We start from the raw sequence: 56,406 nt of genomic DNA, 5'->3' as shown, positions 1-56,406 counted from the left end.
TGCTTGATGAAATTAAAGCGTCCAAAGTGCCTGTAGTCCTCGTCGGCCAGCAAATGGCCGGCGTCCCTTCAGTCACTTTTGATGACTATGCGGCAGCGCGTCACATGACAACGCTCATGATTGAGAAGGGGCACAAGCATATCGGCTATATCGGTGTCGACGAAGCGGACCGGTCGGTCGGCGTCCTAAGGAAACAGGGCTATTTGGATGTGATGACCGAACATGGCCTTCATATAGAAGATGCCTGGATACAACAAGGCGACTTCTCGATTGATTCCGGCTATGATGCAATGAAACGTATGATGCATGAATCTGCGGGTTCCCTGGATGGTGTTTTTGCAGCGACGGATAGGATGGCACTCGGTGCGTGGCGATACATAAAGCAGCAAGGGCTGAGTATCCCAGGTGATATTGCCATTGTCGGTATCGGTTCTTCTGAAACTAGCCGCTTCATTGACCCGGCGATGACAACTATAGAATACGCACACGCCCAGGCTGGAGCGGCGGCGGCAGAAATTATTCTTCAGATTCTCGAAGAGGATAAAGAGATATCTGATAAAAAAGTGCTTGACTTTACGCTTGTTGAGAGAGATAGTTTATAGTAAGAATGAAAGCGTAAACATTCGTTTTCATTTTTTTCTGCACAAATGTGGAATCGATTCCCTTATTCAGATTATTTAGCTAAAAGGAGTGTTGAAGTTGTCGGAAAATAGTAAGATTGCCAAATCAGTCATTGAAGCAGTAGGGGGAGAAGACAATATTTCTTCTGTCGCTCATTGCGCCACACGTTTACGCTTAATCATAGAAGATCGGAGCAAGATCGACCAGGAAGCAGTCGAGAACATCGATAAGGTGAAGGGTGCCTTTTACAATTCCGGTCAGTATCAGATCATTTTCGGAACCGGTACAGTCAATAGAGTCCACGAAGAAATGCTCAAGTTCGGTTTTGAAGGGTCAACGAAAAACGAAGCGAAAAAAGAAGGGACTAAGAAAGGCAATCCCATACAACGTGCCATCCGGTCATTTGGCGACGTCTTCGTGCCGATTATCCCAGTTCTTGTTGCCACAGGGCTTTTCATGGGTCTGCGCGGGCTTATTGTACAGGAGCAGGTTCTCGGATTATTTGGCCTCACTCCAGACGATATCTCAGAGAACTTCCTGCTCTTTACGGAAGTTCTGACGGACACGGCATTCATCTTCCTCCCCGCACTTGTCGCCTGGTCGACTTTCCGGGTATTCGGCGGGACACCGATCATCGGTCTCATCCTTGGTTTGATGCTTGTGAGCCCTGCATTACCGAATGCATGGGACGTTGCAGGCGGCGGGGAGCCGATTATGTTCGCCGGGTTCATTCCAGTTGTTGGCTATCAGGCTTCTGTCTTGCCAGCGTTCATCGCGGGTATCATCGGTGCGAAAGTAGAGCGGTTCATCCGCAACAGAGTCCCAGAAGCGTTGGATCTGATTGTCACACCATTTCTGACACTCTTGCTTATGATTACACTGGCGCTCTTTATCATCGGACCCATATTCCACGCGCTTGAAGGGGTCATACTACAAGCGACACTTGCGGTGTTGGCATGGCCATTTGGCATCAGTGGTATTTTGATCGGGGGTCTCAACCAGATCATTGTCATCACCGGTGTCCATCACATTTTCAACTTGCTTGAAATACAGCTGCTCGATGAGCTGGGTGCAAATCCCTACAATGCCATCATCACTGCAAGTGTGGCAGCACAAGGTGGAGCGACACTTGCGGTTGGTCTAAAGACGAAATCAAAGAAACTGAAAGCGCTAGCGTTGCCGTCTTCATTCTCGGCATTCCTCGGGATTACGGAACCGGCCATTTTCGGTGTCAATCTGCGCTATATCAAGCCATTCATCATGGGACTTATCGGCGGGGCGGCTGGCGGATTTGTTGCTTCCATCTCAGGACTTGCTGGGACCGGCATGGCGATTACCGTCATTCCTGGGACATTACTTTACCTGAATGAGCAAATCTTCATGTATCTGTTGGTCAACTTGGTCGCAATCGCTGTAGCATTCGTTCTGACGTGGCTATTCGGATACTCCGATAAAGAAGCCAAAGAAATCACTGAAGCGTAAAAGGAGTTTTACCATAATGAAACAAGACAATATCCAGATCCAGATAAACGATGCGGTCGCAGGCAACAGGGCGTATGTTCACAACGATCCTTACCATCTGGAGTATCACTTGATGCCGCCGGTCGGCCTCGCGAATGATCCGAATGGTCTGATCTACTTCAAGGGGACTTACCACATCTTCTTCCAGTGGAATCCTTTTGGTACAACGCATGGCTACAAGGCGTGGGGGCACTATACTTCAACGAATCTCATCGACTGGAGATTAGAACCCGCGGCACTGAAGCCGGAGGCATGGTACGACAAGAATGGATGTTATTCCGGCAGTGCGATTGAACATGACGGCGTCCTCTATCTTTTCTATACAGGCAACGTGAAGGACGCGCAGGATCAGAGGTCCACCTATCAGTGTCTGGCGGTATCAGAGGATGGCATCGATTTCGACAAGAAAGGGCCGGTGCTCCACCTGCCAGAAGGCTACACACCCCATTTCAGAGATCCGAAAGTTTGGAAATCGGGTAATGAGTGGCTAATGATCCTAGGCGCCCAAAATACTTCACTTAAAGGGGAAGCAGTGCTTGCGCGTTCAGAGAATCTCACGGACTGGGAATTTATCGGTCCCGTTGCGGGCAATGATATGAATGGACTCCGGGACTTCGGTTATATGTGGGAGTGCCCCGATCTATTCCCACTTTCTGATAAGGACGTCTTGATCGTCTGTCCACAAGGGCTGGAAGCAGCTGGCGATGACTACCACAACCTGTTCCAGGCGGGATACTTTATTGGAGAGTTCGATTCCAGCAACCATACTTTCCAGCATGGCAGCTTTGCGGAACTTGACAAAGGCTTTGATTTCTACGCCCCGCAAACCTTCACCGATGGGTCGGGACGCAGGATACTTCTCGGCTGGATGGGCATGACCGATGATCAAGAGCAGAATCATCCGACAATCAGAAACAACTGGATCCACGCCCTGACGATACCAAGGGCGCTCGAAATAAGAAATGGTGTACTGGTGCAGCAGCCAGTCACCGAACTCAAAAAGTTAAGAGGCCATAAAAAACACTATTCCAAGCTTGAACTCGAGAAAGATGTCGCGTTTCGTGAAGTCATTGCACCGATGAGCGAGATGCTCTTGACATTCACCCGTCCGGTCGAAGAGGCATTTGAGATGGATATCAGGAACACTTTGAACATCTCTTACGTGGCGAATCGGCTTACTGTTGAAAGAAGGACGTTCGAGGGTACAGACACGGAGCAGCGCACGTTCAGTCTGGATCTGCTCTCCGAGTTGCAGATTTTTGTCGACCGTTCATCTGTAGAAATTTTCGTCAATGGGGGGGAGACCGTTGTAACGAGCCGCTATTTCCCGACAGACGATGACGCGGTAAATATTAGAGGGCATATGCACTTCGATCTTTCAGTATGGGAGATTGAGAGCGGCAGAGTGGATATATAAGAAGTGAACGTGCCAGATATCGGCTACTATAGAAACAAGGGGGCAGACATATGTCTGCCCCCTTGTTTCTATAGTTCTATATATCTTTTCAGATGTTTGGCTGTAATGGACTCTTGAATAGTCAGTAAGTCGCGCGGTGTTCCGCTATAGAGGATGCGGCCGCCTCTTGCGCCGGCGCCAGGTCCGACATCGACAATCCAGTCGGCGTGGGTCATCATTGTCAGGTTGTGCTCAATAATGATGACGGTGTTGCCTTGTGAGATCAGTTGCTCGAAACAGTCGAGTAGGGTCGGTATGTCATCTTCGTGCAGACCGGTCGTTGGTTCGTCGAAGATGAATGTCTTGCCGGTGGCTTCACTATCAAGATAGCGACTCAGCTTGACGCGTTGAATCTCTCCGCCTGAGAGCGTATCAAGGGACTGGCCGAGTGTCATGTAATGCAGGCCTGTATCCTTGACGGTGCCGAGACGTTCGACTACGCGGGTGCTGGATGTGAAGACGGTCAGTGCTTCTTCAACCGTGAGTGCCAAGACATCCGCAATGGAATAGCCGTCAACTTTGGCTTCAAGTACTTCCGGACGATACCTGGTGCCATGACATACTTCACAAGTTTGGGAGAAATCCGCCATGAAAGCGAGTTCTGTCTTTAGGACCCCTTTGCCGTTGCATTCAGGGCAGGCGCCTTCCGAATTGTAGCTGAACATGCCTTTTCTCAGTCCAGTCTCCTTACTGAAGAATGTACGAACCTCGTCAAACAGATCCATGTAGGTCAGAAGATTGGAGCGGTTGGACGCACGGACCGGCTTCTGGTCGATGAAGAGGGCATCTTTATCTTTTTTGAAGCCGGTACGAATAAGGGTACTCTTGCCTGAACCGGCGACACCGGTGATAACAGACAGTGCTGATGTGGGTATATCGACGGATACATCATTCAGATTGTTCCGGGTAATATTCTTGAGATGGATGAAGTCTTGTGGTGTCCTTGGGTCATCTTTCAGCTGATGGGATCGCTTCAGTGCAGTACCGGTCGGAGTGTCCGAGGCCATGAGTGCGTCGTATGATCCTGTAAAGATCACTTCGCCACCATGTTGACCGGCGCCGGGGCCGATATCGATGACGTGATCCGCAATGTCGATGACATCGGGGTCATGTTCGACGACGAGTACAGTGTTACCTTTGTCGCGGATCGAGCACATGATTTCATTAATCTTCTCAATGTCTTCCGGATGGAGTCCGACACTCGGTTCATCGATGATATAAACAAGATCGGTCAATGGGCTGTTCAAGTGACGGATCAGTTTGATCCGCTGGGACTCACCGCCTGATAGGGAAGGGGTCTCACGGTCGAGTGTCAGATAGTTGAGTCCCACGTAGGCGAGGGATTCCATCTGGTCAAGTAACGGTCGGATGATATATTCCGACTTCGGATCATCGAGAGATTTTAGGAATGGGATGGCTTCTTCAATCGACAGGTGCGTAAAGTCAGCAATATCCAGATCTTTGATTTTACACGAAAGGACGGTTTCGTTGAGCCGTTTACCCTCGCACTCTGGGCACTTGCGGCTTGTTACAACACGTTCCACATCCTCTATAAAACGCTTCTTCTCGAAATTATCATTGAGCAGGAATGAGCGTCTAAAGCGGTGGACGAGCCCTTCGAACTTCGCGGTTCTCGGCCAGTTGTCCGGCGGATCTTTCAGTTTCTTTGGTTTTGTGTAAAGGAAGGTTTCCATCTCTTCTTTGGAGTAGTCCTTGAGCTTCTTATCGTTATCGAACAGCCCACTGTAAAGATAGCGTTTGCCGCGCCAACTGTCTGGTCTAAATGACGGAAAGCGGATGGCGTCATCGTTGAGTGACCGGTCGTAGTCGAGCAACTCATCAAGATCGATATCCTCTACGTAACCGAGTCCCTGGCAGCGTTCGCACATGCCGCTCGGGTTGTTGAAGGAGAAGATGTTGGAGTAGCCGACAAATGGTTCGCCGATCCGCGACCAAAGTAAGCGGACAGACGAATAGATGTCCGATATCGTTCCTACAGTCGAGCGGGAGTTCCCCCCGAGCCGCTTCTGGTTGATAATCATTGCGACGGGCAGATTCTCTATCTGGTCTACATCTGGTTTTTCATATTGAGTCAGCTGGTTTTGGATATAGCTTGAATAGGTTTCATTAAGCAACCGTTCCGATTCTGCAGCCAGTGTACTGAATACTAGGGACGATTTACCGGAGCCGGAACGTCCCGTAAAGACAGTAAGTTTGTGTTTTGGTATATCGACGCTTACATTCTTAAGATTATTCTGGTTGGCGCCTTTGATGCGTATATTCGACATGACTTTCACCTCTTCTGTACAGTCTACCCTGTCAAACTGAAAAGGACACGTGAGCAGACGATAAAAGATGTGGAATATCCAGCGCAGATAGTTTATGACAGGGGAACTTCAGGGAATGATAGTAATATAATCAATTCAGTTTGCCAAACAAAGAGATTAATCTTACGATTATAAAGGAGCGTTTGAATCATGAAAGCATGGCAACTCAAAGAGTCTGGAAGCATTGATAATTTAAAGTTGGAAGAAGTAGACGATCTCCAAGCAAAAGCCGGGGAACTGGTAGTCAAAGTGATCAGTACAGCCCTCAATCCTGTCGACTACAAGCTGGTTGAATCGGGTCACCCTGAATGGCAGTATCCCCACACGCCGGGTGTCGATCTATCAGGCGAAGTGATGGCAGTCGGGGAGGGCGTCGAAGCATTTGAAGTCGGCGACCGTGTCGCCATCCATACGGATTTGAGCAAACCGGGAGCATTTGCTGAGCAGGCAGTCGTCAATGCTTCAGCGGCAGCAAAGATACCTGAAGGTGTTTCATTTGATGAAGCCGCCGCCATCCTGACTGCAGGTATGACGGCGTATCAGGCAGTCATCCAGAAGCTAAGCGCTGCTGAGAAGGAAACGATCCTTATTCATGGCGGCTCAGGCGGTGTCGGTGGGTTCGCGGTGCAGCTCGCAAAAAAACTTGGTCACACTGTATTCACTACCGCGTCTAAAGACAGTCACGATAGGGTGAAGACACTTGGCGCCGATGTGGCAATCGATTATAGGAATGAAAATGTGACAGAGCGCATCATGGAAGAAACGCATGGTGAAGGGGTCGATTTGATTTTCAATACAGTCAGCTCGGACGAAGCAACGGCAGACCTCGATCGACTCGCTTTTTCGGGACAATTGGCCTACATTGCCGGGGCACCAGATATGAGTGGTATCAAACCATTTACGCTCTCTCCTTCCACCCACGAAGTGGCACTTGGTGCTGCGCACGCCAGCGGCTCTAAAAAAGCCGTTGACAACCTGGCGCATATGGCAAGTGAACTGATGGGGCAACTGGACAAGGGCGACTTGGACCCAGTGATTGATAAAATACTTTCTCGCGAAGCACTACCCGAAGGACTGAAGATGTTGAAGGATAACGAGACCAACGGCAAGATCATCGTCAGAATGCAAGATGAATAGAATGGTGAAGCAGGCGGCATCTACACGGATGCCGCCTGCTTTTTACATACTATCATTCCTAAGCCTTAAGTACGATCATTTTAGCATTTGAAACAAAGGGGTTGTGAAAGTCAGATCACCGTGATATAGTGGCTACCTACCGGTCGGTAGTCAAATAATGAGGTGACAATAATGAATAATAATATATTTAAAAATCGGACATTCGTGCTACTTTTCTTTGCCAGTCTGTTTGCGGTCGTCGGCTTCAGCATGTTTCTGACCACCACCACGTGGTATGTCATCCGGGTCGTTGATATGAACAATATGCTCGGCATCGTACTGATCGCCATTACAGTGCCGCGGCTCGCCATGATGACTTACGGCGGTGTCGTCGCGGATAAGTACAAGAAGACGACCATCATGTTTTATACAAATTTGTCGCAGGCGCTGCTCCTGCTCATACTGACGCTCCTTCTATTTAACGGTGCGCTGACAGTCGTATGGCTGCTTATCATCGGTGGCCTGTTCGGTATGCTCGATGCGTTTTTCGGACCAGCAAGTACATCGATGATTCCGAAAACCATTGAGAAATCTAAATTGCAGAAGGCAAATGCCTATTTCCAAGGTGTCGATCAGATCAGTTTCATTATCGGTCCGGCGCTAGCTGGCATCATCATGGAGGTGTCTTCTGTCACTACAAGCTTTTTTGTCGCTTTCATACTGGTTGGTCTCTCAGCAGTATTCGTGTTCCCACCGTTGATACGGGAGGCGGCAGTCGAAAAGACAGACAGTCAGACACCCGTACAGAATCTAAAGGAAGGGTTCAGTTACGTGAAGGCATCGAAGTTTTTAATGATCGGTATTCTCGTGCTGATCACCATGAACTTTTTCATTTTCGGTACACTGCAGATCGGCATGCCCCTGATTGTCGACTTGCTCGGTGGCACGCCGATCAACTTGAGCTATATGGAAGTCAGTTTGAGTACAGGGATGATTGTGGGTACATTGATCTTAGGCAAGTTCTACGTCAGAAGAAAGGGACTGGTGACACTATACGGTCTGGCTGCTGCATTGTCCCTTTATCTTTTCTTCGGTTTCCTTAATCATCTGATATTACTCGCCATCGTGCTCTTCTTCGTAGGATCAGCCATGTCATTCGTCTTCGTCCCGTTCTTCACAGCGGCACAAGAAATCACAGAAGGGCGGATGATGGGCCGTGTTATGAGTCTAATCTTTTTGGCGATGAACGGGTTTGACCCGATTGCCTACGCCATCGTCAGTATTTTGACGAGCATCGGGGTATCCATCCAGATTGTTATCGTCATATTCGCAGTCATTGGTATAATGATTACAATTGGTCTTTTCGTCAAAGCAAAAGACTATCGTACACAGATCACGTGATAAAGACTCACCAAAGGAGTTTTACTGATGGAAACGAAAGAAAGTATTATAGTGGAAAGTCGCAATTTCTTCGGTACGTTCGGATACGAAGCGACTTCCATGTCGATGATCGCAGAGGCTGTGGCCATCAAAAAGCCCTCCCTCTATTCCCACTACAAAAGTAAGGAAGATATCTTCAAGGATGTACTGGATAAAGAAATGCAAGACTATATCGCACACCTCAAAAGCGTACTAAACGACAATCAAAAACGCGTGATGGAAATTCTTCATGATCTGATGAAGACGATGTCTCTTGATAGTACAGGTGACGCCAGTGCGGATTTTTACTATCGCTACGCAAGATATCAGCCACAGGAGCTAAAGGACTATATCATGGAAAGATATACAGAATCTGAAAATACTGCCAGGGTCCTATTCGACGATATTATAGAGCGGGGGAAACGGGAAGGGGAGATCGATGCTGAGTTGTCTAACGCTCAGATCTATTCAACCTATTTCCTTCTCTTGGATGGACTGGCTGTTACGCCGGATTTCTACGGGAAAACCTACCAGGAGGGTGAGTTCGACCGTGTATGGGAAGTCTTCCAAAGAGGTATCAGACCAGCTTCAGTCTAAAAATGATGCGAAAAAAGCGCAGGTTCCTTAAAGGACCTGCGCTTTTCTTATTGGTTTTCGAAGAAATCCTTCAGCACTTTAACGGCTTGGGTGAGATCTTCGATGTGGGTGAATTCTTCAGGGCTGTGACTGATGCCTCCAATACTTCGGACAAATAGCATCGCAACGGGGAACTGTGTCCCGACGCTCATGGCGTCGTGACCCGCGCCACTTGGCAGGTGAATCGGCAGTAGGTCGTGGCGCTTGAATGACGCTTCCATACTGTCGATGATTTCAGAATCAATGGGAATCGGCAGAATACGGGTAGTCAGATCAGTGTCAACAGTGATGTCACTGTCCTTTACAATGTCGTGCGCATGATCCGCGACGGCTTGGATCAGTTTCGATTGGTGCGCTTCATCGATGTCACGTGCATCGACGACAAGTTCAACCTGGCCTGGAATCACGTTGACGCCGCCTGGACTCACAGTCATTTTACCGACAGTGGCGACAGCGGTCGGACTGACGCTTTTGGCGATTTCAGGAAGCGTACTGATAAACTCCGATGCTTTGACGAGGGCATCTTTACGCTCGGTCATCGGTGTGCTGCCCGCGTGCCCTGCCACACCATGGAATGTAACTTTCGTCCGTGTTGCCCCGGCGATACCACTGACGATGCCGACGGGTAGATTTTTTTCTTCAAGCTGCTTTGCCTGTTCGATATGGATTTCTGCGTACATCGCAATCTGCTTGGCGGGTCCTTCCGCATTGAGGAACTGTTCTCTGTTTGAGCCGATGTTGCCGATGACCTCGTCGAATGTCTGACCAAATGGGTCACGGTACTTGTCGAGTTCAGCTTCCTCGATCATTCCCATAAAGGCCCGACTGCCGGTCAGTCCGCTGCTGAACCGGCTACCTTCCTCGTCTGAGAATATGACGACTTCAAAATCATATTTCGGTCTGTATGATGCCTCGTGCCAGAGTGTCACGATCTCGAGTGCTGTCAGTACGCCTGCCGCCCCGTCAAAATGTCCACCATCGGGCACAGTATCAATATGGGAGCCGGCCATGAATACTTTGGAGTCATCTGCACCTTTATAGGTTCCAAATACATTGCCAGCACCGTCTTTTCTGACGTGCATGCCAATATCCGCCATCCACTCGATCACCTTGCTCTTTGCTTGCGATTCCGCTTCAGAATACCCCATTCTTTTGGCGCCCTCGTTTTCCGTCCGGCCGATTTTGGATATTTCAAGTATCCGCCGATGGAGCCGCTCGCTTGTCCTATCGTCGAGTTTTTCTGCGGACATCTTCTCTGTAAACACTCTCATTATCATTTCTCCCTTCACTTCTTCTCTTTGATAATAAACCATGAAGGTTTATAATAAAAGTTAGAATATTCAGTAGAGGAGTGGGCGGATGGAAATCAAGCAATTTTCGGAAAACGCACTGACGATTCACCTGGGTGACGAAATTGATGAGCAAATCAACCGTCAGCTCGTGGCCTTGCGTCATCGTATTGAAGAGATGACTTTCCCTGGAATCGAAGAAATTGTGCTTTCCTATACGAGTCTCATCATCTATTTTGATATTTTTAAAACGGATGTGACCGCCCTGAGGGAAGCGGTCGGAAAGGTTGACGAATCATCACTGCTTGAAGAAAAGGTCTCATACCGTGTGATTGAAATTCCGGTGTGCTACGGCGGTGAATACGGCCCGGATATCGAAAGCTTTGAATCTGATGGATTGTCTCCAGAAGAGGTGATTGCGCTGCATGCCAATAAGGAATACCTCGTCTATATGCTTGGTTTCATGCCAGGGTTTCCTTATCTTGGAGGACTCGACGAACGGCTTTATAAAGCACGGCTTGAAACGCCGCGTGTGCGCATACCCCCGGGGTCCGTCGGCATCGGGGGCAAGCAGACAGGCATGTACCCATTCGAATCCCCAGGCGGTTGGCACCTGCTCGGCAGGACCCCCGTGCCATTGTTTGATCGTGGCCGGGAAGAACAGATTCTCTACGAAGCGGGAGACAGGATTGTCTACCGCCCAATCGATCAAGCCGAGTTCAAGGAAATTGCCGCCCGTATCAAAGCGGGAGAGTACGATATCCAATTTGAAGTGAGGGAGGGGTAATCATGACATTAAAAGTGACAGGCCCCGGACTTTATTCGACAGTTCAGGATCTTGGAAGGTTCGGCCACCAGTCTCAAGGATTTTCACCAGCAGGTGCGATGGACTACCGGGCGCTCATGCTCGCAAACCAGCTGCTCGGCAATGATGAAAACGCCGCTGGCATTGAGATGACTTACAAAGGTGCTGCATTTGAAGTGCTGAAAGATACCATCCTCGCAACAGCGGGGGCAGATATGGAAATGCAGATTGACGACATGGACTGTCCATCAGGCGTGGCGATCCACGTCTCAAAGGGCAGCTCAGTTAAGTTTGGGTCAGCGCGTGGTGCCCGGACATACTTGGCGGTCTCCGGTGGGTTCAAAGTCACACCGGTGCTCGGCAGCGCCTCGACCCATGTCCGTAGCGGTATCGGCGGATGCGGGGGCAGGACACTCGAAACCGGGGACGTCCTCCATTCAGTCGGAGGTGGGACTATAAGGCCGTATAAAATACGCGAGTCGGAAGCGGATGACACCATCAGGGTCATACCCGGACAGCAGTTTGACCGATTCAATGGTGAAATGCAGGCGCGGTTTTTCAGTGCTCCGTACAGTCTGACAAAAGATTGCGACCGTATGGGCTTCCGGCTTGATGGTGCTGAGCTCACGGCGACACCAGACCACGACGTTTTGTCCGAACCAACACAGCTCGGCAGCATTCAAGTACCGAAAGGTGGTCAGCCGATTGTATTGCTCAATGACAGGCAGACAGCTGGCGGTTATGCACGCATTGGGACAGTCGCGCGTGTAGACATTCCGAAGTTTGTGCAGAAAAAGCCGGGAGATATAGTGGAGTTTACAAAAATAACAGCTGAAGCAGCCAGTGCATTGTACCAAGAAGAGATGACACGCATTAGAAATGGGGACTATCTCGAAGTCAATAACCTGTTCCACGCACACGTGAGGCCTTCAGCACGGAAAGTCGCAAAAATAATGGAGAGGTGATAATGGTGGATATCGAAGAAATAAGGGCATATGCAAAACTGTTGAAGGAAGAGAATCTCAAAGTACTAAGCATAGAGGACGGTGATGTCAAAATACATCTCGAGGCAAAAGGCGCATCCAAAGAAGCATCTATCGAGACGGGGGCATCGGTGCAGAGCGACGCGGCGGCACCGGACGCACATACGGTCGCTGCCAAACAGGTCGGTACATTTTTTATTGAGAAGGAAGAGAATAGTGACGAAACATTTGTTTCCGTCGGAGATGTTGTGAGTGTGGGCGATACACTTGGCGTCATCGAGGCGATGAAGGTCTTCAATGAAGTAAAGGCCGATGTAGCGGGTACCGTGGAAGAAATTCATGTCGGCAATGGGGAGAGTGTCGAGTACGATCAGCCACTTTTCTCCATAAAGCCAAAGGAGGACTAGTGTGAAGAAAGTGTTGATCGCAAATCGCGGCGAAATCGCCGTCAGAATCATCCGGACGTTAAAAGAGATGGATGTGCGTAGTGTCGCGGTCTACTCTACAGCGGATCGTGATAGTCTCCATGTTGCCTTGGCAGATGAAGCGATCTGTATCGGGCCGGCGAAAAGCAGTGACAGCTATCTCGATTTCGATGCGATTGCTGCCGCCATCGAAGTGAGTGGTGCGGATGCTGTTCATCCTGGCTATGGTTTCCTATCCGAATCAGAAGCTTTCGCCAGACGCATGGAGGAAATGGGGATCACCTTCATCGGTCCGACGGCGGACACGATCTCCCGCATGGGAGATAAAGCAATGGCGCGCCAGACGATGAAAGCTGCAGGCGTACCGGTCATCCCCGGCAGTGACGGGGTTGTCGATGGCTTTGGGGAAGTGGAAAAGGTCGCACAAAATATTGGCTACCCGCTTGTCATCAAGGCAGTATCTGGCGGGGGCGGCAAAGGCATGCGTTTCGTGCATGATCAATCCGCACTCGAAAAACAGTATAAAGATGCTAAAAAAGAAGCGAAGAATGCGTTTGGTGATGATCGGATCTATATCGAAAAGTTCATCGAACGTGCACGCCACATCGAAGTGCAGGTCGTCGGTGATGGGCGAGGGGAAGCCATCCACCTGTTCGAACGGGATTGTTCCATCCAGCGCAACAATCAGAAACTGATAGAAGAAGCACCGGCCGCGGTGCTGGATGCAGCATTGCGTGACGATATCACCAGGCGTACAGCAGAAGCGGTGGCAAAGCTCGACTACAGAGGGGCTGGGACGGTCGAATACTTATACGTTGAGTCGGAAGCGGCCTTTTATTTTATTGAAATGAATACACGCATCCAAGTGGAGCATACGATATCGGAAGAAATTACAGGCATTGATATCGTCAGACTCCAGATTGAAGTGGCTGACGGTAGGCCTTTGCCTGTGACCCAAGATCAAGTAACCATTAACGGATTTGCGATCGAGTGCCGCATCAATGCGGAAGATCCGTCGGATAATTTCATGCCAGCCCCTGGGCCCATCAACACCCTGCATTTCGGCATGGGACATGGCGTAAGAATCGATTCGCATATTTATCCAGGATATACGGTGCCGCCGTACTATGACTCTATGATTGCTAAGGTCATCGTCCACGCACCTTCAAGAGATGCGGCAATACAAAAGATGATGCACGTGCTTGATGAGACAGTCATCGGTCCGGTCCGGACGAACCTCGATTTCCAGCACTATTTGATGCAACATCCGAACTATCGGTCCAATACAGTGGACATCAAGTTTCTTCTGAATAATCGCATTACCGAGTAGAAAGGGGACCAATCATGTATACAGTAGATTTGAACGCTGATCTTGGAGAGAGCTACGGCAACTATTCGATTGGCAACGATGATGAGATCATTCCGTTGATCTCATCAGCAAATGTTGCGTGTGGATTCCATGCGAGTGATCCATCAGTCATGCTTGAAACTGTCCAGTTGATCAAAAAAAGTGGGACGACTGGCATCGGTGCGCATCCTGGATTTCCGGATTTAATGGGGTTCGGTAGAAGGTATATGGATATGTCGATGCCGGAAGTGCATGCAATGGTTGTATATCAACTCGGCGCACTGGACGGCTTTTGCCGCATGGCGGGAATCGAGATGAACCACGTTAAACCGCACGGCGCCCTGTACAATGCAACATTCAATGATATGGCGTTAGCTGAAACCATCGCCCAGGCAGTAAAAGCATACAATCCGTCGCTCAAACTGATGGGACTATCCAACCAGAACTTAGTGAAAGCAGGGATGGCAGAAGGACTTGCAGTTCGACACGAAGTATTCGCAGATAGGGCCTATGAAGATGATGGCACATTGGTCAGTCGCAGAAAAGAGGGGGCCATGATCACTGACACTAGAGAAGCGGTCCGCCGGGTCGTGCGCATGGTCAAGGAAGGACGCGTGGAGAGTGTGAACGGTAAGGATATCGAGATTCAGGCTGACAGCATCTGTGTCCATGGCGACGGGGCTAAAGCACTCGAGTTCGTCAAGGAAATCAGAAAACAGCTCGGTACAGAAGGAGTTACTACACAGACAATGTAGAGAGGGGTTCGAGTATGGAGAATAAGCCAAAAATGACTGCAGTACAGCGTCGACTATTGTTCGGTGCCATATTCCTAATGGCGACCTCATCAATTGGGCCTGCGTTCCTGACACAGACAAGTGTGTTTACCGAACAGTTCCTAGCCAGTTTCGCGTTCGCCATTCTGGCATCCATCATCATTGATATCGGTGCTCAGCTCAACATATGGCGGGTGCTGAGTGTATCCGGTAAAAGGGGACAGGATGTAGCCAACGCGGTGTTCCCGGGTCTTGGCTATCTGATTGCCTTTCTCATCGTTCTTGGAGGCTTTGCATTCAACATCGGTAACGTCGCCGGCGCAGGTCTCGGGTTTAATGCCATTTTCGGATGGGACCCGCGTATCGGTGCGGCAATTGCTGGTATTACCGCCATCGCTGTCTTTCTACTTAAAAATGGGCGTGCGGTCATGGATGTCATCATCCAGATTCTTGGCGTATTGATGATTGCCATTACGGCATTCGTCATGATTCGTTCAAACCCACCATATGGTGAAGCGGCCTACCGGGCAATTCTGCCAGAAGATCCGATGACACTCTTTTTACCAATCGTGACGCTAGTCGGTGGTACGGTCGGGGGCTACATCACATTTGCTGGGGCCCACCGATTGATCGAAGCAGGGGTCACAGGGCCTGACAACCTCAGTTTCGTCAGCAAAGCGGCCAACTACGGCATTCTAACAACCGGTGTTATGCGTGTGCTGCTGTTCTTGGCAGTACTCGGTGTCGTCGCGGGTGGAGCGACTCTCAATCCCGACAACCCGCCGGCATCCGTCTTCCAAATTGCGCTCGGTGATATCGGCATGCAGATATTCGGTCTGGTCCTAGTCGCTGCTGCACTCTCCTCCGTCATCGGTTCAGCCTACACAAGTGCTTCATTCCTGAGATCACTCCACAGAGTATTTGACGACTATAATAACATTGTCATCATTAGCTTCATTGTCATTTCGACGGTGATTTTCACTCTCGTCGGACGACCGGTCACTCTGCTGATTTTAGCGGGCGCCTTCAATGGTTTGATCTTGCCACTCACGCTCGGAGCAGTATTGCTCGCTTCAAGAAACAAAAAGATTGTCGGTGACTACCGTCATCCGACCTGGATGATCATCTTTGGTATCATTGCAGTCATTGTTACTATCGGCGCAGGTATCATTTCACTGCAAGGTCTACAGGATCTCTGGAACGGATAGGAGGATAAACATGGAAGCAAGACAGTTGCGCAAGAAAATAAGGCAGGGCGTGTTCGACGGGACCACCTCTGGTGCCAGTGGGGAGAATGTTCAGGCCAATATCGTCATTCTGCCAAAATCGTATGCATTTGATTTTCTGCTCTATGCTATGAGAAACCAAAAAGCCGTACCGATTATCGAAGTGATAGAAGATGGCAAGGTCGAGAGTATATATGCAGAAGGCTCCGATATCCGCACCGATGTCCCGAAATACAATATCTACAAAGAAGGTGTGCTAACTGAGACAGTAGCGGATATCCGAGACTACTGGCAGTCCGACTTCGTCACCTTCCTGATTGGATGCAGCTTCACTTTCGAACAAGCGATTCTTGAGGCAGACATCGAAGTGAAACACATTAAGCAGGGGAGAAATGTCGCAATGTACAAAACAGATATCGCGACCACCTCAGCCGGTATCTTCTCAGGCGAATTGGTCGTATCGATGCGACCGTTTGAAAAACCCTTAGTGGACCGAGTGTCAGACATAACGGCACAGTTCCCGAACATGCATGGTCGGCCGGTCCACTACGGAGATCCATCTGCTATTGGTATCACTGATATCATGCACCCAGAATACGGAGAAGCAATAGATATTGGCGAAGACGAGGTACCAGTGTTCTGGGCATGTGGAGTGACACCGCAGAATGCGGCGCTCAACGCCAAACCAGAAATTATGATCACCCATGCCCCCGGTCACATGTTTGTGACGGATATGTACAACGAAGACTTCAAGACCACATAATTATTTGTTTTTTAACGAAATTTTTCAAGTTGGTCGCAATTTCGTCAAATTTAGGCTTTATTTCCTAGTGGTTTTATAGGTATAATAAGCAAAAAGAATAAGAAGGTGGAAAAATGAAGAAGCTGTATATGTTTTTGTTCGTCTTCATACTGGCGCTTGCTGGGTGCACAGATGACAGTAATGTAGAAGAACAGGCTGCAGAGTCAGAAGGTGAGAACAGTGGTGGGGAAGATATCGACTTCAGCCTACTGGCAATGCCAAGTTCTTTAGATCCACATGCAGCGAATGATGGCTATTCACTGTATGTTATGATCAATATCTACGAGACATTGGTCCGCATGAATGAAGATTTAGAACTTGAACCAGGGCTCGCAGAGTCTTATGAACAAGTCGACGATACGACATGGGAATTCAAATTGCGTGAAGGTGTGACTTTCCATGATGGCAGTCCATTCAATGCAGAAGTCGTCAAAGCCAATCTCGATCGTGTCCGTGACCCTGAAGTCGGTGCACCACTCGAGTTTCTATTTACTGAAATTGAAGAAGTGGAAATCGTGGATGACTACACTGTAAACATCCATACCGCGAGACCATTTGCAGCATTACCAGCACACTTGGCACATCCGGGCGGTAATATGATCAGCAAGGAAGTCATCGACCGTGACTACGAAAATATGGAGGATGGCGGCCAGCCGTTAACAGAGGTAAATGCCGATCCAGTCGGTACCGGGTTCTTTAAATTTGAGGAAATCGCAGAAGGCGATCACATTACACTGACGCGTAACGAAGACTACTGGGGCGAACCGGCAAGTCCAGCTTCCGTCACATTCAAAGCTGTACCTGAAGATGGTACAAGAATTGCTGAACTTTCAACAGGGGATGCAGATCTTATCTATCCGGTGAATCCAAGTGATGTTGCACGCATCGATGACACTGATGGTGCAAGGGTCGAGCAGCACGAAAGTGCCAGCATGTCATACATGGGCTTCAACGTTGAGAAGGCACCTTTTGATGATCCGGACGTCAGACGTGCCATTGCGATGGCTATCGATAAGGAATCCATCATCAATGAGATGCTTGAAGGCATCCCTGCTGTAGCTGAGACACCACTCAATCCGACTGTCAACGGCCATAGTGATGATCTTGATCCGATTGAATACGATAAAGAAGCTGCCAAACAGTTGCTTGAAGAGAGTGGACACGGCGATGGCTTTACAGCTGAAATCGTCGTCAATGATCGCACAACTTCAGATATTGCCACATACATCCAGCAGGAACTGAGCGATCTCAATATCACACTCGAGATCAACCAGATGGAATCCGGCGCCTATCAGGAATATACGGCTAACGGTGAACATGACCTCTTCATGGGTAGCTGGGGTACTGTGACTTTGGACGCAGACTATGGACTCTATCCAATGTTCCATTCAGACAACCATGGTGCACCGGGCAACCGTACCCGATTTGCTAATGATGAAGTGGACCAACTACTTGACGCAGCACGCACGGAAACAGATGAAGCAACACGTATGCAGGAATACGCGGATGCTCAGCAGATTATCATTGATGAAGCACCGCTCGTCCCAATTTACCATTCAGTACTGCTTGCAGGTATTAACGATGATCTAGAAGGCTACTATCAGTACCCGAGTAGCTTCCCATATCTTAAAAATCTTGAATAAATATGAGCTCCCATCTTTTAGATGGGAGCTTTTATTATAATCTGGTATAGTTATTGGGAATCAGGTTAATGAAAGGATGAGAGCATGAAGACTTTGCTTCTGACGGGGTTTGAACCCTTTCTGCAGTTTGAGGAAAATCCGACGGGTACAGTTGTAGAACATTTCGATGGTGAAACAATAGGGGACTTTAAAATAGTGGGACGGGTGTATCCGGTTGTATTCGATCAGATTAACGACCTAATTTCACGGGATATCGATGCCATCCAGCCAGATGCGATTATTAATTTAGGTCTTGCAGGCGGTAGACATACAGTGCACGTTGAACGTATTGCCATCAACTGTATTGATGGTCGTACAGATAATGCGGGATTCAATCCAGACGGTGAGAAAATCGATGAATCGGGGCCGGACGGTCTATTCTCTACGTTGCCGATCAAACGTATCGAAAAAGCTTTAAAATCGCATAATATACCTGCTGATATTTCAAATACTGCAGGAACATATCTGTGTAATAATTTGATGTTTACAACGCTTAACATATTGAGACAAAAAGCTTTGGATATACCGGCTGGCTTTATCCATGTGCCGGCCCATCACGAAATCGGTACAGAGCTCGGTGTACCCAGCTGGTCCCAAGACGACATCAATAAGGCGATCGGCATCGTACTAAAAACTATATAGTAATGAATAGAGGAGGATGACTATGGAACTCAGGGGTGTAGAAGATTACGATGCAATGAGTGTGCTTGCAGCACAGACAGTATACGATAAAATCGTTAACTCCGAACGTCTGGTGCTCGGACTGGCAACAGGATCGACGCCGGAAGCGATGTACGATCATCTTGCAGAGATGCTGAATGAAAACGAAGTTGATCTGTCCCACGTATACACTGTCAACCTCGATGAGTATGTCGGATTGGCAGATGATCATCCACAAAGTTATCACCAGTATATGGACACTCTGTTCTTCAGCAAAGTAAATATACCTAAGGACCATACATTCTTGCCAGACGGTAGTGCACAAGATCTAGAAGCTGAAGTCGAACGCTATGAGCAACTGATAGCGTCTCTCGGAGGTGTCGACCTTCAGGTTCTTGGCATTGGTAGAAATGGACATATCGGCTTCAATGAGCCGGGCACGCCGTTTGACTCCAGAACCCACGTCGTTGATCTGACGGAGACGACGGTAAACGACAATGCAAGATTTTTCGACACCGTGGATGAAGTGCCGAAGCAGGCAATCACGATGGGATTAGAAACCATCATGAACGCCCGGTCCATCCTCTTGCTTGTATCCGGTGATGAGAAGGAAGAGGCGCTCGAGTGCATGATCGACTGCGAAGTATCAGAGGAGCTGCCGGCAACCATTCTGCAACTCCACCGTGATGTGACTGTCATTGCAGACGACGAGGCACTTGAATAAAAATACTGGAAAATCTGCATTTAAAGTTCTCATTTGAAGCTTTTAGGGTATAATTACTATAAGAAGGGAAGTGGTGAGTATGATGGCTATAATTATTATTGCGGGTTCGATTCTGCCACTTTTGGCAATGGGGTATTTGGTACAGACGGACACATGGAAAGAAGCGCAACGAAAAAATGAATAGACATGTTAAGTAAGAGGCATGCCATGTTGGCATGCCTCTTACTGTAGTGAACGCTATTCTTTTCTGATACGCTTTAGATTTTTGAAGATACCGTTACTTGTCGATAATACGCTGTTCCGGTAGATGCTTGCCGCAAGCATAATGGCGAGTATAATCGAAGCAATAAGAATCAGAATGCCGATGAGCAGTGTAATCTGGCTCGTATCCGGGTTAATTGCTCGAAGTGGCATAACAAATGGTGTGAAGAGTGGGATATAGCTGGATATTTTGACCAGCATGTTATCTGCGCTTCCGAATACATTGAAGATTGCAATGTAGAACCCGATGAGTGAAAACATAGTAACCGGCAGGAGTGCTTGCTGAAGGTCTTCCATCCGGCTGATGAAGGAGCCGAGCAGTGCAGAAATCGATAGATATAATACGAGCCCGAGTATCAAGTAGATGACCGAGTAGATGATCATAGTGAGTGTCTGATCATCGGACTCTAATCCGAAGTCGGAAATGATACTACTGAAATCGAATAGTTGAATTGCGATTACGATGGCAATGATGAAAAGGCCAAGCTGCGTCAGGCTGACTAAGATCATTGCACTGATCTTAGCAAGTAGGTGTGTGACCGGGGGAACGCTTGAAACGATCATCTCGATGACTCTTGATGTTTTCTCCATAGCCACTTCTGTGCCGATCTGACTGGCATAGTTGATGATGATGAAAAACATAACGATGACCGTGACGTAGAATATGATCGTATTCAGTATATTGGTTTCAAACATTTCCGGCGCCATAGAATCAGATTCCGACTCTGCAAAATCATCGGCACTAGAAGCGATGTCATACGTAATTTCAGGAGGGGCACTTAATTGTTGCGCTTCTTCTGGTGAGAGATTTAACGCTTCGATAGTAATATTGCGCTGTACTTCCGCAAGTGCCGTTTCGATGGTATTCATCTGGTCAGCTGGAATTTCCTGATTCGCTGCAAGTGTAAACGAGAGAGGTTCTGTACCCTCCACGGTAAGCAGTGCTTCTGCTGAACCCGTTTCCCCATCACTTTCGGTAACATCAATATCTGTTTCGAGCGCATCCATGACTGCTTCAAACTGAGTTAGGAATGCTGCATCGCTTTCTACTTTAAGAGTTGTCAGTTCTTCGGAAGAATCGAAAATACCGATGATTTTGTCGAAGTTCGCACCGACGAATATGAGTAGAACAATGATAAGCGTACTGATCATGAAGGATTTGGCTCGAACCTTGGATAAGTATGTCTGCGAAAACGTAGCTAGGAACTTACTCATAGTTCATGCCCCACTTTCGAAATGAATATATCATTTATGGAAGGCTCATTGACTTGGAATCGTTTGAAGTAGCCGAGTTTGACAATTTCGTTATAGATAGGCTCAGCGTATGATTCATTTTCAATCTTAAGTATGTGTTTCTTTCTGACTTGTTTCATATCTACTACTCCTGGCATGTTACGCAAAAATCCAATATCGTGATCTCCCTCGATGATGATCTCTTTCTGACCGAAGTCGCTTTTGATCTCATCGATATTGCCGCTGATCACTTGTTTGCCTTTGTTCAGAATACATAACGATTCGCACAGTTCCTCTACATGCTCCATACGGTGGGTACTGAAGATAATGGTCGCGCCCTGCCGGTTCAAATCCTTGACTGCAGTCTTCAGGATTTCTACATTGACTGGGTCGAGGCCGCTGAACGGTTCGTCCAATATAATTAATTTCGGATTGTGGATGATGGATGCGATCAACTGGATTTTCTGTTGGTTTCCTTTAGATAGCTTCTCTATCCGTTTATTGCGGTTCTCAGGGACACCAAAGCGTTCGAGCCACTCTTCAAGTTTCGTGTCGACTTCCTTTTTTGACATGCCTTTGAGTTGACCGAGATAGCGGATCTGCTCATCGACTTTGAGTTTCGGGTGCAGCCCACGTTCCTCAGGCAGGTAGCCGATTTCATTTGTTACATTGTAGTCGATTTTTTGTCCATTGTAGGTGATTGTCCCTGCAGTCGGCTGAAGTAGTCCGAGAATCATGCGGAATGTAGTGGTCTTGCCAGCACCGTTTCCTCCAAGAAATCCATACATACTGCCTGTAGGGACATTCAAGTTGATTTGATCGACAGCAGTATGCTCGTTAAAGCTTTTGGATAGGTTCTTTAATTCCAGTGTCATGGTCATCCTCCTTTTTCACTATAAAGTCATTTTACCATAGAGTATTGAAGTGGGATAATATATACTGGATGAAACAAAATGACAAACGATTGGATGGTATGGACATGGATACTCGGACTTCTCTGAGAGATTTCATTGCGCTCCTTAGACAGACCCGGCTCAATAAAGGCCTTTTCGCTGCAGGAATCTTCTTGACGCTGATCGGTACCATCGGATCTCTGATCGTACCGCTTTTAACCCAGAGTTTTATAGATGGTTATGATCCAGAATTATTGTCGACAGGCCTCATCGCACTGATCATCGTCATTTTTGTATTGAGTGCCGCTCTTGACGGGGTGGCCTATTACATTTTGGCAAGGATCGGTCAGACGATTATCCTGAAACTCAGGGAACGTGTTTGGGATAAATTTCTGAAGCTGCCAATCGGTTATTTCGATCAGACGAAAAGCGGGGAGTCGGTCAGCCGGGTCGTCAATGATACGGCAATCATCAAAGATTTGATTACGAGTCACTTCCCACAGCTGATCAGTGGTATCATTTCTGTTATTGGTGCGGTGGTCATTTTATTTTTGCTCGATTGGCGTATGTCGCTGATCATGTTCGTCGCAGTACCAGCTTCTCTAGTAATCATCATCCCGCTCGGTCGGCGTATGAGCCGGATTTCTCGTGCGCTCCAGGATGAAACGGCACTATTTACAGGGAGGATACAGGAGACACTGAGTGAAATGCGGCTCGTGAAATCCTTTAACGGCGAAGCATTCGAGCGTAAGCGGGGCCAAAGTGGCATTCTTTCACTGTATAGCTATGGTATGAAGGAAGCATCAATCAATGCATTTCTCTCCCCGATTATGAGTACTGTGATGATGTTCGTCATCATTCTAATCATTGCTTATGGTGGTGTTAGAGTCTCAGAAGGGACGCTCAGCATGGGCACTATGGTGGCATTCCTTCTCTATCTCTTCCAAATTATTGTTCCAATGACGCGATTTGCTATGTTTTTTACGGAATACAACAAAGCACTCGGTGCCACCGAACGCATCATTGGCATACTCGGTAAAGCAGAAGAGGAGAATGAAAGTGCGTCGGATGCATCAGTCGAGTTCAATACGTTGGCATTCGAAGATGTTGCATTCGGCTATGAATCGCACAAGGAAATATTGCATCAGATCAGTCTCACTGCATATAACGGGGAGAAAGTGGCCTTTGTCGGACCGAGTGGCAGTGGCAAATCAACCATCTTCGCGCTGATAGAAAGATACTACGATATAGATGCCGGCAGCATTTCTATAGACGGTGTGGATATCCGCGATATCCCACTGAGTACGCTCAGACGCAATATCGGTTATGTCGCACAAGAGAGTGCCATCATTTCAGGTACCATTCGTGATAACATCACTTATGGGCTTCATGATGATGAATATACAGAGGCGGATATCGATCTCGCCGTCAGACGTTCTTATTCTAGTGAATTCGTCGAGATGCTTGAAGAAGGTCTAGATACTGAAGTTGGAGAACGCGGTATCAAGCTCTCTGGTGGACAGCGCCAACGCATCGGCATCGCCCGGGCATTTCTAAAAGATCCGAAACTACTCATGCTTGATGAAGCAACAGCAAGTCTCGATTCAAGATCGGAAAAGTTCGTCCAGGAAGCTCTCGATGATCTGATGCGCGGGCGCACTGTACTGGTCATTGCCCACAGGCTGTCGACCATCATCAATTCCGACCGCATCTTCTTTCTCGACAATGGCTATATTACAGGGGAAGGGACGCACCAGGAATTGATTGAGCATCATACAATGTATCGCATTTTTACAGAACAACAATTTGGATAAAGTGAAGAGGAATAAGCATGCGTCAATTACTTGAAGTGTTTCAACCGGTGATTCCGGTATTCATTCTTTTGTTCATCGTCGTGGTTGTTGTGGCACTGTTCATTAACAGTCGAGCCGGCTATCGCATGGACAGCATAAAAAAGAGAGTCGACTTCGTCGTCCATATCGGTTTGATGATGACAATCATCGGCATCCTGCTGGTGACACTGCTACCAAGCTCAAACCCTGAAAAAGTAACACAATTCATACCATTCTACAGTATACTGGATACGTTCGAGTATGCCACGGACTATGCCATCATTAACTCCATCGGCATGAACATCTTGCTTTTTGTGCCTTTTGGCCTGTTCATGTACCTGTTTACTAAAAATGAGTTTCTGACGACTATCATTGCCTGTTTGTTTTCAATCATTATAGAAACCCTTCAATACATCCTGCCGATTGGACGAATTACCAACATCGACGATGTGATATTGAACACGTCTGGAGCAATCCTCGGCATGGTGGTTGGTTTTATATTCTCAAAATTGGGAATTGTTTATTATTTTGTAAGTGCGGGTAAGAGGAAACCATAAGTATTAAGGGGGTATGTCGCATGCATAGTAAACTGAAAAGCTTAGGGGATGTGGAATTGCGCGGCAACGAAGTGATTGGACCTGAACTCGTCGGTACCATCGAATATGAAAAGAATGGTTGCCATTCCTTCTATGGCGCAATCATTCCGACGACAGAAAGAATATTCGTCAACATTAGGAGTGAAGATGGGATTGATAGGCACCCGGTGGAATACAAAGACATTACAGGCATCAGTACCGAAAATCTGTTGATGGTAGGGAACATCATTCATATATGGATTGGTAGAGAGATCAAGATCAGCATGAAGAGTGTTTCTGATGGGAAGCTCGACAAATTCTTAAGCTTCCTGTATAAATACAGATCCCGCCAGTTACGTCTCGATTCCGATGCAACAATGAAAAGCACCCAGAAAGCGGGCTAGGATACATTCTGGAAAAACCGAGCAAAGGCTCGGTTTTTTTATGTTTATATTCATTTTCTTTGAAAAAATCATTCGTGTATAATGAGGGGGAATCAGAGAAAGAGTGATGAAGAGATGAAATTAAGATTATTGATGGTCGTCTTGCTTGTATTCTTCATGGCAGCGTGCAGCAGTTTCAGGGAAACGGGTGTTTCAGACGATGGGACAATCCGGCAGGTTATGACAGAGCATACCGAACAGATTGATATCCCATCTGACCCTAAGCGGGTCGTACTTTTCCGAACGATGGATGTCGGTAATGCAAATCTTTTCGGCAGCAATGTCATTGGCGTAAATGAGGCTTTAAAAAATACCCGAATTGCAGACCGTCTTGATCCCGATATTACCTATTTAGCGCCTGGTGATATCGAGGAGCTTGAAGCCTTGGCACCGGACCTGATTATTACATTTGCACCTGACGAATATGTTTTTCAGTATCAGGAGATTGCACCGACAGTGCAGATGAGCTACGCAGCCTCGCCGTTCAGTCCGTTTCGTGACAGACTCTACTTGACGCATCTTCATAATCTTGGTGTTGTATTGAACAAGCAGACGGAAGCGGAAGTTCTCGGGGACGATTGGCTTGAAGAAACGTCCCGACTTCGGCGTGAAGCAGGAGAGGTCATCTTAGACAGTCAGGCTATCGTACTTGTAGAAGCTTCAGATTCATACTATGTGTATGGACAATATTCAGCATATGGTACTGAAGCGGTATATGACGTGCTTAGTTTTGGAATGGATCCAGCACTCGAGGAGACACTTCGGGAAGGGCCATTTGAAGTGACGCCTCAAGATCTCGGTGCCTATGAAGCAGATTACGTATTCGTCAATACGAAAAATGGCGGTGAGGCCCCAATCCAGGAAATTGCAAGTGCGATGGATATTTCAGAGGATCATGTCATCATACAGGATTACGCGGATTACCGCTTGAATGATCTCATTTCAATCGAAATGCAGACTGAGGATATTATAGAAAAGATTAGACCATAGGAGGGCACAATCATGGCGCAACAAAGCGTGTTTCCCGAGGAGTTCGGATACTACTTTTCAGAAGGCGGTTTCGAAAGGATTTATAGGCAAACGGTAAAAGATTTCCAACTTCAAATGGGTCTTGATACTTTTGTCGAAGCTGCGCATGCATTCAGTCAGGATGCGGGCGACTTTAAACTGAAACATTCAAATCAGCTCGAACCGGGAATCAAACGATACCAATGGGTGGATACAGATGAGAATCGTATGATTACCGTCGCTTACAGCACCGATGGTGAAATCATCGGTATCCAGTTTGACGTCTACGAAAAGTATACGTCGGACCGGGAGGTGTCCATCAATGCATATCGTCTGCCTTTTGAAGCGGATTGGTTCGTCCTTTGGGGCGGCAGCGACCGCTTCTTGAATTACCACTATCCATATGCCCACCAACGGTATGCCTATGATTTCATCCGTAAATCGAGTGGGTCCGCATTTGATGGAGATGAAGCGTCTCTTGAAGCTTACTATGCATTCGGCGCTTCTGTACTTGCACCAAGAGGTGGGGAGGTCGTCAAAGTGGTGAATGATGTCGTGGACAATCCACCGCATACTTCCAATATGTCAGCGCCTGAAGGCAACCATATCATTATCAGCCACGGCTATAATGAATATTCCCTCCTTGCCCATCTGAGACAGCATTCAATCACTGTAGAACAAGGAGATACCGTAGAAACCGGCACGAGGATTGCCCAGTGCGGCAACAGCGGCGCATCCGATACACCGCACTTGCACTTTCACGTCATGGATGGTGCAGACCCTCATACTTCTCAGTCCATACGCATCCAATTTACGGAAATGCGCGAGCCACGGCAAGGGGATACACTTAAAGGGAGACCCGGCCGATGATCATCAAGGCAAGCGGGCCGTTCGATTATGCATTGAACTATGCATTCATGGATCAGCAAGATGACTGCCTCTACCGTACTCATAACAACGTGATCAGAAAAGCAATCCAGCTTCATGGTAATGCTGTATTACTTGAAGTGAAAGCTGGACCAAAAGATGCTGTTGAAGTGGATGTTTTAGTGAACGATGGGGTAGAGGAAACCGATATAGAGGACTATGTTGTGGAGTGGCTTGATCTTGATTATGATATGGCGGCATTCTATGACTTTGCAAACCATGATCCAAGACTTCGCGGAATTGTCGAGGAACTATATGGCTACCGCATGATAGGCACACCCGACATCATGGAAGGGCTGACGTGGGCGATTCTCGGCCAGCAAATCAATATGCAGTTTGCTTTTGTTCTAAAGCGCCGGCTAGTCGAATATTTTAATCATTATGTCGAGTTTGAGGAAGAAAAATACTGGATAATGCCTTCTCCAGCAGAGATCCTTTCACTTGATATCGAATCAATGCGCAAGATGCAGATATCCTATAGAAAAGCAGAATACTTACATCGCTGTGCCGAGGGTATCCAAAAAAGCACCCTTTCAAAGACAAATCTGCAACAGATGGGAAGTTACGAAATAGTGCTCGAGCACTTGATCAGTGTGAAAGGAATTGGACCGTGGAGCGCCAATACCGTACTGATGCGTACATTGAAGTTTAGAAATGCAGTGCCGATCGGCGATGCAGGTCTTAGAAATGCAATCAAGATTACTGATAATCTTGATGAGAAACCGAGCGCCGACTACATCCGTTCGGTGACAGATGAATGGGGAGATAACGGTGCGTATGCAACAATATATATGTGGCGTATCCTTGGCTAGTTAAAAAAGCACCGATCATGCTAATGGTCGGTGCTTCGATATGGATCAGGCTATCAGCCACTGTCATTCTCCCTACGCAGAACAAGCACAAGAGAAACCATGCCAACAATCAATAAGCCGACAATCAGCAGGCCCTGCATTGATGGATTTATTATACCGTCTAAGAAGACGTAGATGGCGAATAGTGCAATAATGGTCAGCGTAAAATTCAGCCACTTCAATGTACTTCTGTTCATTCGACTGCTCCTTTTATATGGGGGTGCTCGAGTTTCTTTAAAAGCACTTTTCATAATGGTATCATATTAGTGAACTATAATTCTAAAAAGGAGGCTTATTGATGAACTATATTATGAGTATTCAACTACTTCCTCATCATCCGGGCGCTAAAGATCTATATAGCCATGTCGGTGGTGCGATTGAAATTATCGAGGATAGTGGATTGACCCACTTCGTCGGTCCAATGGAGACGACGGTGGAGGGAAGCATTGATGAATTGATGAATCTGATCAAGAAACTGAACAATCACCTGGCGAACGAAGGGTGCGATAAAGTGATTTCTAACATCAAGCTGATCCAGTCAACGGAAGAGATCCGAATCAAGGATATCCTCGGTGATTACTACGAGTTTGATGACGAAGAATAAAAAATGGTCTGTACTTTCGTACAGACCATTTTCTTTATTTTATAGGTTCACTTCGGATGTGGAAGCGTACACCGCGGGGGCCTTCCACACTGAACATGCCACCGATCCCCTCAACGACGTCCAGTGTCAACCGGGTATGTTTCCAATACTCATACTGTCGGTTATGCATGTAGAAAGGCACGCCTTCGACTTCGCCGAGTTTCACATCGGCAGCGCCAATCATCATTGTCCCTTCTTTCAGGCACATCGGACTCGAGCCATCACAGCAACCGCCAGACTGATGGAAGATGAGAGGGCCATGCTCAGCCTTGAGGTCTCTAATTAGAGCTTTAGCCGTTTCTGTCGCATCAACGGCATTCAGTGTTTCCATTTAGAAGAATCCTTTTGGTGATTCGCCATAGCTTACGAGCAGATTTTTAGTCTGCTGGTAGTGGCTGAGCATCATGAGGTGGTTCTCACGGCCGATACCACTCATCTTGTAACCACCGAACGCAGCATGCGCAGGGTAGTCATGATACGTGTTCACCCATACACGACCTGCTTGGATAGCGCGTCCGAATCTGTATGCTCTGTTTTGCGAGCGCGTCCAAACCCCCGCCCCGAGACCATAAAGCGTGTCGTTGGCGATGGAGATGGCTTCATCATCATCCTTGTAGGTTGCGACAGCAAGGACGGGACCAAAAATCTCCTCTTGGAAAATCCGCATGGTATTATCTCCTTTGAAAATAGTGGGTTCGAAGTAATAGCCACCTTCAATTTCTCCGTCGACTTCCTTGACGTTCCCGCCAGTCAAAATCTCAGCGCCTTCTTTTCTACCGATATCCAGATAAGAACTGATTTTCTCTTTCTGCTCTTTTGATGTCTGTGCCCCCATCATCGTATTGACATCGAAAGGATTGCCGACTTTGATCTGCTCGACACGTTGGACGACACGTTTCATAAATTCATCGAAGATGTCTTCATGAATGAGTGCGCGGGAAGGACATGTACAGACTTCACCTTGGTTGAGCGCGAACATAACAAGGCCTTCAATCGCTTTGTCAAGATAGCCATCATCCGCATCCATGACATCTTTAGCGAAGATGTTTGGTGATTTTCCGCCAAGTTCGAGCGTGACAGGAATAATATTCTGGCTCGCATTCTGCATGATGATACGACCTGTCGTTGTTTCTCCTGTGAAGGCGAGCTTGTTTATCTTGTCGTGTGTCGCAAGTGCCTGGCCGGCTTCTGATCCGAACCCATTGACGACATTAACAACACCTTTTGGAATCAGGTCACCCACAAGCTCCATCAGATGGAGGATGGTTGTTGGCGTTTGCTCTGCAGGTTTCAAGACGACTGAGTTACCTGCAGCTAGTGCTGGTGCAAGTTTCCATGTGGCCATCAGCATCGGGAAGTTCCAAGGAATGATCTGTCCAACAACGCCGATGGGTTCATGGAAGTGATAAGCGACTGTATCGTCGTCGAGCTGTGAAATTCCGCCTTCTTGCGCGCGGATGGCACCAGCGAAATATCTGAAATGGTCGACGATAAGTGGCAGGTCCGCGTTGAGCGTCTCTCTGACTGCCTTACCATTTTCGAACGTTTCAAGCACTGCCAGTTCTTCGAGGTTCTGCTCCACACGGTCTGCGATTTTCAAAAGGATATTGCTGCGTTCGGTCGGGGAAGTCTTTCCCCAAGATTCCTGAGCTTTGTGAGCCGCTTCCACTGCCTTGTCGATATCTTCTTGCGTGGATCGCGGTACTTTTGAAACTACTTTTCCGATGACAGGTGATTCGTTATCGAAGTATTCTCCATTGACCGGTGGCACCCATTCGCCGCCGATGTAGTTCTCGTACTGCTCTTTGATCTTGTACTGTGCATCCTGCTTGTTTGGAAAGTCGAATACCATTATGCATACCCCCTGTTTAATGTAGCTCCATTTTATTCGAATAGTCTGTTATTTGCAAGCGCTTTCAATAATTAGGTTTGGTTTCCCCTCAACATTTCAATTATAATAATTATATAGTCAATGAGCGGAGTGATGAAATTGGGAAAATGCCCTTACTGCGAACACGAATGGACATATAAAGAAAAACTTCTCGGCTATGCCCTGAAGCCGCGTACAAGAGTCAGATGTCCGAGGTGCAGAGAGTATCTTGAACCGTCGACGCTGACAATTATCTACGATTACATCGCAATACTCGGTGTTGCATTGATGGTTTTTTTGCTCATTCCAATCATGAAGTTGCCGATGGGGCTGTCGATAATATTAAGCGCAGTGCTACTCGCCATCTACTTAGGTGTCTTTCTTCCGAGTACTGTGCGTTTCAAAAGGTATCATTACAATATTGGAGATTAAAAGACGGGCTATATGCCCGTCTTTTTTAGTCAACTTGCTTATGTCGGCCAGTATGATAGTCTGATATAGTAGTTCGCATTTATAGTGCAAAATTACCAGGAGGTAATAACATGAGAAAATATCGATTGATGGACTGGCCGACATTCTTAGTTTCACTGTTGATTCTGATTTCAGTGGTTGTGCCACTGATCGCCTTCCCCGAGGCGAGTCGTGACACTATCCTTCAGTTGAACGCGTGGGTGACAACTGGACTTGGTGCGGTTTATCTGTCCATAGCGCTCGCGGTATTCTGTTTTGTGCTCTACATTGCCTTTGGAAAATATGGACAGGTGACACTTGGCGCCGAGTCCGATGATCCTGAGTTTGGTACATTCAGCTGGGCTGCCATGCTTTTTTGTGCCGGTATTGGATCGAGCATTCTATATTGGGGTGTTATAGAATGGGTCTACTATTATCAAGCACCCCCGTTCCATCTGGAACCTGGCAGTGAGGAAGCAATCAATTATGCCTCTACATATGGCATCTTCCACTGGGGCCCGATTGCATGGGCCATATATGTACTGCCGGCACTACCTATTGCCTATGCTCTATACGTCAAAAAAACACCGATATTGAAAATCAGTCTGGCATGTGAACCACTCCTTGGAAGACAGACGAAAAGATGGCCGGGAAAACTGATTGATATTTTATTCATATTTGGTCTGTTGGGTGGGGCCGGAACAACCTTGGGTCTAGCCACGCCGATGATTGCAGCAGGAATAGAGGTGCTTTTTGGAATTGATGACGGCGGAACGATGCTTCGTGTCGGCATATTGATTTCTGCCACCGCAATCTTCGCATTCAGCGCTTATTCTGGATTAAAGCGCGGCATTAAGGTGCTCAGTGACATCAATCTGTGGCTGACTTTCTTGCTACTTGGATTCGTGTTCATTGTAGGGCCGACGGTATTTATTATGGAGACAACGGTATCAAGTGTTGGGCTGATGCTCAAAGATTTCTTTAGGATGGCAACGTGGCTCGAACCGTTTGGTGGCTATCGTGATGTGCCTGAGACGTCTTTCCCGCAGGACTGGACAGTGTTCTATTGGGCTTGGTGGCTTGTCTATGCGCCATTCGTCGGACTTTTCATTGCACGTATTTCGAAAGGTCGTAGACTAAAGGAGGTCGTACTCGGCACATTGCTTTATGGTACGCTCGGCTGTGTACTCTTCTTTGGTATCCTCGGCAACTATGGGCTATGGCTCGAAATTTCAGGTACATTTTCTGTAACTGAAGTAATCAACAATGAAAGTGGAGAAGCGGCGATTATGGCCATCATTGGTCAATTGCCTTTCGGAAAAATCACCACTGCCTTATTCGTTGTGACCGCGCTCATTTACCTGGCGACGACATTCGATTCCGGTTCCTATATACTTGCTGGTACAACGCAGTCTGAAGTGGAGGGTGAACCGTATAGATGGAATCGACTGTTCTGGGCATTTGCGCTATCCGTATTGCCGTTCTCACTAATGTTGATCAGTGGTGAAGATTCACTTAGTCTGTTACAGACAGCCTCGATTGTTGCCGGGGCACCGCTTATCGTTATCTTTGCCATGCTCATGATATCATTCGTGAAAACACTTGGTGAGGATAGAATCAAGCTTGAGGAAAGACGCAGGAAGCATAAGGAGAAGGAGCGGCGGACTCTCTCCATTACCCATGCAAAACGTGATAGATGGTGGGAGTAGAATAAAAATTCAAGTGTTAAAAACGTACTTCAAAGTAACACTTTGAAGTACGTTTTTTGATGTACACTTTGCTGTTCAGTTACACGAAAGTGATATCAAAACTTTTAATTGATAAAGGACGATCAGAAGATGCGTTCTCCCTTAATAATTGTATACTTCAGGCTTGAAACATCATCATAAATGACGAGATCTGCATCGGCTCCTCGTCTAATCACGCCCTTGATATCACTCAGTCCAAGCTCAACGGCAGGGTTATACGCACTCATGCGGACGATATCTGGCCAGCTGCAACCAGTAAAATTACGCATGTTGCGGATAGCTTGCTGCATTGTCAGTACACTGCCAGCTAGCGTCCCGTCTGATAGTCTGGCTTCGTTACCGGAGACGTGGACAGTCTGTCCACCTAGGTCGTATGCGCCATCTGGCAGACCTTGTGCCCGCATGGCGTCGGTAATGAGTATGAGGCGCTCCGAGCTGATCGTGTTATAAGCGAGCTTCACCATTTCAGGTGCCGAGTGGATGCCATCCGCAATGATTTCCACATAAGGTGCGGCGATGTATGCGAAACCAACCACACCAGGCTCACGATGGTGGAGTCCGCGCATCCCGTTGTATAGATGAGTGATATGCGATAATCCGTCTTTCTCAGCTTGTTTCAATATGCCGTAAGTCGCATCTGTATGACCTGCAGAGGGGATGATATCCAAAGCGCGTACTGCTTCGAGGAAAGCCGTTGTGTCTGCCTCGGGAGCGTAAGTCAGAAGCCGGATGCGCTCACCAGATATATTCTGAAGGTGCCGAAGTATTTCCGTATCGGGAGTTAATATGTGCTTGGGATCTTGAGCGCCCGGGTGACGGGTTGAAATAAAGGGCCCCTCTAGGTGGATACCGAGCATTTCTGCACCAGAGACATATTTATAGTCCGCCAAATTAATCAGCGCTCGCTCTATGTCGGATATTGGTGCTGTCATGGTTGTAGAGAGATAAGCAGTCGAACCAGTACTTGGTAGATGCGCGGAAATCTTTTCAAGATATTCCATATCTGCATCCATAGCGTCAACACCATTCGCGCCGTGGATGTGCATTTCGATTGCCCCCGGAAGTACGTACATATTTTCTGCATCCAGCGTATTGTGAGCGTCAGGGCAGATCGCCATCGGACCAAAGTCTTCAATACTGCCATCACGGCACAAAAGCCAGTGGTCTATTAGAATCTTCTCATGCGTCACAAGATTTGCATTGTGGATCAAGTATTCCATCATTCCCTCGTCCTCTCCCTAGTGCTTTTTGGTCTTATTATAGTACAGTTACTAAAATTTCTGCATAACATAATTAAATATTATGATATATTGTAATAAAATATTTTAATAGAGAAGGAGTGAGTTTCTTATGTTGCGTTATATCCAGAATATGGGGCGTGCTTTTATGCTTCCTGTTGCGGTGCTACCAGCTGCAGCACTTTTGCTCGGTATAGGCTATGCGATTGATCCAGAAGGTTGGGGTGCAGGTAATGCAGTGGCTGGTATGTTCATCACAGCCGGCAACGCAATTTTGACCAACCTCGCCATACTTTTTGCGGTCGGGCTCGCTTTCGGTATGTCAAAGGATAAAAATGGAGCAGCCGCGATTGCTGGGCTCGTATCATTCCTTGTTGTAACCACTCTGCTCAGTGCAGATTCAGTGGCACTGCTCCGGGGCATCGAAGTCGAGCAAGTGGGTGAAGCATTCACCATCATAGACAACAATGTCTTCATCGGAATTATCACTGGTCTAGTCAGTGCCGCACTCTATAATCGCTTCAGCGGTACGAAACTTCCGGACTACCTCGCTTTTTTCAGCGGCAGGAGAGCAGTCCCGATCATTGCTGTATTTGTTATGGTATTAATCAGTGGTATTCTGTATTTCGTCTGGCCATTTATGTACAACGGGCTGTTCAGCTTCGGCCAATGGATCAGTGGCATGGGCGCCATCGGCGCAGGCATCTATGGTTTCTTCAATCGCTTGCTCATACCTACAGGTTTGCATCACGCGTTGAATTCCGTTTTCTGGTTCGATACGGTCGGTATCAATGATATCGGGAACTTCTGGAATAGTGCAGGTGAGACAGGTATCACTGGAAGATATCAGGCCGGTTTCTTCCCAATCATGATGTTCGGTCTACCAGGTGCGGCCCTTGCCATGTACCACACAGCAAAAACTGAATACAAGAAAGTGGCAGGGTCCATACTGCTTGCTGCCTCATTGACAGCATTTCTCACTGGTGTGACGGAACCTCTTGAATTTTCATTCATGTTTCTGGCCCCATTACTCTATGTGATTCACGCGCTTTTGACAGGCATATCGATGTTCATCGCAGCGCTATTTGAATGGACTGCGGGTTTTGGCTTTAGCGCGGGTCTAATCGATTTTGTGCTGAGTACGCAAGTGCCAATTGCGAATCAGCCGTACATGTTGATGTTACAAGGTATCGTATTCTTTATCATCTACTATGTCATCTTCAGAGTAGTCATTACAGCACTCGATCTTAAGACGCCAGGGCGGACAGATACGGTGCTTGAAGCAGAGGCGCCAGTTGGCACAGAAGAGGGTGAGGATCTCAAATCGGCACATAACGACAGATATTCCCGTAAGGCCGAGCAGATTCTAATCGGGCTTGGTGGTAAGGAGAACATCGACACAATTGACTACTGTACGACGCGGCTCCGCATGAACGTACATGATGATGCGCGAGTTGATGAAGAGAAGATTAAAGGGGCCGGCGCCCATGGTGTCATCAAGCCGGGTAAAAATAATATTCACGTCGTCGTCGGTACGGAAGTTGAACATGTAGCAGAAGAAATGAAACGTCTTCTGTAGATAATGGAGCATCTCAAACGAGGTGCTCTATTATATTTTGCAGAGAACATTTAGTATATAATGGAGTGAGACTTCAATATATAAGGGGGCATAGGATGTTTACATTTCGTCATCCAGTTCAAATCCGGTTCGGGGAGGGTGTCATATCCCAGATCAACGAAATAATAGAAGCAGAAGGCTACAGTCGAGTCGTCGTCGTCGCAGCCACTTCGCAGATGGAGAATGGTGTCATCGAATTTATAAATACTCAACTCGGTGATAGCGTCAAGGAAATCGTTTCCGGTATCGAAGCCAATCCGACCTTGGAAAACGTCGAAACGATTGTAGAGGCCATGGATGCCCACGACGCGCACGCTGTTATCGCAGTCGGTGGCGGTTCTGCGATGGATGCAGCGAAAGCTGCAGCTGCAGCATATATGCAAGGCATTGAAGTCCAGAATCTACTCGAACATGACGACTTCACTAAGGCACTGCCGATCATTGCGGTCCCATCGACCAGCGGTTCCGCATCGGAAGTGACGGCGTCAAGCATCATCAGTGATAAACAGCACGGATTGAAAGTGCCGCTGATTGGACCGGCGTTGTATCCGAAGACGGCCATTGTTGATCCTGAACTGACATTGACCTGTCCAGAGCGGGTGACCGCCATCTCCGGTATTGACATTCTTTGTCACGCGCTGGACTGTCTTGGTGCGGTCAAGCATAATCCGATTTCGGACGCACTAGCAATCCGTGCATCAAAACTTGCGTTTGAAAATCTGCTCACAGCGTATCAGGAGCCTTCTAATAGGGAGGCACGCACCAACTTGTCACTGGCAAGCATGACTGCCGGCCTTGCTTTCAGCCAAACCGGGACTTCCGGTTCCCATGCCATGAGTTACTACTTGACGACACAGTATGATGTGCCTCATGGAGAAGCCTGCGCATTTTCGATGGATGCCTGGTATGCAATTAATGCAAAAGCGAACCCTGAACTCGAACAGCATGCCAAAGATATCGGGTTTGCTGATGCAGAAGCTCTGAGTGAAGCGCTCAATACACTCAAACGCCAGATGGGTCTGGCTGTTACGTTCGAGGATCTCGGCATCAGCCGGGAAGACATCCCGAAAATTGCTGAAAAGAGTCTCAGGCCAGCCAATATGAAGAATAATATTGCTCAATTGTCGCAGGATGAAATCATCGAAATGCTCGAGAGAAAATAGAGATGTACCATGAAAAAGTATACGCTGTCTGCAATTTGTATTCTATTTCTGATTATTGCGGGGTGTAAGGATATGGAAGACAGGAACGATTATCTGGTGGGTGTCAACGGTGAGTTGACAGAAGCAGATCTTGCGGCAGTTGAGCTTGACCAGAGTGATATCAAACACCGATACAAGATGATGAAAGTGTATGTCATTACGATGACAGAGAAAGAGGCTATGGAGGTCGAAACACTCGATAAGGTGAGTTATGTTGAATTGGATCAGGCAGTCCGAGTTCCTGATCAGCCGGAGGGCAAGTGACTGATGACCTCGACGGTGCTCATTCGCAGGCCACAGCCAGAGGATGCCGCTGATATCGCGAGAATATGCAGATTCGGATGGCAACAGACCGTAGAAGGTATGCTGTCAGAGAGTCATCAGCAACAGACAATAGGTTTCTGGTACACAGAAAACAAGGTTCGCCAAGACATCGGTCGTGGACACTATAGCTTTGTTGCTGCAATCGATGTCTATGTTGTCGGTGTCATCGGCGGGGGGAAAGCGTCCAATAGTTCTGCAGAAATCCATGTTTTCTATGTAGATGATATGTATAGGTACCAAGGTATTGGCAGCAGGTTGCTAGATTATATGACTCAGCATCAACGAAACAAAGGATTCAGAGAACAGTGGGTATCCGTTCAAGAAGGGAACACTCATGGCCAGCCGTTCTATGAATCTAGAGGATTTGAGTACATGGGTCGGAAAATCCGAACGACAGGTACGGGAGAAACGCAAGTTTCAAACAGATACAAACGCACTCTATAGAAGCGCTTGGAATCCTATCCAAGCGCTTCTATAGCTTCTTTGGCAATGTTGATGTGGTAATCCATTCTTTCACTGAGGCCTTCGAGAAAGAAGGCAGCTTCACATTTTGTGATGTGTTCTTCGGCAAGTTTAGTATCTCCAAGCGCAATATTGATGAGCGCCATGAGGTGATGCGCTTTACCGAGGTAGAACATTGAGTTATTCTCCTGGATTCTGATCAGGAGTCTATAGCACAGATCCAACGCCTGCACATATGCGCTACTGTTGTATAAGCAGATCGCATACCCGTAATGCAGCTGGATGCTCATATATTGATCGAGATGGTTAGCATGCTGGAAGTCCACGATGCGTTCCCTGTGCCTCTGGTAGAGCGAGAGTGCATCATCATATCGATCCATAATCAGATAGAGATCGCCAAGTGTATTGATGATTTCAAGTTCAATCAGATTGACGTTCTTTGTTTCTGAAATGAGTTCGAGAAGCACTTTCTCAGATGCCTGAAACTTATCGTCGTTGCGGAAGTCAATCGCCGTGTAAGTACGGTAGAGCCGTTCATAGTTACGGTATTTCAAATCGTAATGTGGATGGATATTGATTGTTTCCTTGGCGTCCTGCAATGTAACTTTGAGCAAATCCGCATGACTGAAATATACGTATTCCCGAAGCTTCTCGAGATAGTAGTCTATCAATGCATATTCGGATTCATTATCGACAAAAAGTGTCTGCATAGTAATTCCGAGGCGTTGACACAATTTATATAGTACTTCAGCTGTGATCGCCGTGTCGCCTCGCTCGAACCGATAGATGGTCGTCATACCGCATATGCCCTCGGCCAAATCTTTGTGAGTGAGTCCTTTTTGCTGTCTGATCTCTTTAAATCTTATGTGGTATCTCATAAGCCGACTCCTTTTCTGAAAAATGTTCACAATTTTTGCATATGTGAATATTGCTGGCGATTTTTGAATCATGCATAATGTAATTATAAACAACGGAGGTGGTAATGGCGTGAAGAAGCTTATCAGTGTTGTTATATTGAGTACTATCCTATTGGTCTCAATCTCAGCGGTCAACATCCAAACAGCAGAAGCGAGTGTTGTGAAGAGTGGCTATGGAGAAGTTGGAACTTTCGGTAAAGGTTCTGGTTATCTTCCTGATGGCAGGCCAGCCCCTATCGGTGTTTATTAGCAACTTCTAGTAAGTTCATTTTTTCCTTACCCTTAATTGGATCTCCTCTGCCTCTAAATGCACCCGACCTCTTAAATTATTTAAGGCAGGGGGTCTTTTTTTTTTTGCGCTAATTTATTTGGAGGTACCTTCCATTAATGTACTAATATTATCACATTACCCTTTCATGTAAAAAAATATGTTGGCTTTTTCGATGGATCTCTCTGTTATAATAGCTTTATTAAATTATTATGATGGAGGATTCGATGAAGAAATATATCAGAGTCGTCGGTGCGGTCATAGTGAATGAACAAGATGAGATACTATGTGCACAAAGACCGAAAGGAAAAAGTCTCCCCTTGATGTGGGAGTTCCCTGGCGGCAAAATCGAAGCAGGGGAAGCACCGCGCGCAGCATTGAAGCGTGAACTGAAAGAAGAAATGGACTGTAGTATAGAGGTAGGAGACAAGATAACGACAACTGTACATGAATATGATTTTGGTACCGTTGAGCTTACAACGTATTATGCTAAGCATCTTGCAGGAGAGATTCAGCTACTCGAACATGTGGACATGAAATGGCTGCCCCGCAGAAATATAGATGCCCTCAACTGGGCACCTGCTGACATTCCAGCAATTGAGCTGATCAGAGATGGCAGCATAGAAAAATAGAAACAACTTGCCCAGACTGGATAGTCTGGGCTTTATAGTGGCATAAAATAAGAATTTTCAGTATAATCAGCCTTATAAAATTTTAAGGAGTGTTCCATTTTAATGAAGGTTTCCATAGTTGGCGCAGGAAATGGTGGTATTGTCGCAGCGGCTGATCTGACCTCAAGAGGCCACAAAGTGACACTATACCATTCCCTGCAGGCATTGAAAGATCCACACACAGACATCATGCAAGGCAGGGTCAATTATAAAGGAGAGCCACTTTATCTTCATCATTTCACGCAAGATCCACTTGAAGCGGTGAAAGATGCTGAAGTGATAATGACCTGCCTACCGACACATATACTCTCTCAGATGTTTGGTGAGATTATCCCTTATCTTGAGGACGGGCAGATGATCTTTATCAATGGTGCCAGCGCAATGAATAGTATGGTACTCAGCAACTTGCTCAAGGAGAAACGTCCGGAAGTCAACGTACTGATCGGTGAGTCCATGTCGCTGACTTATGCTGCAAGGTATGACTACGAGCAAAACGATGCCGACGTCATTCTTAAAAGTAAGCATAATCTTTTCAGCGCATACCCGAGTAGCGATACAGGAAAGATGATGGAGACGCTCACAGTCCTCTACGATACCCTTGTGCCGGCACAAAATATCATAGAAACGGCGTTGAACAATGGCAATCCGGAAAGTCACCCGGCACCATCTATTCTAAACACAGGCTATATCGACAATCACGGCGATACATTTTATCTCTACCGTGATGGCGTAACACATCATACAGTCAAAGTAATCGAAGCGATAGACAAAGAACGCCAGGAAGTATGTGAAGTGCTCGGGTTTGAGGTACTTGATAAATCTGCACGTTCGGAGCGTAGCACTTACTTTGAGCCGGATAAGCCACTTAAGGATCAATATAATGAAAGTCCTATACTAAAAGACTTGGTGGGTCCAGTCACTTTGAACAACCGTTATATTGTTGAGGATGTTGGATATGGGCTCGTATTATGGAAAAGCATTGCAGAAGCGGCATCAGTAAAGACGCCGGCGATCGATTCAATCATCCACTTAACTTCTCTTATGCTTGAAATGGACTTCGATAGAGAAGGACTGACAATCGATAAAATGGGTCTCGATAAGACGCGCGACTTGAATCTCCAAGTATAAATAAATCCCCGACTGCGACGGTCGGGGATTTTGTATTAGTCGTTTTTATTGTGGATGATGGTATCGGAACCTCGGTTCTTGGCAATCTCCTCAGCTCGGTTCTTAGCGTCACTCTTGTTGTCGTAAGTGTTGCTTGGACGCTTCGCTCCTTTGGTCTGAACTTTCCATTCATCATCTTCAAAAAATACTTCGACATCATTATCAGCAATCTTCCCACCTTGCTGTCCAGGGTCATCTTCGTGTTCTGTGACATCTTTATCTTTTAGTGCGTCGAGTTCTTTTTTGGAAGCATCAGAATACCATTCTTTTGCTTGCTCTGTACCAATTGGAATGGCACGCCCATCATCGTAACCTTCTTCAAGCAGCGCATTGATAATGTCGATCGCCTTTTTCCTTTCAAGCTTCTCCATGTTCTTTAGTGAATCCGGATAGTCGTCCATTGAATAAGGCATTATCATTTCTCCTTTTTTTGATTTTCTAGTAGTATAGTACCCATAAATCATAAAGTTAAAGGTGATAACATGCTCTACACATTCAATGTAACCTCCAATCACAGATCGGAATATATTAATATCGATACGCTGGTTGATCAGGCGCTCGAGAAAAGTGGCGTAAGGTCGGGGATCATTACTGTATTCACGCCGCATACAACAGCGGGTATCACAATCAATGAGAATGCGGACCCGGATGTAACGCGGGATCTTGTCTACGGAATGAATCAGACATTCGATAATAAGAATGAATACAGACATGCTGAAGGCAATTCGGATTCGCATATGAAGTCTTCTTTGACTGGCGCCAGTGAAACATTGATCATTGAAGATGGTAAAGTCATCTATGGCACTTGGCAGAGCACCTATTTTGCGGAATTTGATGGTCCGAGGACGCGGACAGTATACATCAAAGTTATCGAGGGGTAAAAAAACCTGCACTGGTCGAGTGCAGGAAAAAATAGGAGAAATTTTATGAGAAAATGGAATAGAGTCAGTTAATACGAATTAACTGCCTCTACTGTACTGAATTTTCTGATAAATTTCAACCCTGTATTTTATATTTTTTTGGAATTAACCTCTTGGAATTTGGGTAGAGTAGATTAAATAACTTCTTGGAGGTCTATATGGAACTTATAAAATCAATACTTGGTCTATTACTTAAAGTAACAGCGGTGCTTGCTATCATCACAACGATCGTTGCAGTGGTGGTTGCTTTCTTCCTAAAGAAGGATGTCGAAGAGATCAAAGATTTCACAGAAAAGCTCAAACGTGAAATTGAAGCAGAAACTAAATAATAGAAGGCTGACTTTCGATAGTCAGCCTTTTATTATGTGGGGAGTAACGCCGAGGGGGTAGGTAGGCTTATTACTTTTATTGATTTAGTAGGTATGCGATAAAAGTGTTGAAAAAAATCGTGAAAACCTTTAAAATGGTTAAGGCGGTTCAATGTAGACGAGGGACACACCAGCATTGATTACCATCGTTTCATCCTTTCATAGGATGATCAACTGGCCAGTTGAAATGGGGTCCGAGACATCTGTTAATCGATTTCCGGACATGGTATAATAAAAATATTATTCCAATTGGATGTTCCTCACCGCACAGCGGAATAGGTAAAGAGTAAAGGAGGCGAAATCAATGAGAGTAAATGTAACTTTGGCTTGCACTGAAAGTGGAGATCGTAACTACATTACGACTAAGAACAAAAGAAACAATCCTGAGCGTATCGAAATGAAGAAATTCTCCCCAAGACTGAACAAATACACGATCCACCGTGAAACAAAATAATTGGATCTGCCACCCTCCGGGGTGGCTTTTTATTTATCGCGATGCCTGTTTTCACTGCATCCCAATCAATACACTATGTTATATTGAGTAAAAGGGATAAAGGAGCTTTTTTATGACGACGATCATGGATGGCAAAGCAGTTGCGGCACATCTGTCGGAAGGTATAAAAGATGCGGTAGAGGAATCAAGAAAGCATGGAATCAGACCGAAAGTCGCGTTTGTAAGGGTTGGTGAGCTATCAGATGCCATATCGTACGAAAGGGCGGCGATGAAGCGGTTTGAGAAGCTGTCCATCGATACAGAGCAGTTCCATTTTCCAGATGACATTTCGAATAGGGCATTTCTAACTAAATTTCGTGAAATCAACGAGGACTATGCCATCAACGGTATATTGCTGTTGCAGCCGTTGCCTGACCACATCGATATGAGACGTGTTGTGGAGCTGATGAACCCGATCAAGGATATCGATGGGATGACCCCGTTCAATCTAGGACAGGTTCTGACGGGGGAACGCAACCGGCTGGAACCCTGTACACCAGCAGGCGTGATAGAAATGCTCGACTTCTATGATATTGATCTCGAAGGTAAGAATGTTACAGTGGTCGGAGCAAGCGCCGTTGTTGGTAAGCCGCTTTCTCTAATGTTGATGAATCGTAACGCCACAGTGACGATATGCAATGTATACACTGATGACTTAATCAAGAGATGCAAGGATGCAGATATCATCATCAGTGCAGCAGGTGTCATCAATCTTATCGGTCCCGAACATGTCAGGGAGGGGGCGGTGGTCGTGGATGTCGGTATCAACTTCAATGATGCAGGTAAAATGGTTGGTGACGTAAACTTTGAAGCAGTCAAGGACAAAACGTCATTCATTACGCCCGTGCCGGGTGGCATTGGGGCCATTACGACTACTGTCCTTGTCTACCATCTGATGCTAGCGACAGACTATCAAAAAGAGCCAGTACTCTTCTTGGAGCGCTGATTTGGAGCCACGCAGAAATTTTTCTGCGTGGCTTTTTCAAATCATGACGACGTTGAGCACGTCAATGAACGAAATGAATACCATTTCCTCATCTGTCTTGTCCATCGGTTGGCCGATGAGCACCATGCTCCATGCATCAACTTGAATCAGTTTTAAGTCGGTGTGAAAACGAAAGCCATCATAGTAATATTCTACTCTGACACTCCGTTTTTCTCGGAGGGCTCGCTTCAGAATACGGTTCATTTCTTCGAGGCGGTCATCTGACAAGATCGGCCGCTCCACTTTCATCTGATCTTCAATCATACTAGCAATTTTCTCAAACTGTTCGGGCATAGTGGCAAAGGGCGCCCACTTGATCATTCCGCGTCCTTGCGGAATATTCGAATCGAGATCTTCAATTGGTAATTTACGGTAATCCATACGCATCCCCTTCCCTGCCTGTTCGTTTATCTGTTTCAATTATACGAACATATGTTCTGTATTTCAAGAGGTATTAATTCTTTTCATTTAGGGTATGGTTACTGGTATGCTAAGATAATAGAAAAATTGTAGGAGGAATATCAATGATTGGGTATGTTGGCACCTATACTAAAGAACACGGCAAAGGTATCTACAAATTTGAACTGGATACTGAAGCGGGCAAGCTCGTTTCGGTAGAAGAGGCAGCGGAATCTCCCAATGCGACTTACCTGGATATAAGGAACGATCGCATCTATGCAGTAAAGCAAGGTAGGACGAAAGCAGGTATTGCTACGTTCGGTGTGAATGATTTTGAAGCAGGCGAACTGCGTTTTATCGAAGACTGTCTCGAGGAAGGGGCATCCGGGTGCCATCTAACACTCACATCGGATCAGAACTATTTGGTAGATGCGGTTTATCTGTCGGGTGAAATCAGACTGTATCGTGTGGATTCTCGCGGTATCGTGACAGAGCGACTGGATGTTTTCCAGGTAGAAGGGGACGGGCCTCACGAACGTCAGGACAATCCGCACTCCCACTTCGTCGTCGAAACGCCGGACCTCAAGTATATTGCGGCTGTCGATCTCGGAGCAGACAAAATTGTCACGCTCGAAATCAAAGAAGATAGACTTGAAAAGGTCTCCGAAAGCAAAGTTGCTGCAGGGAGCGGTCCAAGACACCTTGTCTTTGGAGACGGTGGGAAATATGCGTATATCTTTACGGAACTTTCCAATGAAGTCATCGTTGCGAACTATCACGACGGCGAATTCTTCCCAATCGAAACGTATTCTGCACTCCCTGAGTCTTTCGACGGCCATTCCCAGGGGAGTGCGATACGCAAGCACCCGAACGGTAAATACATCTACGTCTCGAATAGAGGACACAACAGCATCGCTGTATTCGAAATTGAGTCGGATGGCAAAACGCTCAAACGTACTCAAATCGAATCTACCAATGGAGACTGGCCACGAGACTTTAATATAACACCTGATGGAGAATATCTGGTTTGTGCTCACGAACGTTCCCACAATGTGGTGCTGTTCAAAATTAACGAGGACGGCACTATTGAACGTCAAGAAGGCGAAGTTGAAGCACCGGAAGGCGTCTTCGTCGGATTCCTCTAAATGAATAGAAAAAGTATATGGATTACTCTTGTACTTGTTCTGCTTGCGATGCTTGTGCTGTTTCTGCCTCTGGCAGACCGTACAAGCTCGTCGGAACGCGTCATCGTCGATCATACACTGAAAGAAATCTTCCACCCGGGATGTTTCGATCAGGCCGAGACGACAAATTATCTCGATGAAGTGTCATTCTCCAGAGCCACTGGAGAGCTGGACTATCGCATAGCAGATGCCTGTTCCAAAGAACGGCTTGAAACAGGCAAGGAAAGTGTAATAAGTAAAATATTTAGCGAATAAAAATTCCTGATAATATTGATTTTTCAGAAAAATTAAGATAGTATTTGTTTATACCATTTTTTCATTCTTTCAACTATTATTTTTGGAATTCCTTCCATTTAAAATCCCCGCCATGAAAATGGCGGGGATTTTAAATGGTTATTTTATTTTTACATCATCATAGCTTGAATCGCGGATGGCAAAAGCAACGTAGGGGCATGTTGGTTGCACTTTCTTGTTGTCTTCACGTGCCATCTCGACGATTTCATCAACAAGATCCCTAGCTAAACCTCTGTTTCGGTAGTCAGGCCTTGTATATGTGCTTGTTACATCGTAATATTCATCAGTTTCGGTGTAGACGAGTTCTGCGATAACATCGTGTCCTTCTTCTAGATAGAGCCTACCTGCTTCTTTTTTCAGCATACTTCTTCCTCCTTATGACAATGCTTTAGTGATCTGAGGTACTACTTGCTTCTTGCGTGAAACCACGCCTTCTAAAACTGCAGAATTATTGTCTAATGAAACGTCGAATGCTCTCTCGACAGACTGTGCTTCTGTACCGAGTGCAAGCACTCTAGAGTTGGAGTTCAGGATGTCTGTTACAACCAATACGAACAGATCATAGCCTTCTTGATCAATCTGACTGTGGATTGCATCTTCCAGTTCTTGTTTGCGCTCGAACACTTCGTCCACATCGACAACGTTAATTTGCGCAATGCGTGTCGTTCTCTGGCCCATCTCGAAAGATTTTGCATCTGCAGTGATGAGTGCTTCAGCCGTTTTATCTTTCGTAGAAGCACCTGCTTTAAGCATTTCGGTACCATAGCTCTCAATATCTATGTCTGCCATCTCCGCTAAAGACTGTGCTGCAACACTGTCTTCTTCCGTTGTTGTCGGCGATTTGAAAAGGAGTGTATCAGAAATAATGGCAGAAAGCATGAGTCCGGCCATTTCCTTTGAAATCAAGAGGTCATTTTCTTCATATACCTTCTTGAGGATGGTAGCTGTACAACCGACAGGTTCTGCACGATAGTAGAGCGGTCCCTCCGTCTGGAAGTTGGCAATTCTATGGTGATCATATACTTTCAATATGTTGGCCATTTCGATATTTTCTGCAGACTGCTGAAATTCATTGTGGTCTACAAGAATCACATCAGCGCCATCTTCAAGCGTTTCGAGCAGTTCCGGCGTTTTGACGCCAAAGTGCTCGAGTGCATACTGAGTTTCTGCTCCAATATTACCGAGGCGGTAGGCGCTTGCCTCATTGCCGAGTTGTTGCTCGATATCTGCTGTAACGATGGCTGAAGTGATTGTGTCTGTATCAGGATTCTGGTGTCCAAAAATTCTAATTTGAGTCATAATGTTGATTCTCCTTATGATTATGATATTACTTTTCCCATTTTATCATTGAATTATGCATCGTTCTATGGTTCTATAGTTGCCCCGAGTGCATTTTTGAAGTGTTCGAGTGCCATTTCATGAGCAGGCTCGTTAAAGGAGGCAACGCAGTCGCTAGGGACAATGATGTCATAGCCAAGATTGTAGGCGTCTACCGCTGTATGCATAATACAGATATCAGTCACGAGACCAGTCAGTGTTACGGCATCGATTTTCCGTTCCAGCAACAGCTGGTGGAGGGGTGTGCCGGCAAATGAACTGTAGCGCCTCTTATCAATGAAAAATACATTCTTTGCGTCCTTGATCTGTTGATAGATATCACGCACTTCACCGTAAAGTTCGCGGCCGTTGGTGTTTTCAATATTGTGTGCGGGAAACAGCTTCGATTCCGGATGCATTTCATCATCATCAAAGTGAAGATCCATCATGAAAAAGATGGGAGTACCAGCTTCATGTGATGTTTTAATCTTCTCTACGAGGGCAGCTTCGATTGCTTGGGCTGCCGTACCAGCAGTCAATCTGCCATCTGGTGCAGCAAAATCGTATGAATAGTCGATGACTAGCAGTGCATTGTTCATTCATTTTTCCTCCTGGAAACTTATGATATGGTTTTACATGATTCTATTGTGCCACATTGCCGCGCCTATACATAAATAAAATGTTCAATATAAGCGTTATGATTATAGCGACTGAGAAGAAGCTGAAATAATAGGTGCCTTCTGTCACTGTAATAATGTATCCGCCAACTACCGGCCCGGCAATACTGCCGAGGCTGAACATAATACCTGCCATAAGATTGCCGGCAGGCAAATTGAATTTCGGTGTAATATCCGTCATATAGCTGATGCCTAGAGAGTACATCGAACCGACAAATATCCCAGCTAGCGTAAATAGTAACAACAGCATGATGAACGAGTTATTAAATACTTCCATGAACAAAAAGGTCACTGCACCAAGGGCCAAAAGGACCGAAATGAGCCGCCCGCGTCCGATTCTGTCACCGAGCGCTCCGATTGGCACTTGTAATAGTATGGAACCGAAACTGAAGGCTGGCAGGATCCATGTAATATCCGATAACTGGAAATTGTTCCGGATGGCAAAAACCGGGAAATTACTGTTTAATGATGCCTCAAAAATGCCAAATAGCATTGGGAACAAGAAAGCAATCCAACTTGTCGTGAGTACGGCCTTGAAGTTCTTGAATGTGTTGAATATAGTTACTTTTACACCTGAGTCAATCGGTTTTTCCCTCTCAGCGCCTCGAAGCAGGAAAATGAGCGGCCAGCCGATCATGGTGAGCACTCCGGAGACAAGGAATGGCAGAGGTTCCCAGATGGTCACAAGTTCACTGACTTTAGGTCCGATCATAAAGCCGAGCGAAAAGAACAGGCCATAGAATGCAATGACCTTGCCAAGTTTGTGCTGTGGTGTACTTTGTGTCAGCCAAGTCTGGGTGCTGAAATGTAAGACGTTATCGCCGATGCCGACAAGCAATCTCAACAGAAACCAGATCCAAATGGAGTCAAGTACCGGAAAGAGCAACAGACAGATGCCAACGATGATGCCGCCGGTGATGATCATAGGCCGGAATCCGTATTTTCTTAACGGTGCTTCTATAAAAAGGGCTGATAAGAATACACCTATGTAAAGCCCTGATGCATGCAGTCCGTTGATTGTCGCATGGACCTCCCGGTTCTCGAAAATAAAAGAAATAAGGGGGAGAAGCATCCCTTGAGAAAAACCGGATATGCAGACAATAAGGGATAGGACGATAAAGCGCGCCCTGAAACTCTCGAATTTCATGTGAATCCTCCTGTAATATTATGTCGATAAAAAATTGTTGTGTTAGAATGATTATAACTGATTTACAGCACTTCATGGAGGGACTGGAACAAATGTATCAATTTGAAGATGACAGTTTTATGCTGCATACCGATCTGTATCAGATCAATATGAGTAAAACCTACCTAGAACAAGGTCTCAAGGACCGTACAGCAGTATTCGATCTTTATTTCAGAAATATGCCGTTTGGCAATGGATATGCAGTATTTGCCGGACTCGAACGCATCATTGACTTTCTTAGGAATCTGAAATTTTCGGAGTCCGATATCGAGTATCTGAAATCGATTGGATATGACGATGATTTTCTATCATACCTCAAGGATTTGCGCTTCACCGGCAATGTCCGTGCCATGCAGGAAGGTGAGGTTGTTTTTGCCAACATGCCACTGGTTCAAGTAGAAGCGCCAATCATCGAAGCGCAGCTCGTGGAGACGGCGCTTCTTAATATCGTCAATTTCCAGACACTCATTGCCACCAAGGCGAGCCGTATCCGTCAAATTGTACCTGAGAGTACACTAATGGAGTTTGGTACGCGTCGTGCGCACGAGTTCGATGCAGCACTTTGGGGCGCGCGTGCGGCCATCATTGGTGGGTTCGACGGCACGAGCAATGTGCGTGCAGCGAAACTATTCGGTCTCACGGCGAGTGGTACGCATGCGCATGCCATGGTCCAGGCGTACGGGGATGACTACGAGGCATTCAAAGCCTACGCTGATACCCATGATAACTGCGTCTTCTTAGTGGATACTTTCGACACATTGAAATCAGGTGTGCCAAATGCAATTAAAGTGGCCAAGGAATATGGTGATAAGATCAATTTCATCGGCATCCGGCTCGACTCGGGTGACATTGCCTACCTATCAAAAGAGGCAAGGAAAATGCTCGATGCTGCAGGATTCCAAGAGGCCAAGATTATTGTTTCGAACGATCTCGATGAATTGACGATCCTCTCCCTCCTCTCCCAAGGTGCGAAAGTCGATAGCTTTGGGATAGGCACTAAGCTGATTACCGCTTATGACCAGCCCGCGCTTGGCGCAGTGTACAAGCTTGTCGCCATAGAAAATGAGGCGGGCGAACTTGAAAACCGCATCAAGATTTCAGGTAACCCAGAAAAAGTGACTACACCTGGGAAAAAGAACATCCATCGTATCATCAACCGTAATACTGGCATGTCGGAAGGTGAATATATTACGTATTTTGGGGAAAAGACAGAGCAGGACGCACCATTGCTTATGTTCCACCCCATTCATACAATGAAGCGCAAACTCATCCGTTCCTACGAGATGGTCGAATTGATGAAAGATATTTTCGTCGATGGCGAATGTGTCTATGAACCAGAAAGCGTTGATATGATGAAGCAACGACACGAGCAGGGACTGACTCTGCTTTGGGAAGAATACAAGCGCTTTTTGAACCCGGAGGAGTATCCGGTCGATCTCTCAAAGACGTTGTGGCAAATCAAGCAAGACCTTATTGAGGAAGCGAGTAATAAAACATTGGAGTGATATGAAATGACAGCATTGCAAGCAGATATTCTAAAGGAATTCCATGTAAAGCCTGAAATCGACCCGGCAACGGAAGTCAGGGAAATCATCGATTTCATGAAGGACTACGTCAAGCATCATACATTCATCAAGTCATTCGTACTCGGAATCTCAGGTGGTCAGGACTCCACGCTGCTCGGTAAACTTACGCAGATGGCAGTTGACGAACTGAATGAAGAAACAGATGGCGGCTATGAATTTCACGCATTGCGCCTGCCTTACGGCAAGCAGAATGATGAACAGGATGCGCTTGATGCGATAGAATATATAAAACCAACACATACCGCAACCATCAATATTCGTCCAAATGTCGAGCAGAGTGTCGCATCGCTCAAGGAAGCAGGCTATGTACTGAGCGATTTTGTCGAAGGAAATGAGAAAGCGCGAGAGCGAATGAAGGCGCAGTACGCGGTTGCTGCCTCGACAAGCGGTATAGTACTCGGTACGGATCACCCAGCAGAAGCCATTACTGGATTCTACACGAAATTTGGTGACGGTGCAGCCGATTTGATTCCTCTATTCGGTTTAAACAAAAGGCAGGGCAGGATGCTACTCGAGTACCTCGGTGCCCCTGAACATCTGGCCAATAAACTGCCGACTGCCGATCTTGAAGATGACAGACCTCTGATCAGTGATGAAGAGGCACTCGGTGTCACTTATGACGCGATTGATGATTTTCTTGAAGGAAAGGAAGTATCACAGGCGGATTACGATACGATCATCAAGTGGTATAAAAAGACCCAACACAAGCGGGATGATGCGTACAACCGCTACAATACACCTGCGTATGATGCACAGCAGGAAGAATAGTACAAAAACAAAAGATATACTCACTCAGGAAAGGTAGAATGAAATGATAACAGCCATATCACAAAACCCCTGGCTGATGGTAATGGTCATCTTCGCAGTGAACATCGTCTATGTCAGCTTCCTTACGATGCGTACCATCTCTACGCTGAAGGGGTACCGCTATACAGCCGCTTCCTTCAGTATCCTCGAGACATTCGTCTATGTCATCGGCCTGGGTCTGGTCCTTGAGAATCTGGATCAGTTCCAGAATGTCGTGGCCTATGCACTCGGTTTCGGCGCGGGCATCTTGGTCGGCCTCAAAATAGAGGAGAAACTGGCGCTCGGATATCTCGTCGTCAATGTTATCACTGCTGAGAAAGACAAGGATCTTCCAACGAATATCAGAGATCTCGGTTACGGCGTCACCCACGGTTATCAGTACGGACGTGACGGTGAACGGACAACGCTCCAGATCCTTACACCAAGGAAATATGAGCATAAGCTGATCAACACAGTGAAAGAACTCGATGAGAAAGCATTCATCATCACACATGAACCTAAAAATATCACTGGCGGGTTCTGGACAAAAGGTGTCAAACGCAAGCGACTCAAGAACTATGAACCTGAAAACGTAGAAGAAGTACTGGAAGAGATTTCTGAAGCAAGGGAAATGGAAGAGGAAAAAAATGCCCAAAAAGAAAAAGTTTAAAGTGGCGGAGAATGAATCACTGGGTGAGTGTCTAGAACGCATGCGTGAAGAGGGCTATCAGCCTGTACGCCGCATGGAGCAGCCCGTCTTCATCGAAAAGAATGGAGAACGGGTTGTAGATCACCAAGAAATAGTATTCGAAGGCAAGAAAGTAGAAGATTAGACGGATAATCCAATTATCCGTCTTTTTTATCGAACATTTTCATTTTATTTCAAAAAAATGTTCGTTTTTTAATATGTTTTGTTATAATGTAGAAGAAATAATACTAAGGAGCGTGTATGCATGATTTCTCGTTATTCCCGGGAGGAAATGTCACAGATATGGACTGAAGAAAACCGATTCAAAGCCTGGTTGGAGGTTGAGATCCTCGCTTCTGAAGCATGGGCTGAGCTCGGATACATACCAATGGATGAAGTGAAGCAGATTCGTCCCAATGCTCGAATCGATGTAGACCGCATCAAGGAAATAGAAGCAGAGACGCGTCACGATGTTGTTGCTTTTACCCGTCAGGTGTCGGAGACGCTTGGTGATGAGAAAAAATGGGTACACTACGGGTTAACATCGACGGACGTAGTGGATACGGCGCAGAGTTACATGATCAAGCAGGCAAATGAGCTACTCGAGCAGGACCTTTTGGACTTCATTGAAGTGTTGGGTGACAAGGCACGTGAACATAAGACGACACTGATGATGGGACGGACACATGGGGTACATGCGGAACCGACGACTTTCGGCATCAAGATGGCACTTTGGTACATGGAGATGAAGCGGAATCTAGAGCGCTTCCAAAACGTCAGGAAAGAAATCGAAGTCGGCAAGATGAGTGGTGCTGTCGGCACATTTGCCAACATTCCGCCTGAAGTGGAAAGCTATGTGTGTGAGCATCTCGGACTGGGTACGGCGGAAGTATCCACGCAGACGCTACAGCGTGACCGTCATGCCTACTACATTGCGACACTCGGCTTAATCGCAACATCCATCGAGAAGTTTGCGGTGGAAGTACGTGGTCTGCAGAAGACCGAAACCCGCGAAGTCGAAGAGGCGTTTGGCAAGGGTCAGAAAGGGTCAAGTGCCATGCCGCATAAACGAAATCCAATCGGCAGTGAAAATGTCACAGGGCTCTCCCGTGTCATCCGCGGATATATTACGACGGCTTATGAAAATGTCCCCCTTTGGCACGAACGCGATATTTCGCACTCGTCTGCTGAGCGGATCATGCTGCCTGACGTGACGATTGCGCTTGACTACATGATGAGCCGCTTCACCAATATCATCAAGAATCTGACGGTATTTGAGAATAACATGAAGCAGAATATCGACAAGACATTCGGCCTGGTCTACTCACAGCGTGTGATGTTGACGCTGATCGACAAGGGTCTGGTGCGCGAGGAAGCATATGACCTCGTCCAGCCAAAGGCCATGGAATCCTGGGAAACGAAAGTTCCGTTCCGTGAACTTGTGGAGCAGGATGATCGTATACAGGAGCTGCTGACAGAAGCGGAAATTGATGATTGTTTCGATGAAACCCACCACCTTAAGCGTGTAGACATCATCTTCAAGAGAGCAGGTCTTGAATAGGGCCACCTTTAGACATTTGGTAGGGATATGGTAAACTATCATTACTGATTGTCAAAGGAGCGGTTCGATGTTCAAACATTTAAAATCAGGCACTGTCCTTGTAATATTTCTACTGGCAGGCTGTAATGTAGCCTCGAATGAAATGCAGGCGCTGAATGAAGATTTTGAGAAAGACTACCAGCAACTGCAGGTTGAAAATCTCGAAGCGCTTCCCAATATCGAAGTGATCGACGGCATCACTTATGTTGATGATATCCTTATCGTTAACAAAGAGATCTCTTTGCCTGAGGACTATAGCCCAGGATTACAGCCAGAAGTTATTGAGGCCTATCAGCAAATGTTTCAAGATGGTGCCGCCGAGGGACTCGATTTCGTTTTAGTCAGCGACTTTAGGACGTATGACTATCAAGCCCAGCTGTACCAAAACTATATCGCTAGAGATGGACAAGAAGCTGCGGACCAGTACAGCGCAAAGCCCGGTCACTCTGAGCACCAGACAGGGCTCGCAATTGATGTCGGCTCATCAGATAGCCTCACCAATTTAAAGTGGGAGTTCGGTGACACCCCGGAATTTCAGTGGATGAAGGATGTCGCTCATGAATACGGGTTCATCATTCGCTATCTGGAAGGGAAAGAAGACATTACAGGCTATATGTACGAACCTTGGCATTTGAGGTACGTTGGTGAGGAAGCACCGGCTATATATGAGAGTGGACTGACCTTGGAAGAATATTTGGGTATCGACTAGGAAGAATCGATCGGTTTCGGCCGGTCGGTTTTTTTGCATTTTTGCCACCTTCTGACGACATATTGTAAAACAGATGCAACGTAAAAATGCTATAATATCCTTATGAATTCTGATGGGAGTTTTATATATGCTTAAAGATTGCAAACATGTATTCAAGTTGGATCCGGCAAAGGAAATCAGTGATGCGGACCTGACCGCAGTCTGCGAATCGAAGACGGATGCCATCATTATCGGGGGGACCGATAATATCACTGAAGATAATGTCCTCAACTTGATGGCACGGGTACGGCGTTTCTCGGTTCCGGTGGCACTTGAAATCACATCTACAGAAGCGGTCGTGCCAGGATTCGACCACTACTTTATCCCCGCAGTGTTCAACACGGCGAATATAAAATGGCAGCACGGGTTGATGCTTGAAGCACTGGCGGAATACGGGCATCTACTCGATTATGACACCGTCTCCTTGCTGCCGTACATCATCATGAACCCCGAGTGCAAAGCATTCAGAAAAGCCGAAGGGAAAGTAGTTGAACCTGAAATGGTGCCACACTATATTGACATGATGGACAAGCTCTACCAGACACCGTACATATATATTGAGTACAGCGGAACATATGGTGATCCGGAAGTGATGCGGACAATACGCGAGCACACCTCACATTCTCATGTGATCTATGGTGGCGGCATTACTTCGAAAGAGGAAGCGCGCGAAATGGCGCAGTATGCGGATACCATCGTTGTAGGAAACATTATCTACGACAGTTCAAAAAAAGCATTGCGTACAATCATTAAATAAATTGGAGTTTTGATTATGGACCTGAGTTTGATGAATAAAGAGCAGAAGAAAGCCATACAGTCGACGGAAGGACCGCTTCTTATCATGGCGGGTGCCGGCAGTGGCAAAACCAGGGTGCTGACACACCGCGTGGCTTACTTGCTTGAAGATAGAGGGGTGCCCGCTAGAAATATACTGGCGATCACCTTTACTAATAAGGCAGCACGGGAAATGCGGGACCGTGTATCGGCGCTGATTACAGAAGGTACACAGGATATGTGGATTTCGACATTCCACTCCATGTGCGTGCGTATTTTAAGAAGCAATATCAACCACCTCGGATACGAGAACAGCTTCTCCATCCTCGACCCGACGGATCAGAAGTCGGTAGTGAAAGATATACTGAAGCGGCGTAACCTGGACCCGAAACAACATAATCCGAGAAACATCATCGGGTTCATCTCGGACAAGAAGAACCAGCTGATCCGACCGGAGCAGAGCATCGCTGAAGCGGCCGCCTATCCCGATACCCTCTATAGTGAGATGTACCACGATTATCAGCAGATTCTCTATCGCAATAGCGCGCTTGATTTCGATGATCTGATCATGCTGACGATTGAGCTATTCGACAAGGAGCCGAAAGTACTGGAATACTACCAGAACCGTTTCCAGTATATCCACGTCGATGAGTATCAGGATACCAATCATGCGCAGTACCGTCTGATCACGCAACTCGCTGAGAAATACCGTAATATATGTGTCGTCGGGGATTCCGATCAGTCCATCTACAAGTTCAGAGGGGCAGATATCTCGAATATCCTGAACTTCGAAGATGACTATCCAGAAGCGGTGGTCATCAAACTGGAACAGAATTACCGTTCAAGCAAGAATATTCTGGATGCAGCTAATGCGGTCATCGAAAATAATACAGAACGTAAACCGAAAGCGTTGCGGACCGAACGCGATGGCGGACCGAAGTTACAGAACATTGTAGCAGACTCGGAACGCGGGGAAGCAGAGGAAGTGGTCGGTAACATACTTGATCTGGCAGACAAGTACAGCCATAGCGAGATGGCAATCCTCTACAGGACCAATGCCCAGTCGAGGGCCATCGAGGATACTTTCGTCAAATCGAACATTCCCTATAAAATGGTTGGCGGTATCAAGTTCTATGACCGTAAGGAAATCAAGGATCTGATGAGTTATCTGAAGGTCATACTGAATCCGAACGATGATATCAGCTTCGAACGCATCATCAATACACCAAAACGCGGCATCGGACCGAAGACAGTCGATAAGCTGAAGGCCCATGGTCAAACAACAGGCATCAGCATTTTCGAAAGTATCAAGGAATCTGATTTCATCGGCATTCCAAAGACAGCGGTCGTCAAACTGATGGGACTTGTCGATTTGCTTGAGAAACTTGCGCAGAAATCCAAGTTCATTACGATTACGGAACTCGTGGATGAAGTTCTTGAAAGTACCGGGTATCTCGAAGTATTGGAAAGTGAAAAGACGATTGAAGCGAGAAGTCGGATTGAGAACCTCGAGGAATTTAAGACGGTCACCCGGGAGTTTGACCGTGATAATGAGATTTCAGATGAATTATTGTTTACTTTCTTAAGCGATATGGCACTCGTATCAGACCAGGATGGTATTGAAGACGATGGGGGCGTGACAATGATGACGATGCATGCCTCAAAAGGCCTCGAATTCAAAGTGGTCTTCGTCGTCGGCCTTGAGGAGGGCATCTTCCCTTCAAGAAGAGTCATCTATGATGATAAGGAACTGGAAGAGGAACGTCGACTGATGTATGTCGCACTGACACGTGCAGAAGACCATCTGTTCCTCTCTAGGGCAAACAGCCGGATGATTTTCGGTAAGACAGAGTCGAATATGCAGAGCAGGTTCCTTTCTGAAATTCCAGAGTCGCTAGTAGAAGGCGGTGGCGCGTTTGCGCAAGGTGATGCCAACACAGGCAGTGGTCTAAAGAAGCGGACACCAAAACGCAGCCGCATCGTCACC

At 46.7% G+C, this 56,406-nt stretch carries 61 protein-coding genes (2 of these 61 running past the window's edge); 46 read left to right on the top strand and 15 right to left on the bottom strand.

What is annotated here, in order from left to right; translation table 11 throughout:
* The 3 genes from ACFOJ8_RS05060 to ACFOJ8_RS05050 form a co-directional block, all read left to right on the top strand.
* A protein-coding gene (locus ACFOJ8_RS05060; protein ID WP_380652597.1) for a LacI family DNA-binding transcriptional regulator crosses the window boundary here: on the top strand, positions 1–602 show its 3' portion. Its footprint begins 388 nt before the window's first position; 602 of the gene's 990 nt are visible here — the last part of the coding sequence; the start codon falls outside the window, past its left edge; the stop codon is at positions 600–602.
* Positions 603–699: 97 nt separating this feature from the next.
* A complete protein-coding gene (locus ACFOJ8_RS05055) occupies positions 700–2,103 on the top strand; it encodes a sucrose-specific PTS transporter subunit IIBC (protein ID WP_380652599.1) in 1,404 nt (467 codons plus the stop codon).
* A 16-nt stretch (positions 2,104–2,119) separates the two neighbouring features.
* Positions 2,120–3,559, top strand: coding sequence for a sucrose-6-phosphate hydrolase (locus tag ACFOJ8_RS05050; protein WP_380652602.1), 1,440 nt, complete (start codon positions 2,120–2,122; stop codon positions 3,557–3,559).
* A gap of 68 nt (positions 3,560–3,627) precedes the next feature.
* Here ACFOJ8_RS05050 and ACFOJ8_RS05045 read toward each other — a convergent pair whose 3' ends face one another.
* Positions 3,628–5,886 (bottom strand): ATP-binding cassette domain-containing protein, encoded by a 2,259-nt coding sequence (locus ACFOJ8_RS05045; protein ID WP_380652605.1) that lies wholly within the window; start codon positions 5,884–5,886, stop codon positions 3,628–3,630.
* A 189-nt stretch (positions 5,887–6,075) separates the two neighbouring features.
* Here ACFOJ8_RS05045 and ACFOJ8_RS05040 point away from each other — a divergent pair, with 189 nt between their 5' ends.
* The 3 genes from ACFOJ8_RS05040 to ACFOJ8_RS05030 all read left to right on the top strand — a co-directional run bounded on the left by ACFOJ8_RS05040 (position 6,076) and on the right by ACFOJ8_RS05030 (position 9,057).
* Positions 6,076–7,062 (top strand): zinc-binding dehydrogenase, encoded by a 987-nt coding sequence (locus tag ACFOJ8_RS05040; protein WP_380652608.1) that lies wholly within the window; start codon positions 6,076–6,078, stop codon positions 7,060–7,062.
* 171 nt (positions 7,063–7,233) lie between these two features.
* Positions 7,234–8,442, top strand: a complete 1,209-nt coding sequence (locus ACFOJ8_RS05035) for an MFS transporter (protein WP_380652610.1) — start codon at positions 7,234–7,236, stop codon at positions 8,440–8,442.
* A 27-nt stretch (positions 8,443–8,469) separates the two neighbouring features.
* Positions 8,470–9,057, top strand: coding sequence for a TetR/AcrR family transcriptional regulator (locus ACFOJ8_RS05030; protein WP_380652613.1), 588 nt, complete (start codon positions 8,470–8,472; stop codon positions 9,055–9,057).
* A 47-nt stretch (positions 9,058–9,104) separates the two neighbouring features.
* Here the strand turns inward: ACFOJ8_RS05030 and ACFOJ8_RS05025 are convergent, their stop codons facing one another.
* Positions 9,105–10,367, bottom strand: a complete 1,263-nt coding sequence (locus ACFOJ8_RS05025; protein WP_380652615.1) for a M20 family metallo-hydrolase — start codon at positions 10,365–10,367, stop codon at positions 9,105–9,107.
* Between the two features lie 88 nt (positions 10,368–10,455).
* Between ACFOJ8_RS05025 and pxpB the strand changes: the two genes are divergently transcribed.
* The 10 genes from pxpB (at position 10,456) to nagB (ending at position 19,813) form a co-directional block, all read left to right on the top strand.
* The gene (gene pxpB, locus ACFOJ8_RS05020; protein WP_380652618.1) at positions 10,456–11,172 is read left to right on the top strand and encodes a 5-oxoprolinase subunit PxpB; all 717 of its coding nucleotides are present in this window, start codon (positions 10,456–10,458) and stop codon (positions 11,170–11,172) included.
* Between the two features lie 2 nt (positions 11,173–11,174).
* Positions 11,175–12,155: a 5-oxoprolinase subunit C family protein gene (locus tag ACFOJ8_RS05015; protein WP_380652621.1), complete on the top strand. Its 981-nt coding sequence runs from the start codon at positions 11,175–11,177 to the stop codon at positions 12,153–12,155.
* Positions 12,156–12,157: 2 nt separating this feature from the next.
* Complete coding sequence (locus tag ACFOJ8_RS05010; protein WP_380652624.1) at positions 12,158–12,580, top strand: acetyl-CoA carboxylase biotin carboxyl carrier protein; 423 nt, start codon at positions 12,158–12,160, stop codon at positions 12,578–12,580.
* Between the two features lies 1 nt (position 12,581).
* Complete coding sequence (accC, locus tag ACFOJ8_RS05005; protein WP_380652626.1) at positions 12,582–13,928, top strand: acetyl-CoA carboxylase biotin carboxylase subunit; 1,347 nt, start codon at positions 12,582–12,584, stop codon at positions 13,926–13,928.
* A gap of 14 nt (positions 13,929–13,942) precedes the next feature.
* Positions 13,943–14,701, top strand: a complete 759-nt coding sequence (locus ACFOJ8_RS05000; RefSeq protein ID WP_380652629.1) for a LamB/YcsF family protein — start codon at positions 13,943–13,945, stop codon at positions 14,699–14,701.
* A 14-nt stretch (positions 14,702–14,715) separates the two neighbouring features.
* Positions 14,716–15,927, top strand: a complete 1,212-nt coding sequence (locus tag ACFOJ8_RS04995) for an NRAMP family divalent metal transporter (protein WP_380652632.1) — start codon at positions 14,716–14,718, stop codon at positions 15,925–15,927.
* A gap of 10 nt (positions 15,928–15,937) precedes the next feature.
* Positions 15,938–16,708, top strand: coding sequence for a putative hydro-lyase (locus ACFOJ8_RS04990; RefSeq protein WP_380652635.1), 771 nt, complete (start codon positions 15,938–15,940; stop codon positions 16,706–16,708).
* Between the two features lie 113 nt (positions 16,709–16,821).
* A complete protein-coding gene (locus ACFOJ8_RS04985; protein WP_380652638.1) occupies positions 16,822–18,390 on the top strand; it encodes a glutathione ABC transporter substrate-binding protein in 1,569 nt (522 codons plus the stop codon).
* A gap of 84 nt (positions 18,391–18,474) precedes the next feature.
* Positions 18,475–19,071 carry a pyroglutamyl-peptidase I gene (locus tag ACFOJ8_RS04980; RefSeq protein WP_380652640.1) on the top strand — a complete coding sequence of 199 codons (597 nt, stop codon included), beginning with the start codon at positions 18,475–18,477 and terminating at the stop codon, positions 19,069–19,071.
* Between the two features lie 22 nt (positions 19,072–19,093).
* On the top strand, positions 19,094–19,813 hold the full coding sequence (gene nagB / locus ACFOJ8_RS04975; protein WP_380652643.1) for a glucosamine-6-phosphate deaminase: 720 nt from the start codon (positions 19,094–19,096) through the stop codon (positions 19,811–19,813).
* Positions 19,814–20,050: 237 nt separating this feature from the next.
* Here nagB and ACFOJ8_RS04970 read toward each other — a convergent pair whose 3' ends face one another.
* Together ACFOJ8_RS04970 and ACFOJ8_RS04965 are read right to left on the bottom strand one after the other, a co-directional pair.
* Entirely contained in the window at positions 20,051–21,289 is a 1,239-nt protein-coding gene (locus ACFOJ8_RS04970) for an ABC transporter permease (protein ID WP_380652645.1), read from the bottom strand.
* Positions 21,286–22,182 (bottom strand): ABC transporter ATP-binding protein, encoded by an 897-nt coding sequence (locus ACFOJ8_RS04965; RefSeq protein WP_380652648.1) that lies wholly within the window; start codon positions 22,180–22,182, stop codon positions 21,286–21,288. The genes ACFOJ8_RS04970 and ACFOJ8_RS04965 overlap by 4 nt, the downstream gene beginning before the upstream one ends.
* 68 nt (positions 22,183–22,250) lie before the next feature.
* Here ACFOJ8_RS04965 and ACFOJ8_RS04960 point away from each other — a divergent pair, with 68 nt between their 5' ends.
* From ACFOJ8_RS04960 to ACFOJ8_RS04935, 6 genes are all read left to right on the top strand, one after another.
* The gene (locus tag ACFOJ8_RS04960) at positions 22,251–24,014 is read left to right on the top strand and encodes an ABC transporter ATP-binding protein (protein ID WP_380652651.1); all 1,764 of its coding nucleotides are present in this window, start codon (positions 22,251–22,253) and stop codon (positions 24,012–24,014) included.
* A gap of 17 nt (positions 24,015–24,031) precedes the next feature.
* Entirely contained in the window at positions 24,032–24,589 is a 558-nt protein-coding gene (locus ACFOJ8_RS04955; protein ID WP_380652654.1) for a VanZ family protein, read from the top strand.
* 20 nt (positions 24,590–24,609) lie between these two features.
* Positions 24,610–25,011, top strand: coding sequence for a PH domain-containing protein (locus tag ACFOJ8_RS04950; RefSeq protein ID WP_380652657.1), 402 nt, complete (start codon positions 24,610–24,612; stop codon positions 25,009–25,011).
* A 114-nt stretch (positions 25,012–25,125) separates the two neighbouring features.
* Positions 25,126–26,040, top strand: a complete 915-nt coding sequence (locus tag ACFOJ8_RS04945; protein ID WP_380652659.1) for an ABC transporter substrate-binding protein — start codon at positions 25,126–25,128, stop codon at positions 26,038–26,040.
* A gap of 12 nt (positions 26,041–26,052) precedes the next feature.
* Complete coding sequence (locus ACFOJ8_RS04940) at positions 26,053–26,928, top strand: peptidoglycan DD-metalloendopeptidase family protein (RefSeq protein WP_380652662.1); 876 nt, start codon at positions 26,053–26,055, stop codon at positions 26,926–26,928.
* Positions 26,925–27,797 (top strand): DNA-3-methyladenine glycosylase family protein, encoded by an 873-nt coding sequence (locus ACFOJ8_RS04935; RefSeq protein ID WP_380652665.1) that lies wholly within the window; start codon positions 26,925–26,927, stop codon positions 27,795–27,797. The genes ACFOJ8_RS04940 and ACFOJ8_RS04935 overlap by 4 nt, the downstream gene beginning before the upstream one ends.
* Positions 27,798–27,850: 53 nt before the next feature.
* Here ACFOJ8_RS04935 and ACFOJ8_RS04930 read toward each other — a convergent pair whose 3' ends face one another.
* Entirely contained in the window at positions 27,851–28,033 is a 183-nt protein-coding gene (locus tag ACFOJ8_RS04930) for a hypothetical protein (protein ID WP_380652667.1), read from the bottom strand.
* Positions 28,034–28,134: 101 nt separating this feature from the next.
* Here ACFOJ8_RS04930 and ACFOJ8_RS04925 point away from each other — a divergent pair, with 101 nt between their 5' ends.
* A complete protein-coding gene (locus tag ACFOJ8_RS04925) occupies positions 28,135–28,440 on the top strand; it encodes a thiamine-binding protein (RefSeq protein WP_380652669.1) in 306 nt (101 codons plus the stop codon).
* 34 nt (positions 28,441–28,474) lie between these two features.
* Here ACFOJ8_RS04925 and ACFOJ8_RS04920 read toward each other — a convergent pair whose 3' ends face one another.
* Positions 28,475–28,810, bottom strand: coding sequence for a DUF779 domain-containing protein (locus ACFOJ8_RS04920; protein ID WP_380652671.1), 336 nt, complete (start codon positions 28,808–28,810; stop codon positions 28,475–28,477).
* On the bottom strand, positions 28,811–30,331 hold the full coding sequence (gene exaC, locus ACFOJ8_RS04915) for an acetaldehyde dehydrogenase ExaC (protein WP_380652674.1): 1,521 nt from the start codon (positions 30,329–30,331) through the stop codon (positions 28,811–28,813).
* A gap of 132 nt (positions 30,332–30,463) precedes the next feature.
* Between exaC and ACFOJ8_RS04910 the strand changes: the two genes are divergently transcribed.
* Both ACFOJ8_RS04910 and ACFOJ8_RS04905 read left to right on the top strand, forming a co-directional pair.
* Positions 30,464–30,781, top strand: coding sequence for a TIGR04104 family putative zinc finger protein (locus ACFOJ8_RS04910; protein WP_380652677.1), 318 nt, complete (start codon positions 30,464–30,466; stop codon positions 30,779–30,781).
* Positions 30,782–30,891: 110 nt separating this feature from the next.
* Positions 30,892–32,508 (top strand): BCCT family transporter, encoded by a 1,617-nt coding sequence (locus tag ACFOJ8_RS04905; protein ID WP_380652679.1) that lies wholly within the window; start codon positions 30,892–30,894, stop codon positions 32,506–32,508.
* Positions 32,509–32,630: 122 nt separating this feature from the next.
* On the opposite strand, the gene nagA is transcribed toward ACFOJ8_RS04905, so the two are convergent.
* Entirely contained in the window at positions 32,631–33,770 is a 1,140-nt protein-coding gene (gene nagA / locus ACFOJ8_RS04900; RefSeq protein ID WP_380652682.1) for an N-acetylglucosamine-6-phosphate deacetylase, read from the bottom strand.
* Between the two features lie 127 nt (positions 33,771–33,897).
* Here nagA and nagE point away from each other — a divergent pair, with 127 nt between their 5' ends.
* The 4 genes from nagE to ACFOJ8_RS04880 all read left to right on the top strand — a co-directional run bounded on the left by nagE (position 33,898) and on the right by ACFOJ8_RS04880 (position 37,373).
* Complete coding sequence (nagE, locus tag ACFOJ8_RS04895) at positions 33,898–35,364, top strand: N-acetylglucosamine-specific PTS transporter subunit IIBC (protein WP_380652683.1); 1,467 nt, start codon at positions 33,898–33,900, stop codon at positions 35,362–35,364.
* A 95-nt stretch (positions 35,365–35,459) separates the two neighbouring features.
* On the top strand, positions 35,460–36,566 hold the full coding sequence (locus ACFOJ8_RS04890) for an iron-containing alcohol dehydrogenase (protein ID WP_380652685.1): 1,107 nt from the start codon (positions 35,460–35,462) through the stop codon (positions 36,564–36,566).
* Between the two features lie 9 nt (positions 36,567–36,575).
* Complete coding sequence (locus tag ACFOJ8_RS04885; protein ID WP_380652688.1) at positions 36,576–36,869, top strand: protease inhibitor I9 family protein; 294 nt, start codon at positions 36,576–36,578, stop codon at positions 36,867–36,869.
* 3 nt (positions 36,870–36,872) lie between these two features.
* Positions 36,873–37,373: a GNAT family N-acetyltransferase gene (locus tag ACFOJ8_RS04880; protein WP_380652690.1), complete on the top strand. Its 501-nt coding sequence runs from the start codon at positions 36,873–36,875 to the stop codon at positions 37,371–37,373.
* Between the two features lie 14 nt (positions 37,374–37,387).
* Here ACFOJ8_RS04880 and ACFOJ8_RS04875 read toward each other — a convergent pair whose 3' ends face one another.
* A complete protein-coding gene (locus ACFOJ8_RS04875; RefSeq protein ID WP_380652693.1) occupies positions 37,388–38,269 on the bottom strand; it encodes a helix-turn-helix domain-containing protein in 882 nt (293 codons plus the stop codon).
* Positions 38,270–38,378: 109 nt separating this feature from the next.
* On the opposite strand from ACFOJ8_RS04875, the gene ACFOJ8_RS04870 reads away from it, so the two are divergent.
* The 3 genes from ACFOJ8_RS04870 to ACFOJ8_RS04860 all read left to right on the top strand — a co-directional run bounded on the left by ACFOJ8_RS04870 (position 38,379) and on the right by ACFOJ8_RS04860 (position 40,375).
* Positions 38,379–38,558, top strand: coding sequence for a hypothetical protein (locus ACFOJ8_RS04870; RefSeq protein WP_380652696.1), 180 nt, complete (start codon positions 38,379–38,381; stop codon positions 38,556–38,558).
* Positions 38,559–38,803: 245 nt separating this feature from the next.
* Positions 38,804–39,208 (top strand): (deoxy)nucleoside triphosphate pyrophosphohydrolase, encoded by a 405-nt coding sequence (locus tag ACFOJ8_RS04865; protein WP_380652699.1) that lies wholly within the window; start codon positions 38,804–38,806, stop codon positions 39,206–39,208.
* Between the two features lie 102 nt (positions 39,209–39,310).
* Entirely contained in the window at positions 39,311–40,375 is a 1,065-nt protein-coding gene (locus ACFOJ8_RS04860) for an NAD/NADP-dependent octopine/nopaline dehydrogenase family protein (RefSeq protein WP_380652702.1), read from the top strand.
* A gap of 35 nt (positions 40,376–40,410) precedes the next feature.
* Here ACFOJ8_RS04860 and ACFOJ8_RS04855 read toward each other — a convergent pair whose 3' ends face one another.
* Positions 40,411–40,827, bottom strand: coding sequence for a DUF2188 domain-containing protein (locus tag ACFOJ8_RS04855; RefSeq protein WP_380652704.1), 417 nt, complete (start codon positions 40,825–40,827; stop codon positions 40,411–40,413).
* A gap of 69 nt (positions 40,828–40,896) precedes the next feature.
* Between ACFOJ8_RS04855 and ACFOJ8_RS04850 the strand changes: the two genes are divergently transcribed.
* From ACFOJ8_RS04850 to ACFOJ8_RS04835, 4 genes are all read left to right on the top strand, one after another.
* A complete protein-coding gene (locus ACFOJ8_RS04850; RefSeq protein ID WP_380652707.1) occupies positions 40,897–41,295 on the top strand; it encodes a secondary thiamine-phosphate synthase enzyme YjbQ in 399 nt (132 codons plus the stop codon).
* A 197-nt stretch (positions 41,296–41,492) separates the two neighbouring features.
* A complete protein-coding gene (locus tag ACFOJ8_RS04845) occupies positions 41,493–41,663 on the top strand; it encodes a hypothetical protein (protein ID WP_380652709.1) in 171 nt (56 codons plus the stop codon).
* 343 nt (positions 41,664–42,006) lie between these two features.
* Complete coding sequence (rpmG, locus tag ACFOJ8_RS04840) at positions 42,007–42,156, top strand: 50S ribosomal protein L33 (protein WP_380652712.1); 150 nt, start codon at positions 42,007–42,009, stop codon at positions 42,154–42,156.
* A gap of 112 nt (positions 42,157–42,268) precedes the next feature.
* On the top strand, positions 42,269–43,141 hold the full coding sequence (locus ACFOJ8_RS04835) for a bifunctional 5,10-methylenetetrahydrofolate dehydrogenase/5,10-methenyltetrahydrofolate cyclohydrolase (RefSeq protein WP_380652715.1): 873 nt from the start codon (positions 42,269–42,271) through the stop codon (positions 43,139–43,141).
* A 36-nt stretch (positions 43,142–43,177) separates the two neighbouring features.
* On the opposite strand, the gene ACFOJ8_RS04830 is transcribed toward ACFOJ8_RS04835, so the two are convergent.
* Positions 43,178–43,600, bottom strand: coding sequence for a YolD-like family protein (locus ACFOJ8_RS04830; RefSeq protein ID WP_380659886.1), 423 nt, complete (start codon positions 43,598–43,600; stop codon positions 43,178–43,180).
* Positions 43,601–43,704: 104 nt separating this feature from the next.
* Between ACFOJ8_RS04830 and ACFOJ8_RS04825 the strand changes: the two genes are divergently transcribed.
* Positions 43,705–44,724, top strand: coding sequence for a lactonase family protein (locus ACFOJ8_RS04825; protein ID WP_380652721.1), 1,020 nt, complete (start codon positions 43,705–43,707; stop codon positions 44,722–44,724).
* Positions 44,725–45,018, top strand: a complete 294-nt coding sequence (locus tag ACFOJ8_RS04820) for an alpha-amylase (protein WP_380652724.1) — start codon at positions 44,725–44,727, stop codon at positions 45,016–45,018.
* Positions 45,019–45,156: 138 nt separating this feature from the next.
* On the opposite strand, the gene ACFOJ8_RS04815 is transcribed toward ACFOJ8_RS04820, so the two are convergent.
* The 4 genes from ACFOJ8_RS04815 to ACFOJ8_RS04800 form a co-directional block, all read right to left on the bottom strand.
* Entirely contained in the window at positions 45,157–45,420 is a 264-nt protein-coding gene (locus ACFOJ8_RS04815; RefSeq protein ID WP_380652727.1) for a GNAT family N-acetyltransferase, read from the bottom strand.
* Positions 45,421–45,432: 12 nt separating this feature from the next.
* A complete protein-coding gene (locus tag ACFOJ8_RS04810) occupies positions 45,433–46,356 on the bottom strand; it encodes a manganese-dependent inorganic pyrophosphatase (RefSeq protein ID WP_380652730.1) in 924 nt (307 codons plus the stop codon).
* A 65-nt stretch (positions 46,357–46,421) separates the two neighbouring features.
* On the bottom strand, positions 46,422–46,973 hold the full coding sequence (locus ACFOJ8_RS04805) for a cysteine hydrolase family protein (protein WP_380652733.1): 552 nt from the start codon (positions 46,971–46,973) through the stop codon (positions 46,422–46,424).
* Positions 46,974–47,016: 43 nt separating this feature from the next.
* Positions 47,017–48,198, bottom strand: a complete 1,182-nt coding sequence (locus tag ACFOJ8_RS04800) for an MFS transporter (RefSeq protein WP_380652736.1) — start codon at positions 48,196–48,198, stop codon at positions 47,017–47,019.
* 92 nt (positions 48,199–48,290) lie between these two features.
* On the opposite strand from ACFOJ8_RS04800, the gene ACFOJ8_RS04795 reads away from it, so the two are divergent.
* The 8 genes from ACFOJ8_RS04795 to pcrA all read left to right on the top strand — a co-directional run.
* The gene (locus tag ACFOJ8_RS04795; RefSeq protein WP_380656996.1) at positions 48,291–49,742 is read left to right on the top strand and encodes a nicotinate phosphoribosyltransferase; all 1,452 of its coding nucleotides are present in this window, start codon (positions 48,291–48,293) and stop codon (positions 49,740–49,742) included.
* 6 nt (positions 49,743–49,748) lie between these two features.
* On the top strand, positions 49,749–50,591 hold the full coding sequence (gene nadE, locus ACFOJ8_RS04790; RefSeq protein ID WP_380652739.1) for an ammonia-dependent NAD(+) synthetase: 843 nt from the start codon (positions 49,749–49,751) through the stop codon (positions 50,589–50,591).
* 43 nt (positions 50,592–50,634) lie between these two features.
* Positions 50,635–51,279, top strand: a complete 645-nt coding sequence (locus ACFOJ8_RS04785) for a DUF2179 domain-containing protein (protein WP_380652742.1) — start codon at positions 50,635–50,637, stop codon at positions 51,277–51,279.
* On the top strand, positions 51,257–51,442 hold the full coding sequence (locus tag ACFOJ8_RS04780) for an NETI motif-containing protein (protein ID WP_380652745.1): 186 nt from the start codon (positions 51,257–51,259) through the stop codon (positions 51,440–51,442). The genes ACFOJ8_RS04785 and ACFOJ8_RS04780 overlap by 23 nt, the downstream gene beginning before the upstream one ends.
* 120 nt (positions 51,443–51,562) lie before the next feature.
* A complete protein-coding gene (gene purB, locus ACFOJ8_RS04775; RefSeq protein ID WP_380652747.1) occupies positions 51,563–52,858 on the top strand; it encodes an adenylosuccinate lyase in 1,296 nt (431 codons plus the stop codon).
* 67 nt (positions 52,859–52,925) lie between these two features.
* Positions 52,926–53,606: a M15 family metallopeptidase gene (locus ACFOJ8_RS04770; protein ID WP_380652750.1), complete on the top strand. Its 681-nt coding sequence runs from the start codon at positions 52,926–52,928 to the stop codon at positions 53,604–53,606.
* Between the two features lie 127 nt (positions 53,607–53,733).
* The gene (locus ACFOJ8_RS04765) at positions 53,734–54,402 is read left to right on the top strand and encodes a heptaprenylglyceryl phosphate synthase (protein WP_380652753.1); all 669 of its coding nucleotides are present in this window, start codon (positions 53,734–53,736) and stop codon (positions 54,400–54,402) included.
* 15 nt (positions 54,403–54,417) lie between these two features.
* Positions 54,418–56,406, top strand: partial view of a DNA helicase PcrA gene (pcrA, locus tag ACFOJ8_RS04760; RefSeq protein WP_380652756.1) — the 5' portion only. It continues 177 nt past the right edge of the window; 1,989 of the gene's 2,166 nt are visible here — the first part of the coding sequence; it begins with the start codon at positions 54,418–54,420; its stop codon lies off the right edge, out of view.

It is taken from the genome of Salinicoccus sesuvii (genome assembly GCF_042648145.1).
Lineage (GTDB): Bacteria > Bacillota > Bacilli > Staphylococcales > Salinicoccaceae > Salinicoccus > Salinicoccus sesuvii.
Note: the sequence above shows the minus strand (reverse complement) of the source record. Positions and strands in the feature narration are given on the sequence as shown.

Bases quoted from the DNA above. Each gene is read 5' to 3' on its own strand.
- ACFOJ8_RS04765 (WP_380652753.1), top strand. From the start codon at position 53,734: ATGCTTAAAGATTGCAAACATGTATTCAAGTTGGATCCGGCAAAGGAA.
- nagB (WP_380652643.1), top strand. From the start codon at position 19,094: ATGGAACTCAGGGGTGTAGAAGATTACGATGCAATGAGTGTGCTTGCA.
- ACFOJ8_RS04800 (WP_380652736.1), bottom strand. From the start codon at position 48,198: ATGAAATTCGAGAGTTTCAGGGCGCGCTTTATCGTCCTATCCCTTATT.
- ACFOJ8_RS04780 (WP_380652745.1), top strand. From the start codon at position 51,257: ATGCCCAAAAAGAAAAAGTTTAAAGTGGCGGAGAATGAATCACTGGGT.
- nadE (WP_380652739.1), top strand. From the start codon at position 49,749: ATGACAGCATTGCAAGCAGATATTCTAAAGGAATTCCATGTAAAGCCT.
- ACFOJ8_RS04880 (WP_380652690.1), top strand. From the start codon at position 36,873: ATGACCTCGACGGTGCTCATTCGCAGGCCACAGCCAGAGGATGCCGCT.
- ACFOJ8_RS04905 (WP_380652679.1), top strand. From the start codon at position 30,892: ATGAGAAAATATCGATTGATGGACTGGCCGACATTCTTAGTTTCACTG.
- ACFOJ8_RS04825 (WP_380652721.1), top strand. From the start codon at position 43,705: ATGATTGGGTATGTTGGCACCTATACTAAAGAACACGGCAAAGGTATC.
- rpmG (WP_380652712.1), top strand. From the start codon at position 42,007: ATGAGAGTAAATGTAACTTTGGCTTGCACTGAAAGTGGAGATCGTAAC.
- ACFOJ8_RS04810 (WP_380652730.1), bottom strand. From the start codon at position 46,356: ATGACTCAAATTAGAATTTTTGGACACCAGAATCCTGATACAGACACA.
- ACFOJ8_RS05045 (WP_380652605.1), bottom strand. From the start codon at position 5,886: ATGTCGAATATACGCATCAAAGGCGCCAACCAGAATAATCTTAAGAAT.
- ACFOJ8_RS04860 (WP_380652702.1), top strand. From the start codon at position 39,311: ATGAAGGTTTCCATAGTTGGCGCAGGAAATGGTGGTATTGTCGCAGCG.
- nagE (WP_380652683.1), top strand. From the start codon at position 33,898: ATGTTGCGTTATATCCAGAATATGGGGCGTGCTTTTATGCTTCCTGTT.
- ACFOJ8_RS04885 (WP_380652688.1), top strand. From the start codon at position 36,576: ATGAAAAAGTATACGCTGTCTGCAATTTGTATTCTATTTCTGATTATT.
- ACFOJ8_RS04785 (WP_380652742.1), top strand. From the start codon at position 50,635: ATGATAACAGCCATATCACAAAACCCCTGGCTGATGGTAATGGTCATC.
- ACFOJ8_RS05030 (WP_380652613.1), top strand. From the start codon at position 8,470: ATGGAAACGAAAGAAAGTATTATAGTGGAAAGTCGCAATTTCTTCGGT.
- ACFOJ8_RS04960 (WP_380652651.1), top strand. From the start codon at position 22,251: ATGAAACAAAATGACAAACGATTGGATGGTATGGACATGGATACTCGG.
- ACFOJ8_RS04835 (WP_380652715.1), top strand. From the start codon at position 42,269: ATGACGACGATCATGGATGGCAAAGCAGTTGCGGCACATCTGTCGGAA.
- ACFOJ8_RS04995 (WP_380652632.1), top strand. From the start codon at position 14,716: ATGGAGAATAAGCCAAAAATGACTGCAGTACAGCGTCGACTATTGTTC.
- ACFOJ8_RS04980 (WP_380652640.1), top strand. From the start codon at position 18,475: ATGAAGACTTTGCTTCTGACGGGGTTTGAACCCTTTCTGCAGTTTGAG.
- ACFOJ8_RS04920 (WP_380652671.1), bottom strand. From the start codon at position 28,810: ATGGAAACACTGAATGCCGTTGATGCGACAGAAACGGCTAAAGCTCTA.
- ACFOJ8_RS04970 (WP_380652645.1), bottom strand. From the start codon at position 21,289: ATGAGTAAGTTCCTAGCTACGTTTTCGCAGACATACTTATCCAAGGTT.
- ACFOJ8_RS04990 (WP_380652635.1), top strand. From the start codon at position 15,938: ATGGAAGCAAGACAGTTGCGCAAGAAAATAAGGCAGGGCGTGTTCGAC.
- ACFOJ8_RS05025 (WP_380652615.1), bottom strand. From the start codon at position 10,367: ATGAGAGTGTTTACAGAGAAGATGTCCGCAGAAAAACTCGACGATAGG.
- ACFOJ8_RS04890 (WP_380652685.1), top strand. From the start codon at position 35,460: ATGTTTACATTTCGTCATCCAGTTCAAATCCGGTTCGGGGAGGGTGTC.
- ACFOJ8_RS04805 (WP_380652733.1), bottom strand. From the start codon at position 46,973: ATGAACAATGCACTGCTAGTCATCGACTATTCATACGATTTTGCTGCA.
- ACFOJ8_RS05015 (WP_380652621.1), top strand. From the start codon at position 11,175: ATGACATTAAAAGTGACAGGCCCCGGACTTTATTCGACAGTTCAGGAT.
- nagA (WP_380652682.1), bottom strand. From the start codon at position 33,770: ATGATGGAATACTTGATCCACAATGCAAATCTTGTGACGCATGAGAAG.
- ACFOJ8_RS04935 (WP_380652665.1), top strand. From the start codon at position 26,925: ATGATCATCAAGGCAAGCGGGCCGTTCGATTATGCATTGAACTATGCA.
- ACFOJ8_RS04940 (WP_380652662.1), top strand. From the start codon at position 26,053: ATGGCGCAACAAAGCGTGTTTCCCGAGGAGTTCGGATACTACTTTTCA.
- ACFOJ8_RS04865 (WP_380652699.1), top strand. From the start codon at position 38,804: ATGAAGAAATATATCAGAGTCGTCGGTGCGGTCATAGTGAATGAACAA.
- ACFOJ8_RS04770 (WP_380652750.1), top strand. From the start codon at position 52,926: ATGTTCAAACATTTAAAATCAGGCACTGTCCTTGTAATATTTCTACTG.
- ACFOJ8_RS04820 (WP_380652724.1), top strand. From the start codon at position 44,725: ATGAATAGAAAAAGTATATGGATTACTCTTGTACTTGTTCTGCTTGCG.
- ACFOJ8_RS04875 (WP_380652693.1), bottom strand. From the start codon at position 38,269: ATGAGATACCACATAAGATTTAAAGAGATCAGACAGCAAAAAGGACTC.
- ACFOJ8_RS04910 (WP_380652677.1), top strand. From the start codon at position 30,464: ATGAAATTGGGAAAATGCCCTTACTGCGAACACGAATGGACATATAAA.
- ACFOJ8_RS05035 (WP_380652610.1), top strand. From the start codon at position 7,234: ATGAATAATAATATATTTAAAAATCGGACATTCGTGCTACTTTTCTTT.
- ACFOJ8_RS04955 (WP_380652654.1), top strand. From the start codon at position 24,032: ATGCGTCAATTACTTGAAGTGTTTCAACCGGTGATTCCGGTATTCATT.
- ACFOJ8_RS05010 (WP_380652624.1), top strand. From the start codon at position 12,158: ATGGTGGATATCGAAGAAATAAGGGCATATGCAAAACTGTTGAAGGAA.
- exaC (WP_380652674.1), bottom strand. From the start codon at position 30,331: ATGGTATTCGACTTTCCAAACAAGCAGGATGCACAGTACAAGATCAAA.
- ACFOJ8_RS04965 (WP_380652648.1), bottom strand. From the start codon at position 22,182: ATGACACTGGAATTAAAGAACCTATCCAAAAGCTTTAACGAGCATACT.
- ACFOJ8_RS04845 (WP_380652709.1), top strand. From the start codon at position 41,493: ATGGAACTTATAAAATCAATACTTGGTCTATTACTTAAAGTAACAGCG.
- ACFOJ8_RS04950 (WP_380652657.1), top strand. From the start codon at position 24,610: ATGCATAGTAAACTGAAAAGCTTAGGGGATGTGGAATTGCGCGGCAAC.
- ACFOJ8_RS05040 (WP_380652608.1), top strand. From the start codon at position 6,076: ATGAAAGCATGGCAACTCAAAGAGTCTGGAAGCATTGATAATTTAAAG.
- ACFOJ8_RS05000 (WP_380652629.1), top strand. From the start codon at position 13,943: ATGTATACAGTAGATTTGAACGCTGATCTTGGAGAGAGCTACGGCAAC.
- ACFOJ8_RS04855 (WP_380652704.1), bottom strand. From the start codon at position 40,827: ATGCCTTATTCAATGGACGACTATCCGGATTCACTAAAGAACATGGAG.
- ACFOJ8_RS05050 (WP_380652602.1), top strand. From the start codon at position 2,120: ATGAAACAAGACAATATCCAGATCCAGATAAACGATGCGGTCGCAGGC.
- ACFOJ8_RS04945 (WP_380652659.1), top strand. From the start codon at position 25,126: ATGAAATTAAGATTATTGATGGTCGTCTTGCTTGTATTCTTCATGGCA.
- pxpB (WP_380652618.1), top strand. From the start codon at position 10,456: ATGGAAATCAAGCAATTTTCGGAAAACGCACTGACGATTCACCTGGGT.
- ACFOJ8_RS04985 (WP_380652638.1), top strand. From the start codon at position 16,822: ATGAAGAAGCTGTATATGTTTTTGTTCGTCTTCATACTGGCGCTTGCT.
- ACFOJ8_RS04925 (WP_380652669.1), top strand. From the start codon at position 28,135: ATGAACTATATTATGAGTATTCAACTACTTCCTCATCATCCGGGCGCT.
- purB (WP_380652747.1), top strand. From the start codon at position 51,563: ATGATTTCTCGTTATTCCCGGGAGGAAATGTCACAGATATGGACTGAA.
- ACFOJ8_RS04930 (WP_380652667.1), bottom strand. From the start codon at position 28,033: ATGAACAGAAGTACATTGAAGTGGCTGAATTTTACGCTGACCATTATT.
- ACFOJ8_RS04815 (WP_380652727.1), bottom strand. From the start codon at position 45,420: ATGCTGAAAAAAGAAGCAGGTAGGCTCTATCTAGAAGAAGGACACGAT.
- ACFOJ8_RS04795 (WP_380656996.1), top strand. From the start codon at position 48,291: ATGTATCAATTTGAAGATGACAGTTTTATGCTGCATACCGATCTGTAT.
- ACFOJ8_RS04850 (WP_380652707.1), top strand. From the start codon at position 40,897: ATGCTCTACACATTCAATGTAACCTCCAATCACAGATCGGAATATATT.